Raw genomic sequence first — 57671 nt, forward strand, 5'->3', positions numbered from 1 at the left:
GAAATCGCATCCTTGGTATTGCGAATCGATTGATCCACAATGTTTTTAGTCCCTTTTAAAGACTCAGAGATCCCATAGCCAGCAGCATCATCTTTAGCACTGTTAATGCGAGTACCGGAAGACAATCGTTGTACAGAAGCAGACAAGCTTGCTTGAGCGGTGCTGAGGTTCTTTTGGGCATACAGTGATGCCATATTGGTACTAAGGACTGCGGCCATGTTTGATTCTCCTAAAACTGATTTGTTTAAATACTTCTACAGCTACTGTTACGGCAATAGCAGGAGATTTGTTTAGTTATTTGTTATAAATTATGGTACTAATTTATAAGTCATTGTTTTTATTATGTTTTTTATTATTTTGGTTTATTGAAAATTCCCCGTTTTAGTGGTTTTAGGAGGCCTACTTCTCTATTTTTCCCCTATAAAAAAGGGCTTTTAGAGTGCCCTCCCCCTCAAATCGATGCCTATAAAGCATTGTTATGGATGATTTAGGGCTTATTTCGAGTATGATTTGAAGGAAATTTCAGCTGTATTAGCACTTTTGTTGTTTTTATATTTACCAATCAAATCATAAAGTTAGGCTTTATTGCATGGCAGCACTTGGGATTACCCTTCAACGCTTAACTGGATCCTCTGCCAAGGCGGCAGTTCCCATTTTTGTGTTGCTGGTCCTGGTGATGATGTTGGTGCCATTACCTCCAATAGCACTTGACCTCCTTTTTACCCTCAGCATTGGTGTCTCTATTCTGGTGTTGATTGCGGCGATTAATATCCGCAACTTCAAAGATTTCATTGCTTTCCCCACCATACTGCTGCTTACCACACTGCTACGTCTATCGTTAAACGTAGCCTCAACTCGTGTGGTCTTGATTGATGGTCATAAGGGGCCTGATGCCGCCGGTAAAGTAATTGAGGCCTTTGGCCAATTCATGATTGGCAGCAATATTACTGTCGGTATCGTGATCTTTATTGTGATCACCATTATTAACTTTGTCGTGATCACCAAAGGCTCTGGCCGCGTAGCTGAAGTTTCTGCTCGCTTTGCTTTAGATTCCATGCCAGGTAAACAGATGGCCATTGATGCCGACCTGAACGCCGGGGTCATTAAGCAAGAAGAGGCTAAAGAGCGCCGCGCAGAGGTGTCACAAGAAGCTGACTTTTATGGCTCGATGGATGGTGCCTCGAAGTTCGTGAGGGGCGATGCCGTTGCGGGCATCATGATTTTGGTGATCAATCTGATTGGCGGAATCATGGTTGGGGTGATTCAAAACAACCTTAGCTTTACCACTGCGTTTAATACTTATGCGACTCTATCGATTGGTGATGGTCTCGTTGCACAAATTCCGGCACTAATCATTTCTACTGCAGCAGGTATTTTGGTTACCCGTGTTGCGACCGAAGATATGTTTGCCGACCAGGTTTCAAAACAGTTTGGTGGCAACAGTGTTGCCCTGGGCATTGCTGGCGCTGTTTTAGGAGTTCTAGGCCTTATCCCCGGAATGCCCCATATGGCCTTCTTAGGTTTTGCATCTTTATTTGGTGGACTATCGTGGCTTATTAAGAGGCGGGTTACCAAGGAAAAGGTGAAGGCGGCCGAAATTGCCGCATCTCCCGTCGCCCGCGCAGAGCTTGGCTGGAGTGATGTGCCGGTGATTGAACCGCTTTGTCTTGAGCTGCCTTATCGCTTAATTCCGCTGGTGGAAAAAGGTGATGAGAGCGACTTAATTAAGCGCATTCGCGCGATTCGCAGAAAATTCATTAGCGAGATTGGGTTTCTGACTCCATCTGTTCATATTCGCGACAACTTGCAGTTACAGGCAGAAACTTATCGCTTCTTGCTCTATGGTGCTGAGATTGGCCGTGGCCAATGTTTGCCAGATAGATTGCTTGCTATTCAACCTAGCGGTGCCGAACAAATTCCAGGAATTAAAGTGACTGACCCCACCTTTGGCATGCCAGCTATTTGGATCAACCCAAGCCAACGTGACGATGCAATTTCTAAGGGGTATACCGTTGTTGAACCAGCAGTGGTTCTTGCTACTCACTTAGATTACCTTGTGCACAAGCATGCCAATGAACTCCTTGGTAGACAAGAAACCCAAGATCTACTTGAGCACTTCAAAGCTAACTACCCTAAATTGGTGGAAGACGTCATTCCTAAAGTGGTGACGGTTGCCAACCTTCAACGCCTCTTGCAATTACTGCTTGAGGAAGGTGTACCCATTAAAGATTTGCGCACTATTCTGGAAGTAGCGAGCGAAGTCGCTCCTAAGACGCCTGATCCAATTGATATGTTGCAACCCGTTCGAATGGCCCTACGTCGCTCCATCGTTCAAAAAACCTTTAATGACTCCAATGAATTTACTGTTGTCGGAATTCAACCGGAGTTTGAGGGCTTGATTGAGCAGGCGATTGGAAATAACGCCATTGCTCCTGACGGCGTGATTGAGCCTTCATTAGCCCGTCTCTTCTGCGAAGAAGTCATGCGCGGTATTGATGCTTTGGAGGCTGACAACCTGCCCCCGGTGATTGTTACCACCAGTCGCTGCCGCCTCACCTTCTCTCGGCTTGCAAGACGGGTGCGCCCTGAGGCGATTGTCTTAGCAATGAGTGAACTGCCCCCTGGCGCCACCATCACCTATCGTGATACTTTATGTAAACAGACTGGTAAGTCATAATGAATCATTGGATGACTAGTTAAATATGGGCCCACAAAAATTTACCGCTGCCAATTCAGCCGAAGCTCTCAAGATGGTTCGAGACAAAATGGGCTCGGATGCCATGATTCTGTCGAGCAAGGATGTGGATGAAGGTGTAGAAATTGTTGCGATCTCACCAGATGCACTGGCTCATCTTGCATCTCAAAAAAATCCCTTCTTAGCTAATAAAACTTCAGGCAACCAGGATAGCAACGCATCAACACCTGAGCCTCAACTCAACACGCCAGTCTTTGAAGAAATTACTAAAGAAGTACTTCCTAAAATTACGACTCCGTCTATGGACGTTGGTGGCCTCATCGTAAAAGACATTATTACTAGCTCTCCAGCAGATGCCTCTAATGGTGCTAATGGTGTTAATGCCAACCCATTAGCTGCATCGTCTGTATCAGCGATGCCTACGATGCCAACTGAGAGCCCGCGCGTAGAACAACTCTTTTCAGAAATTGAGGTAGTTAAAAAACTGCTTCAATCGCATCTGGCCTCGAGCTACTGGAATAATCTGCAACAAGAGTCTGCTGGCCATGCCGAGGTCACCAAAACCTTATTGAGCGCTGGTTTTTCACCCAAGCTATGTGCCGAGCTTGTACAAAACCTAAGCGAAACCGGTGATGTCAAATCTTTATTAGCCGAAGTGCAAAAGCGTCTTGAGCACAGCATCAAGACTATTGATCCACTAGAAGCTTTTGATCGCGGTGGAATCTTCGCATTCATTGGGCCTACCGGTGTTGGTAAAACGACGACTGTTGCTAAAGTTGCGGCACGTTGCGTTCTGCGCTATGGCAGAAATCAAGTAGCTCTTTTAAGTACAGATACTTACCGAATCGGCGCTCAAGAACAATTAAAAGTATTTGCTCGCATTCTGGGCTTACCAGTCATCTCACTGCGTGATAGCGAAGATCTTGAATCAAAGCTCAATGAGTTATCGCAGCGTCACATCATTCTCTTAGATACCGCTGGCGTTAATCAGCGTGATGTCCTGATGATTGAACAGTCGCAACTCCTCAAAGAAGGTTCTCGCGATGCTCATCGCATTTTGGTGATGAGCTCCACCACCGATCTTCGAACCCAAGAAGACGTGATCATGCTCCATAATCAGGCCTCGATTGATGCCAACCAATCCCGCATCATGGGTGCCATTATTACCAAGACCGATGAGGCAGCTCAAATTGCCCCTGTTTTGGACTCATTGATGCGCCACGAGCTTCCTTTGATGTTCTTATCCAACGGTCAGCGCGTTCCAGAGGACTTAAGCCAAGCAAATGTGGCTTATCTGGCACATCGCGCTATGCATCCCCGCTCATTGAGTAATAATCTAAATGTGATGGACGATCAGATACCTGCCTTAATGGCAGATTACCTGAATGATTGGATGAAAAAGAATAGCCTATGACATCAAATGAGAATCGCACCAGTATTGGAAATACTGATCAAGCCGAAGGTCTAAGGACCATGTTCGGCCTTGCGCTTCCTAAGGTGTTTGTCATCAGCAGCGCACTGAGCAGCACCAATACTGCGGCACTTGGTCTTGGCACTGCTCATGCCCTAAAGGGCCTTGGTCATAAAGTACTCTTTATTGATGAGATTCCGGTCAGCGAGCGGCATAGCACCAACGGAATCCCATACCCAGTTCAATACGACTTAGGCCAGGGATTAGCCAATCTAGTACCTCTCTCAAAAAGCATTCGCCAGGTGGATGACAATTTATGGTTCGCCGTAGGATCCAAGATTGCAAACTATCAGAAGACTCGCAAAATTAACTCGATTCCGCTCGATGTACGGCTACGTCAGGCAGGGCTTGCGGTTGACTACATTGTGGTTGTCACCAATAAACCACTCCACTCTGTGATCCCCGTCTATAGTCAAAACGCCCATCACTTATTAGTCAGCGGCGTTGATGAAGCGTCCTCCATTAGAAGTATCTCCATGATGCGCGAGCTCATTGTGTATGGCGCTACCTCCACTATTCCGATCATGATGATTGGTGGTAATTCTGCTGGTCAAGGGCAAGTGGCGTTTGAAAAATTGCGCTCGATGGCAAAAAGCTATCTCGAGCAGTCCATCGAGTTATTAGCCTGGCTTGGGGCGAAAACTGTTGGTGAACTCTTTGGTGCTAATCAAGATAATGATTCTGACTTAATCATTCCGTCTAATACGTTTGACCAGATTGCTAAACGCATTAGTCAATAAGCTGATTTCTTAAAATTATCAATGCCCTTAGCTCGTAGTCAGACCTATAGTAATTCGAGCTTAGATGAGGACATCAAGAAGTACGCTCCTCTCGTTAAGAAAATTGCCTATCAAATTGTTTCTCGCTTATCTGCCAACGTAGAAGTTGACGACTTAATTCAAGAAGGAATGACTGGCCTTTTAGATGCCCTTCAGCGCTATAAGCCACAGCCCAACTTGAGCTTTGAGGTTTATGCAAAAACCCGTATTCGTGGCGCAATTTATGACTCATGCCGCCAAAATGATGTTCTTCCAAGACACCAGCGCGATCAGTTAACTGCATTAGAGAAGGCTACACGGTCTTTGGAACAAAAATTAGGCAGGGCTCCAGATGATAATGAGATTGCAGAGGCAGCTGGCCTGACTCTTGATGAATATTTTGCTACCTTAGGCAACATGGTTAACCTCATGCCCCTCGATGAGCTGCCAGATAACATGATGCCCATGGAACATAATGTGGACCCCGTGCAGCATCTATCTATGAAGCAGGTGGGTGCAAAACTGGAGGAAGCTCTAAAAATACTACCTAAAAATGAGCAGCTGGTGATGAGTTTGCACTACCAAGATGAACTGCCATTTAAAGATATTGCAAGTGTTCTGAACCTAACCCCAGGTCGTGTAAGCCAAATTCATTCTCAGGCGATGGTCCGCATTCGCGTCCATTTATCCAAAAGCTCGCACGAGCTTTCGTAAGACCTACTTACTTAAACTTTTTTGGAGAGGATGCCACTCTCCACCCCAGGAATAGATCCCTTATTGGAGTAGGTGGCTGAGTCTGATTGTTGGGCAATATAGGCCTGCAGCGCGGCATTTTTCTGGATCGCCAAACGGATCAATTCACCGTTAATTTGATGATCTAAAGTAGCGGCCTCTAACTTTGCATTCACTTCCTCTTTGAGAGGAGAAGGCAACTGATCAATATCTTTCTTTAACTGCTCGATTCCACCGGGATAAGCGTTCAGCTCATCTAAAGCAACTTGTGTTTTGGCTAGAGCATCAGTCATACCATCAATATCGTTTTGCTCAAGTCGCAAACGAAGATGCGCTAGGGAGCTAGCGACATTACTAATTTGAACCGCTGGATTGGAACTCAATTAAGAAGACTTTTTGCTATCGATTGCAGCGATTGCATCGCGCAACATGTTCTCAGCTATCTTAGGAAAATCAATCTTATATTCACCCTTGTCGATTAAGCGACGAATCTCTTGTAGAGCCTTCGCTTCTGACATGGTGGCTGCCGCTGATCCTGTTTGAGCTGCTTGAACTAAATCGGGATTAACAGCTAAATTTACTGCGGAATTTGTTGTTTTGGCATCGGCTGCGGAGTTATTTTGAGATACGCCTTGCCCACCAGCAGTCGTTTTAGACTCCGGATTTAGCGGAACAGATGTGCGCGTATCATTAATTTTCACAATAACCTCTTGATTATTCTAACTTAATTACAACTAAACCTTCACTTATTACTCGACCCTGCGCCTGCTTGCCACTGGCTAATTTAACCCGAATGGGGTCATTTATACCAGCTGCATTTAGTGCCGTTCCAGTACCTGAAGCTTCAAAACCCTCTCCTTGCACCTGAATTCGCACAGGATCTCCAGCCTTTATTACGGCTAAGTTCTTCAAATTGTTTAGGGTTATTAATCCCCCCGCCTGAATAGGCCTAATTGCCTGTCGCCCAATGGCCTGCTCAGGCTTCTGAATAAAACCCTCTGGCAGCTCTCCAATATCGCCCTGCGCTACCGAGAGGTCCTGGGCATAGACCCGCGAATTGCCCTGAATATAGCGGGCCGCAACGAGATATTCGGCATTAATCACGATTTTGACGGGTAAATTCATGGTCCAGTTAGCCCCATTGGTGCAGCGCAAGTCCAGATTCACCCTGCCCCATATTTTAGTGTTTTGGGGCAATAGGACCTCAACGCCGCCCGGGCATGAAGGGACCTTATTTTTAGTATTGAGGTACTCAATGCCAACCTTATAGGCGGGATCGCTTAATTGACTAAAAATAGCCTTTTTGACCGCCCTATCAATTTCCAAGGGGACCTGGGCAAATACCCAAGATGACCCTAAGCTCAAAAGCAGGCCAAGTAACCATCCACGATAAATATAGTGACTCATAAATACACCCAAGTATAGGGTTTACTAGCACCATCAAGTGCAACGCCCTTCATCCAGTGAGGCCCACTTAATAAGCCAGGCAACAGGAAGGTGTTCATATTAATAACAGGGTAAATTTCTGAGGCATGCAATGCATGAATTTCAACTCCGGCGCACAGACGCATCACTTTTTGAGCATCTGCAACGCCCCCCAGAACATCAACAGATCCTACTGGAGAATCTATCCCTGAGATGGAGAGCAGCTGAACCCAACTGACAGCATAAAACTTATCAGCGCGTTTAAAGGGAATCATCCGGATACGCTTCAGACTGCTTGGCAAAACAATTCGGACATACTCATTGGTCTGATCAATTCGACCCATGATTCTTCGCAAAATACCTCCAGCCAAATCCATCTGCATCGAATTAGTCTGGACACCACGAATATCGATAAACAGACTTAAGGCCTGTTTACTGGCGTGCATTGAAAACCCAGGCGGCAACAAACGCATTGCTTCAGCAAGAGTTTCCAAAATCTCTTGATCAGCGTATACGCCATCTGCCTCAATATGCTGAGACAAACCTTGGAGAGCATCCTTAAATGATGTCTGACCCAAACTCGTCAATGCATCTTGATGTTCTGCCAGCAAGAAATCCATTTCTGTAGAGCTAGCCATACCAGAGTGATTCACCATTTCTCGCACACGCTGCACAATATTGAGCCCATTGCGACGCTGAGGAAATAACATCTCAAAGTCCGGACTTAGGATCTGCCTTACCTCAGAAGAAATTGCAGGTGTCTGCGCTTGATGAGATGGTGCATCTAACTGATCCTGATTAGCAGAAAAAGAATTTCGTTGATCAGTAGTAGAAGTATCCATCCGTTGGGACATTAAATCTGACATCGCCGCGGAGATTTCACCAATTACTGCAATCTGCTGTGGCAGCGGTGCATTGGGATTTCCTGACTCTAGTGCAAGCAAGGCCTTCTTGAGCAGCTCAATAAATCCTTTTGCAACTGGCAAAATGGCTGGGTTCTCTAGTCCAAGCTGCCCTGAAATATCGGAAGTCAGGGCGCTAATTTGGGCTAAGCCCACACTGCCCAAGGCATCAGCAAGATCTCTTGCATGAAGTGCCGCCTGTTGCATGGATGGCGGGTCTTGCTCAAGAGAAATAACCAGCCCCTCAAAGGAGCGATTGATATCGACAATAAATAAGGCTAAATAATCACTTGTCACTAGTAAGTATCCGCTCTGCTACCGCCAGTCTCATCTTTGGAGGTCTTACTGTAGTCTTTTTGAATGGCGCCCTGCAGAGCAACGTCCATCTCCTCTAGTACGCCTTCCATTCGGGTAACTTGTCGATCTAACTGACTCAAGGCAACAATTAAAGCCTCAGACTCTCTAGAAATATTTTGCAAATCATGGCTTTCAATATTTCTCTTTTTCAAGAAACTATCCACAATGGATTGCTGTAAAGAGGCCAAAGAAGCATCCATATTTTCAACAATCTTATTTAAGCGCATTGCGCACTCAGGCATGCTAATCGGACTTTGGCTGCCGGCGCTAGAGAGAGTCAACTGAAGTGCTTGCTCCCGCAAAGCCGTAATCTCAGACTGTAAGCGCTTTAAATCAGTCTCAGCAACCTGTGTTGGCACCATGCTCTCAACCGCCTTGCGACGAGCTGCAAAATTTTCATCATTAATAATGGTATGAAAACGCTTAATCGCATTCAACACCTTGCCACTAAGCTGGCTGATTTGGCTGATGGCAACTTGGGTATACGGCAGGATATCTTGGGTTTCTTTGAGGGCTGAAATCTGCTCGGAAGAAGATCCAATATCGCCGAAGTTACCAAAGCCAAAACTACGACCGATCACAATATTAACAATTAATGCTCCAACAATACAAATAATGGTGAGCATCCTCAATGCATTCATTAAGAGGTCACTATCCGTATTATTGAGCTCCGTCTCCATACTACTCAATAAGCTGGTCAAGCTATCGCGATCTTTGGTGAGGTCAAGCAACTTCACTCTAGCGGCATTAAATTGATTGATTGCCTCAAGGTATTCACCGCTCTTGGCCCACAAAGGCATCTTTTTAAGCGCCTTATAAATCTCCGCCTGGCGTGGTGATAACTTATCTGCTGCAGCCAAATTATCCAAAGCGCCTCTTTGTTCAGCCAGCTGCGTGAAACTAGTTTGCAGAGTGCTAAATGCTTCACTATCTGGAGGTCCGTTTAGCCATGATGGACCAAGCCTGCCGATAGTGTTGAGCAACTCTGCCGTCTTGCGCATTGGTGAATCAGTACGGATTCGACCAAGATCAAGCATTCCACCTGCAGAGGAGAAATTTAAAAACGATTCAAATCCTGTAGATAAGGCCGTAATTTGCTTTTCTTTTGAAAGCAGCACCTTCAGGTTGTCACGAATCACAATCAAACGTGCACGCAAGTGCTGATCAGACTTCACCTTATCATTTGCCAGCTTTTCAAGATTAGGGTCAAGACTATCTGATCCTAAAAACTTATCGAGTTGCTTATAGTTTTTATTGAGCATCAAGAAATAACCAGGTACAGGCTCACGAGGCGCCTCCAATGAGGCTCTAAGGGAGCCCTGGGCTTCTATGCCAGCCTTTATAAACTTCACCTTCTGGGAGACCTCTGCAGCACGGGTAACTTGCTCCCGCCCTAAAAAGTAGGTTGCAGCCATTGCACCTAATGCGATGATCAGCAACAGGCTAGAAATCATTTTCTTCATGGCTGCACCAGTGAGACGCATGCCTCCGATTTGTAACTGGCCGATCATGTCATCTCCACTAAATCGATTACGGGTATAGATAAATTACTGCACTGAACTGTGCCATCGTGATTAATGTCAGATTCAAATGGCCCATAAGTTTTTGAAGCTCTAAACCCAATATGGGCATCATCATTATTCTTAAGAATGATTGCCCAAGTTAATGGCAAATTCATATCATTAAGGAGCGCAGTACTCTGATTAAAATTAAACAATTTGTGAGGCGCTACTAAAAAAACGGGTACGCCTTCATACACTTCTAAACGATCTTCAAGCCAACCAATCTGCTCTCGATCACCCAGATGAAAAATAGAAGAAATGCTCGACAAAGGAAGACTAAAACGTTGGCCTGGTATCTCAAACCCGAACCACTGATTTTCGTGTGAGCTCATTAATCTAGATTCAAAATTGGTTTTATTAAACTACCATCAAATATGAGGTAAACCGCTGTTATTTCACAATATATTCTTAATCTGAATATTACCTTAATTAGCTAAATTTTAGGGCAAAATAAGGCGGTAATGAAGGTTAACCTTGGTCAAAAACTATCTAGCCAGCTAACGCTAACGCCACAGCTAAGGCAGGCTATTCGCCTCTTACAAATGTCGGCCCTAGAAATTGAGCAAGAACTCATCCAAGCTGCCGACGAAAATCCTTTTCTAGATTTTGATAACAGCCCCAGCGAAGATTTTGTTGATCCGATTCTAGAATTCTCACACCGCTCTTCATCCTCCAAGCTACAAAGAGTCGATGCTGAAGATATGGAGGAGTTCTCTACCCTCTCCAAAGAAGATACCCTGCTTGAATTCCTCATGCATCAGATATCAACGGTTAGGGCAAACCCCGACGTCAAAAAGATTCTATATTTCTTAGCTGGTTGCGTAGATGAGAAAGGCTATCTGAGGGAGTCCCTTGAAGAACTCAGAGCAAGCCTCGATCAATTAGATCTGTCTGTAGACTTATCCGAACGAGACCCCCTTTTTGATGAAGCCCTGGGATTACTTAAAAAGCTAGATCCTCCTGGTGTGGGCGCAATGAATCTGCAAGAGTGCCTATTACTACAACTTGAAAATACTAGCGATGCAGATGAACACATTGTTCAGGTTGCTGGCGATATCGTGACCCATTGTCTTGAAGAACTGGGCAAGAATAATCACGACAAAATGAAGCAAAAAGTGAAATGCAAAGATTCAGCCCTGCATGGCGCCATCAAGCTGATTAAGTCACTCAACCCTTCTCCTGGATTGCAATACTCAACTGATCCAGGTCAGGTAGTCACGCCAGACGTCTTTATTAAAAAGGTAAATAAGCGCTGGGTTGTGGTGCTCAACCCCAATAACCAACCCAATGTTCGGCTCAGAAGTGAATATGTTGAAGCTGTAAAAGACATCAAGAACACCCCAGAAAACATGCCATTCTTGGAAAAGTTTAATGAAGCCAAGGTATTAATTAGGAGCGTTAAGCAACGCGGCGACACGATTCTTAAAGTAGCCCAGGCAATTGTAGAAAAACAACAAGGCTTCTTTGAGCATGGCGACCTCGCGATGCAACCTTTGTTGTTAAAAGAAATTGCTGAGACAGTCAGTTTACACGAATCAACCATCTCTCGAGTAACTAATCAAAAGTATCTGCAATCGAGCCGCGGCACATTCTCTTTCAAGTACTTCTTTGGAGGTCAAATTAGTCGTGAGGCCGGAGAAACCGTTTCAGCCAAGGCAATACAGACTTTGATTAAACAAATGATTCAGAGTGAATCGACTGAAAAGCCATTGTCTGATGGTGATATTTCTACCCTGCTGAATAATGAAGGCTATCAAATCGCCAGAAGAACGATTGTCAAATATCGAGAAATACTTCGAATACCGCCCGTCCACTCTAGGAAGAAGCTCAATCAAGAGCTTTAAGCCGAAATACCTAGCTTTTTATAAAACCGAATATCGGCCTGGTCGCGCATAAAGTCTTTGATAGATAAATTGGATGCGCCTTGGGTAGTTTTGTTTTTATCCCAGGTATTAAATTTGTGTTGAATTAGCATCACCGTGGATTTTGAATCTAACTGAATCATTGGCTCCGTAAAACCATTGGTAAAGCTAGGCTCCTCTTGAGCTTTCTTGTCATTATCATAGGAGCACTTATCAAGATACTCCCGCTTAAATGCAAAACTATTTGCAGTAGCGTGATTGGGGCCAAAAGGTCCAGATACAGAAACTTTATTGGTAAACGTGTTGTAAATAAATATCTTGGATGAGCCGGCAATTAGCTTTTCTGATTTGGATAGCATCTCTACTGCGTGACTAATACGACTTGGTGGGTAGTAATCATCATCATCAAAATTGATCAAGATTTGGCCCTTGGCTTGCTCTCCCAAGAAGTTTCTTTTAAAGCCTAGTGTTTTTCGCTCATCAAACTTAAAGTATCGAATTCTTTTATCTTTTGATAGTAGATCTTCAATGGGTTCTTCCCCATCATCTGCAATCAATATTTCAAAGTCACCTAGATAATTCTGCCGATAAATATTCTTTAAGTACTGCGGTATAAATAAACGACGATTGTAGGTGGGGGTGAGGATGCTGACTAGTAATTTAGCTTTGCCATTCATGATGCTAATTATTTTAGCAAGGAAAGGATCACATTCGGCATTTGGTTGGCTTGGGCCAGCATAGCGGCTGAGGCCTGTTGGAGGATCTTACTTCTAGTGAGGTTTGAAGTCTCGGAGGCGTAGTCAGTATCAACAATGCGACTATAAGCATCGCTTAAGTTACTAGAGAGGGTTTGCAGGTTATCAATTGCGTAGCTGATTGAATTAGAAAGTACACCCAACTCAGCGCGATTACTTGAATTAATGGTAATTGCGTTTGAAATCGAAGATACAGAAATGGCTGCTGATTGATGTGTAAATACGCCACCACCAATACTAGTCAAATTAATTGCTGAACCACCATTCGTTGCGGATAACTCAAATGAGTTGTCGTCATTTTTGATGACAAAGTAGTGTCCGCCTTCAGCTAGGCCGCCAATTACCGTGCCCCCATCAGCGCTATAAATAACTTCATCTCCAGTTGATAGGCCATGAGCTGTTGAATTAATTAAGTTTCCATTAACAGTAAAGCTCTGAGTGCCAATACCAGAACTAGTAAAGTTGATTGCTGGGCCGCCACTTGTTGCAGACAGTTCAAATTTAGTTGGGTCATTCGTAGTAATGGCGTAATACGTTTGATTATTGGTTAATCCACCAATTGCATTACCAGAATTATCGACGTGATACGTAATCGCTTGGCCATTTGTAAAGCCATGATTACCACTGCTATCGGTCAAAGTATTGGATATCGGACTAAAGTACTGCAGCCCACTACCAGGACCCGTTAAGGTAATTGCTGATCCACCAGGACTTTCTGATAGCTGAAAAGTATCAGGATCGGCGCTTGTAATTGCATAATAGGTGTGACCACTTGTCAGTCCACCTATTTCATTTCCAGATCCATCATTGGCAATATATAAGAGAGCTTCACCTGAGACAAAGCCATGTCCAGCTTTAGTTAAGTCATTTGAAGACATATAACTAAAGTTCTGAGGGCCTATACCAGCCGAGGTTAAGTTAACAGCAGTTCCTGCTTGCGCGTTACCAGAACTATCAGCTAACTCAAATTGAGTTGGATCATTCGTTGTTATAGCGTAATACGTTTGGTTATTTGTTAAGCCACCTATGGCATTGCTAGGGTTATCAACGTGATAAGTAATTGCTTGACCTGAAGTAAAGCCATGATTACCACTGGTATCGGTCAAGATTCCACCTGAGTGCGAAAAGTATTGATCACCACTCCCAGGGCTCGTTAAGATAATTGCTGATCCACCAGGACTTTCTGATAACTGGAAAGTATCAGGATCGGCGCTTGTAATTGCATAATAGGTGTGACCACTTATCAGCCCACCTATTTGATGCACAGGGCCATCATCAGCGCTATATAAAATAGCTTCACCTGAGACAAAGCCATGTCCAGCTTTAGTTAAGTCATTTGAAGACATATAACTAAAGTTCTGAGGGCCTATACCAGCCGTGGTTAAGTTGATTGCTGGGCCGCCACTTGTTGCAGACAGTTCAAATTTAGTTGGGTCATTCGTAGTAATGGCGTAATACGTTTGATTATTGGTTAATCCACCAATTGCATTACCAGAATTATCGACGTGATACGTAATCGCTTGGCCATTTGTAAAGCCATGATTACCACTGCTATCGGTCAAAGTATTGGATATCGGACTAAAGTACTGCAGCCCACTACCAGGACCCGTTAAGGTAATTGCTGATCCACCAGGACTTTCTGATAGCTGAAAAGTATCAGGATCGGCGCTTGTAATTGCATAATAGGTGTGACCACTTGTCAGTCCACCTATTTCATTCCCCGAGGGATCATTAACAACATAGTAAATGGCCTCACCCGAGGCAAAACCATGTGCAGTTGCAGTTATATCATTAGAGATTACATAACTAAAGCTCTGCGTACCAGTACCAGCTGAAGTTAAGTTAATTGCTGGGCCACCACTTGTTGCAGACAGTTCAAATTTAGTTGGGTCATTCGTTTCAATAGCGTAATACGTTTGGTTATTCGTTAAGCCACCAATTGCGTTACCAGGGTTACCCAAGCGATACCTAATGGCTTGGCCGGTTGTAAAGCCATGATTTCCACTGCTATCAATCAGAAAATCGGCGGTGGGAGTAAAACTTTGTACGCCACGTCCAGGGCTTGTTAAGGCAACGGCTTGCCCGCCTGGATTTGCTGCGAGTTGGAATGTATTCGGATCAGCGCTTGTAATTGCATAATAGGTTTGACCACTCGTCAGACCACCAATTTCATTGCCAGAGCCGTCATTGGCAACATATAAGAGAGCTTCGCCTGAGGCAAAACCATGTCCGGTTGCAGTTAAAGTATTAGAAGCTGAGAGACGGGTGAAGCTCTGTGTGTCAATGCCAAGACTCGTTAAATTGATTGCTGGACCGTCAATCCCTGCGGAGAGCTGAAATTTATTCGTACCAGCTGGAATCGCATAATAGATCGTATTGTTATCTAAACCACCGATTTCATTACCAGAAATATCGGTGTGATAATAAATAGGGGCATTCAATTCAAAACCATGGGCCTCAACTGTAGAAATCATATTGGTGTCTGTATTAACAAAATTAGAATCACCAGAGTTAAACGTTAACTTAGATTCTCTTACAAAATTTTGAGGACCAGAACCCTGACCTGAAAGGTTAATGGCTGATCCGCCAGGGCTTGCTGATAGTTGGAATGTATTTGGATCAGAAGTGGAAATAGCGTAATACGTACTACCATCTGCCAAACCACCGATTACACTACCCGAAGGATCTACGTGATAAACCACTGCATCGCCAGTAGTCAAGCCTCCAATATCAAGCAAAATAGTATTTGGTTGCAATACTGGATTACTTGTAAACGATGTAGTGTTGTTTAGCTGATTAGCATAATAGAATTGAGCCTTGCCAGTTCCATTCAAACTTGTTAAATCTATTGCATTACTGTTTTGAGCATTCTGGTAGGTTGTGGCGAGCTTAAAAGTATTGGTGCCGGTGCTAATAACAAAATAGGCAGTATTAGCTGAGACGCCGCCAATTTGAATTGGCGTTCCTCCTGGCAGAGTTGGCTGTGGGGTATAAAAAACTTCTTGGCCAGTTTGCAAGCCGTGGTTATTGGATTGAAACTGGTTTGTAGTCAAATTAATGTTGGAGAAAGAAATAAACTTTGAGTCTGGTGCATATTCAATTACCGCCCCATTTAAGTTTGTACTGGCATTGAATAAGACTGGGTTTCCCGATGAGTCCTGAAGTGTTATGCCGACGCCATCATTTCCCGATATTGTGTAAACACCAAAATCACTAAATCCGCCAATATTAGAAGCCGATCCTTGATGGAAGAAAATCTTGTCGTATAGGCCCCATTGAGGTTGATTTACTATCAAAACATTCGTTGATTCACCAGCGATACCAACTGAGTTCACATTAAACGTGTCAGAGCTATTAACATCGACAAAGTAAGCGTCAGTAGACGAACCTAGTCCAGTCAAGTCAATTGCCGTTCCAGCGCCTGCTTCAATTGAAGTACGTGCCAACTTAAATGAATTGCCATCAACACTACTAATGACAAAATAAGTGTGGCCATCCACCAATCCATCGATTACATTTCCAGATCCTTGGTGATAAACCAGCTGCTCGCCACCACTAAAGTTGTTTACTAAATTGAAAGTGTCGCTGGCATTTACAGTCCCTGCAACAGATGCTGGAGTGATCAGAACAGGGTCAGCTGTACCAAGATCAGCCTGGACCATTCCAATTTGTACTTCACCTGGGATCGAACTTGCAACACTAGTTGACGCCTGTATCTGACCGGCTGATGAAGTGGCTGCAATTGAAATTGCTAATTGACTTGCAGTCGCTTGTATCTGCTGTCCCGACGAGGTAGCTGAAATTGGACTCAGAAGTTCAACTGCTGCCTGAATCTGCCTCGCCAAGGAAACACTATCGACCGATGCTGAGCTTGTCTGCCCATTTAACCCAAGCGCTGGAATAGTTAACTCTGGAATGGTAAATGATGTCATTATCCCTACACCGCTACCAAAGCCGTAAGATGCACCAAAAATGGTCTCGTTGCTATTGAATTTTGTACGCTCTCGAATTCTGCCAATCTCATCTAGAAGACTATTGATTTCGCTATCAATAGCACCTTGCTGATCTGAGTTTAGAGTTGCGTCATTTTTTTGAGTTGTCAGAGTCAGCGCTCTTTGCAAAATCTGATTAACAACTTCCAGTGCGCCCTCAGCGGTCTGGACCAGCGAGCCGGCATTTTGGAGATTTCGGATCGATTGATCTGAGATATTGCGGACCCCCGCAATTCCTTCAGAAATACCTAGGCCGGCAGCATCATCTTTCGCACTATTGATCCTCTTGCCAGAGGACAGCCTTTGTACCGACGTGGCTACATCTGCCTGTGCAGTGGCCAGGCTCCTTTGCGCATAAAGGGATGCCATGTTGGTGGAGAGAATAGAGGGCATTAATCTATCTCAGGCGAATTCTGGTCGAAGAGTATCCATACGATACTAGCTACGGACATTTTTGGGAAAAGTTTAGGTATTTTGGGGATTTAATTCTAATTTCTATAATTCTTTAATAATCAGTAACTTACGTGATGATTAGCGTAGTAAAAACGGTCCTGACGGGGATATAGGGGCAAAAATATACGGAATTGGGGCATTAATCCTGTTTTGAGGGGTACCCGGCCCCTGGCCATCTACAAATCTGGGTGGATAGTAGGTTTGGCTAGATCGATCAAGATACGGCCGGTCAGAAGTGTCATACGGAGCCCAGGACTTTTGTTCTGGGGTGGCATCGGGAGACACAAATCGACCGGTATCCAGATTGGGGGCATAAGTATTAACTTGGGCGCCAACGGATGCGCTCCATGCCATGAAGGCAAAAGCGGTCAATCGATAAAGGTAGGTTTTCATATTCATACTCCTAAATGCCGCCCATGCAAAGATATTTCAACTCCAAATAATCTTCAATGCCATGTCGCGATCCTTCCCGACCAAGACCGCTCTCTTTAACACCACCAAATGGAGCAACTTCATTCGTGATGAGACCTTCATTAATACCAACCATGCCGTATTCAAGTGCTTCGGCCACTCGCCAAATGCGACCAATATTCTGACTGTAGAAATAGGCAGCTAAACCAAATTGAGTATCGTTCGCCATCTCTATGGCTTCAGCCTCAGTGGAAAACTTAAAAATTGGCGCCAGCGGCCCAAAAGTTTCCTCCCTAAAAGCGAGCATATCCCTGGTGGCGCCAGAAACCACAGTAGGCTCATAGAATGAGCCGCCCAAGGCATGACGTTTACCGCCAATCACTACTTTTCCACCTTTTTTGACTGCATCATTCACTTGCTCTTCTACTTTCGCAAGTGCTCTTTCATCAATCAACGGCCCAATCACAGTACCTGCCTCTGCGCCGCTGCCAACCTTAAAGGCGCCAACTGCTTTAGCAAACTTTTCAACAAACACATCATAGATGGAGTCTTGAACCATAATGCGGTTAGCGCATACACAGGTTTGTCCAGCGTTTCTATATTTAGAGGTAATGGCGCCCTTAACTGCTGCATCAATATCAGCATCATCAAAAACAATGAATGGTGCATTGCCGCCCAACTCCATAGAAACTTTTTTGACTGTCGTTGCACATTGCGCTAATAACAACTTGCCAATTTCGGTTGATCCAGTAAAGCTGAGTTTTTTGACAATCGGATTTGATGAAAACTCCCCACCAATTGCAGTAGCAGAACCCGTTACACACGAGAACACGCCCGGCGGAATACCAGCCTCTTCTGCTAATTGGCAGAGCGCCAATGCGCTAAATGGTGTTTGACTTGCGGGTTTCAAAACAATCGTACAGCCAGCTGCCAGGGCTGGGCCGACTTTACGAGTAATCATTGCTGATGGAAAGTTCCAAGGCGTAATCGCAGCACAAACACCAATGGCCTGCTTAATCACAATCAACCTTTTATCGCTAGCATGACCGGGAATGGTTTCACCATAAAGACGTTTTGCCTCTTCACCAAACCACTCAATAAAGGAAGCGCCGTAAGAAATCTCACCCTTACTCTCAGCAAGAGGCTTTCCTTGTTCTGCTGTCATCAGCTGTGCAAGTGCTTCTTGGTTCTTCATAATTAGATCAAACCAATTACGCAAGATGCGTGCACGCTCTTTGGCGGTTTTAGAACGCCATGCAGGCAAAGCCTGATTTGCGGCCTCAATCGCTCTGCGAGTTTCAGTGGCGCCCATATTCGGAACCGTGCCAATGAGCTCGCCTGTCGCAGGATTGGTAACCTCAATAGTGGCTTTGTTATCGGCCTCTACCCATTGGCCATTAATGTAGGCCTTTTCAAATTGGAAAGCGAATTTACTCATGTCTTGTGCGCTCAATGATCAGTTGTTTTTTAAGCTCCTTCATGCAGAAGGAATAAGCAATCTTAACCTCTTCTAGTTTCCTCTTCAGACACAATTGAAACCTTTTCCTTTTCTATCGAAATAGTTTAGGCTATAGCCTTAGTCTGGCAGTATTTACTCCCCCTTCACCACCCCTATCGATACGGCGCCATCATGGATCTCCCCTTACTAAGATATGCCCTTGAGTTTTCTGATGTTAGCCTTCGAATTGAGATATCTTTCATAGTGCTATCTCTTTGCCTCATCGCTTTCTGGTTCTTTCAAAAACTATTTCCAAACTTCCTTTTTGGAGAAGATTCTGAATTCGCGGGTTACATCTATAACGCCATGGGAATTGTATATAGCCTTGTATTTGCTTTTGTTACAGTGTTAGTTTGGCAAAATTACAATGGCGTGAGCGATGCTATTGCGAAAGAAGCGAGCACTCTAAATAATATGTACCGACTCTTTTCAGCCTTTCCGCCAGAGCTGGAAAAAAAGGGGCAGGAAGCCATTAAAGTCTATACAAAAACTGTTATCGAAGATGAGTGGCCGCTTCTTAGTAAAGATCAGTTCAGCGTTAAGGCCTATCAAGAATTATTGAAAATTGATTCTCTCGTTATTCATATTCAACCTCAGAACGCAGGCCAATCAAATGCCCATCTACAGATGCTACGCCTAGCATCCGAAGCTACTGAGCTGCGACGAAGTCGAGTCTACAATGCGCGCTTTGCATTGGCCTCCCCGGCATGGCTAGGGCTTCTGAGTAGCTCGCTCATTTTCTTATTATTCTCCTGCCTCTTCAAGATGAGATCAGCTAAAACTCATCTGACCCTCATACTATTCTTGGGTCTAACTATCGTGGGCGTTATATATTTCTTAGTGCTATTCATTCACCCATTTTTAGGCCCCATGGCTCTCGACCCTGGGCCCCTGATGAATTTACTCAAACTTTCTTGGACTTACTAAACCAAGCTTACTGAAAATGCTCAATACCAATCGCCCAAGGCGTTCTGTTCTGTACATGCCAGGGGCAAATACAAGAGCTCTAGAGAAAGCCAAAAGCCTGCCCGCTGATTCTTTGATCTTAGATTTAGAGGATGCAGTTGCCCCAGATGCAAAAGTGGCAGCAAGAGCTAATATCCTGGCAGCACTAGAATCTGGATTTGGCTATCGCGAGGCTGTTGTCAGAATCAATAGCCTCAATACTGCTTGGGGACTAGATGACTTAAAGACTTTTGTAAATAGCAAAGCAGATGCCATCGTATTGCCCAAGGTAGAGTCTGCTGCACAGGTGCAGGAAGTGGCCGCCCTACTGCAGCAATTGAATGCCTCAGCCAACTTGACTATCTGGGCCATGATTGAAACCCCCCTTGCTATCTTCAAGCTACAAGAAATTGCAAGCTCACACCCACTTCTCGAGGCATTGGTATTAGGAACTTCAGATCTCGTTAAAGATTTACATGCCCGCCATACCCCTAATCGGGTGGAGACTCAGACCGCACTATCTCTTGCAGTACTTGCCGCTAGAGCATATGGTCTTTGTGTTTTGGATGGAGTTCACCTCTCCTTGGATGATGATGCTGGCCTAAAGCAGTCCTGCATTCAAGGCAGAGACATGGGATTTGATGGCAAGACTCTCATTCACCCAAATCAAATTGCCTTAGCCAATGAAATCTTCGGGCCCTCAGCCATTGAAATTAGTGACGCCCAAGAAAAAATTGCTGCTTATGAAGCAGCAATTAAGGCTGGTACAGGAATTGCAGTACTCAATGGGAAGCTCATTGAAGAGCTACATATTCAGGATGCTAAAAGAATCTTGGCGCTGGCAATTGCCATGCAAAACAACTCTTGATCGTCATTTGTAAATTTGCTTTATTGAACACGTTTGAGATTAGCCGTATCTCACCGATAGCCATCCACAAGCAGAGATCATTTGTTCAAATAATGACAATTTAGTGACTTGCACTACTTGGGGGCGGGAAGCTGATTAAATCTTTGCCAATAATGGAAAAAAGCTCCACCAAAGGGCCTTATTACCACCCCTTTGAAAAACCCAAAAATGGTGCATTGGGTTGTCGAAATTGTGCAACCCTTGAAATGCTACTAATTTCTATAACCTAAGATAAGGCATGCGTATCAAAATTACAAAAAGCCTAGTACTAGAGACTCAAATTCAGGAGATAGAAATCCTTCCCGAGACCCTCTTTCCGGAGGGTGAGTATCTTGCAAATCTCACTCCCGATGGAAAGATTGAGATCATTAATACCAAGAAAATAAAGGCGCTATTTTCTTTTTCTCAATTTAGAGAAAAGGTAACTCTAGGTGAATTTGTTGTAGTGGAAAGCTAAATCGATTTAGTGATCTAAATCCAAACTCTGAACCAAGCTAGCAAGTTTGACAACTGACTCAAAGGCATTCAAGCGACTGGCCTCTACATCCAAGTTTTCCCAATTAAATTCTAATGAGAAGTGAGCTGATTCAATAATCAACTCATAACTTGAGCTAGCTTTATTGCTGGGATTAGCCTCTAACTCGTCCGTGATGGGTACCTTAACAGCCTCAATAGCATGAATCAGAATTTCTACTTCGGAGGGCGTAAGCTCCCGGCTATGCAGCACATCATCCGTTCTCTTAATGGAAATCTTCGATGCACCATCAATCACTACCTCATATTGATTTAAGCCTAGATCAAACCAAACGGTTAATTCAAGAGCAATCGGATAATTTTTCATTTAATCCACCTCTTCAGCATTGGGTTCATCGAGATGCGCTTTGTGGGCTTTTAGTATTGCTTGCAGTACTGTGAAACCATATTACACCCCAATAGCCCCAAGTGGCCACAAGGGAGTATTTTGAGGTACCCTATTGGTCTTCAATATTAAGAACCCCATACCTACTGGACATCCCATGGAATTACTACCCTGCATCGAATTAGAGACAGCTCCAAACCCGAAGGCAGCTGTTATTTGGCTACATGGTCTTGGTGCTGACGGAAATGACTTTGTTCCCATCATTCCAGAGCTCAATTTAAGCGGCTGTCCTGGCATTCGATTTGTGTTTCCGAGCGCACCCAGTATGCCAGTCACTGTTAATGGTGGTTATGTCATGCCAGCTTGGTATGACATTGTTGGGCGCAATCTGATGGATCAAGAAGATGCTACCGGCATCCAGAAATCGGCTGCATCGATTGTTCAATTAATTGAGCATGAAGCCAGTCGCGGTATTGCTTATGAAAATATTGTCTTGGCTGGTTTCTCGCAAGGTTGTGCAATGGTCCTACAAACTGGCTTGCGCTTTCCACAAAAGTTAGCCGGCATTATTGCCCTGTCAGGATATTTACCGCTCGCAGCAACTCTGCCGATTGAAAAACACTTAGCAAACCAAGACACGCCTATTTTTATGGCCCATGGTGAATATGATCCAGTTGTTGCGCTTGACCGCGCCCAAGCCTCTCATGCTCTGCTTAAAAAGATGGGGTATTCAGTAGACTGGAATGAATATCCAATGGAGCATTCGGTCAACCGTGAAGAGTTGACTGATATCTCCCGCTTCTTGCAACAGGTTCTTGGCGCTCAATAAACCTAGATCAAGCCGTCAGCAATCAGCTTGATACTGGCTATTAGCAAGAAGAATTGCACGATACGGTAATACCACTTCATAGAAATTCTCTTGGCTAGATAGAATCCGAGATATACGCCCACTGGCACGCAAGGCAGGAGAATCACTGAAGTGGCTAACTGCTTGAAATTAAGCAAATCTAAATAAGCGTAAGGACCTAACTTACCAAAATTAATAAAGGTGAAAAACACACCCAAGGTAGAGGTGTACACCATTGGTAATAACTTCTCTCGCAACATAAAGATAGTAATGGGTGGGCCGCCATTGTGGGCTACAAAAGAGGTAAATCCGGAAGTAAGGCCCATCAAACGACCTAACCAAGGATAGGGCTGCGCCTCCTTCAAATCAAAATGCGATGTGACTAACATCTGAATTAAAAACAGCATGATGAAAATGCCCACGAAAAGCGTTAATGCTTTAGGCGTAATGATGGTGAAAAAAATCATTCCGAGTAGCATTCCAATTAACGCAGGTGGAATAATGAGTTTCAGGATGCGCCAATTGGCATTCTTCAGAAAACGCTGAATACCCACCAAATCAATCGCAATGAGTAATGGCAGCAAAATAGCTAGCGCCTCATTAATACTGGATTGACTGGCCATAATAGGCAAAGAAAGTACTCCCAAGCCAGCACCAAAGCCACTCTTTGAGATTCCCACCACAACCACACTCACAATTGCGCAAATAAAAAATGTTAGCGAGTGTGCATTGAAAGATTCAACAACTGGAAAGATAAGGGTGTCGAGCATCACAAAATACTAGCAAGTCTAATATCGTCTGACAGAAAAAGAAAAGGGCTTTGCAGCCCTTTGATAGCCTTAGTCAATTGTTTAGAGCTTCTTATTAAAGCTATATTGCGCAAAAGCTTGCTCTGCTACACCAAACCACTGAGCCTCCATGTTCCTAAAGACGCGATAGTCTTCAAAGATCTTCTTAAACTGAGGATTCTTAGCGGATTCTTCTGCATAGGTCTCTTGAGTAGCTTTAAAGCAGGCATCCATAATAGAAGTATTGAACTTACGCAACACTGCACCATTCTGAAGTAGGCGTTGTAATGCTGGCGGGTTCAATGCATCGTACTTCGCACACATGTCTGTATGCGCCTCAAAGCAGGCAGCCTCCCAAGCTGCTTGGTAAGCGGGTGGCAAAGAATCCCACTGCTTCTTATTTACCAAAAAAGAAAGGCCTGCAGCACCTTCCCAGAAGGCTGGATAGTAATAGTTCTTAGCAACTTTTGCTAAACCTAGTTTTTCATCATCGTATGGCCCAACAAATTCAGCAGCATCAATCGTGCCCTTTTCCAGAGCGGAATAAATTTCACCAGCAGGCAATTGCTGTGGTACCACTCCCAATTTCGCTAGCACCTGACCTGCAAAACCAGCGATTCGAAATTTCAAACCTTTAAGATCTTCTGGTGATTTGATTTCTTTACGAAACCAACCGCCCATCTGCGTTCCTGTTTGTCCACCTAAGAAATTCACTATGTTGTAACTGGCGTAAAGCTCACGCATCAGCTTCATACCATTGCCATGCAACATCCATGCCGTTTGCTGACGTGCCGTCATTCCAAAGGGTGCAGCAGTATCAAATATGAATGCGCTGTTCTTACCTAAATAGTAGTAACTAGCCGTATGCCCACACTCAACCGTACCATTTTGGACGGCATCCAATACTTGCAATGCAGGAACCACTTCACCAGCAGCAAATACTTTGACATTGAACTTACCATCAGTAGCTTTTCTTAAAGAGTTAGCAAATACCTCTGGGGTACCGTACAAGGTATCTAAAGATTTTGGAAAGCTAGAAACTAAACGCCAATTGAGAGTTGGCAGGTTTTGCGCAACGGCTGGTGCCCCAAGGGCTGCCGCACCCGCGCCAATAGTTGCCTTCTTTAGAAATGAACGTCTTTGCATTCCCATCTCCCCGTCGTGATTATTTTCCACCAACTGTCATTGAACCAATCAAAATAGAACCCGTTTCTTTGGTGCCTCGAATCAAGGTATCGCTACCAATCATGGCAATATCCAAGAGCATATCGCGAAGATTACCTGCAATCGTTACCTCTTCTACCGGATATTGAATTTCACCATTCTCAACCCAGTAACCAAACGCTCCACGGGAATAGTCTCCAGTAACATAATTCACGCCCTGACCCATTAACTCTGTAACCAAAAGACCTGTGCCCATTTCTTTTAATAGTGCAGGCAATCCACCCTTGCTTGTTTTTTTACTCTGCAGTGTTAAGTGATGTGCGCCACCAGCGTTACCAGTAGTTTTCATTCCCAGTTTGCGTGCGGAGTAAGTTGACAGAAAGTAGCCTTCTAATATTCCTTTATCAACCACCGTTCTTGGGGCAGTCTTCACACCCTCTTCATCAAATGGTGCACTACCAGTCATCGACTTGAGGTGGGGATTTTCATAGAGACTGATATGTTTTGGGAGCACCTGCTTACCCAGGCTATCGAGTAGAAAACTGGAGCGTCTATAAAGTGCACCGCCTGATACTGCCTGTACTAGGCCGCCCAATAATCCAGCCGCTAAAGGCGCTTCAAAGATCACGGGACAACGACGGGTTGTTAGCGATCTTGCCTTTAAACGAGAGAGGGCCCTTTGCGCCGCATACTTACCAATGGCAGCAGGATCAGCCAACTCTTCTGGAATGCGTGAGCTCGAATACCAATCATCGCGCTGCATATTGGATTGCTTGCCGCCTTCACTTGCAATAGGTGCGCAAGAAATATAGTGACGCGAAAATGGGTAGCCACCCATAAAGCCATGCGAGGTTCCCATCATGAAATGCGCGTGATGGGCAGATACAGAAGCGCCATCACTATTTTGAATTTGCTTGCTGACTGAAAATGCTGCACCCTCTGCAGTGCGCGCGATTTCTATTGCATGCGCTGCATCAATATTCCATGGATGAAATAAATCTAAATCGCGAGGCTTCTTTTCCAAGAGCTCACGCTCTGCTGGTCCCGCACAGTTATCTTCAGCCGTATGTTGAGCAATGTGATACGCAGCATCTACCGTTGCTTTCAAAGAGGCTTTAGAAAAATCGCTTGTACTAGCATTACCGCGGTGATGTCCTAAAAATACGGTAATTCCAACCTGCTTATCCAGGCTCTGCTCAATAGTCTCGACTTCACCCTTACGAACAGTTACGGATAGGCCCTGCCCCTCGGATACTTCGGCAACCGCGTCCGAAGCCCCTCTTCTTTTGGCTTCTTTAAGCAAGAAATCGACGATTTCTTGAAACTGGCTAGATGTATATGTAAACATGCCCTAATAATAGCTAGAATAGAAACATGAAGCATACCGAAGACCAAAAGCGCAGCACCCCAAATGAAGTCAAAATTGGCCTGATTTCAATCTCTGATCGAGCCAGCAAGGGTGTTTACCAGGATGAGGGGATCCCTGCTCTGAAGACCTGGCTCATGAATGCCCTGACCAACCCTTGTGTTTTCCATGAGCGCTTAATCGCTGATGAATCAGAAATCATTACCGAGACCATCGTGGAATTGGTAGATGAACTGGGATGCGATTTAGTCCTCACTACAGGTGGTACAGGCCCTTCTCGTAGAGATGTCACCCCCGAAGCAACGCTCGATGCTGGAACCCGTGAAATGCCCGGCTTTGGCGAACAAATGCGCCAAATTAGCCTGAAGTTTGTACCGACGGCAATTTTGTCAAGACAGGTTGCTGTTCTGAGAGAAATTGAGGGTCATGCAGCGCTCGTTATCAATTTACCCGGCCAACCAAAAGCCATTGCCGAAACGCTTGAGGGGCTCAAGGATGAAAACGGCAAACCGATTGTTCCCGGCATCTTTGCTGCAGTACCTTACTGCATTGACCTGATTGGTGGGCCTTATATTGAGACCCATGAAGAGGTTATTAAAGTCTTTAGGCCTAAGAGTGCTCTGAAGAAATAATTTCCTGAGTGCCGCTTTCGTTACCGCCTATTGCGGCAATGGGACAATAAATTTCTCACGGTAGTACTTGAGTTCTTCAATCGACTCTTCAATGTCGGCCAAAGCAGTATGAGCCTGTTTTTTGGTAAAGCCCTTTACCAGCTCTGGGTGCCAGCGCTTACATAATTCTTTCAGGGTTGAGACATCAATATTTCGATAATGAAAGTAAGCCTCTAATTTCGGCATGTACTTAGCCATAAAGCGGCGATCTTGACCAATCGTATTGCCACACATTGGTGCAATACCAGCCTTGATGTACTTCTTCAGAAAAGCAATGCACTCTGCTTCAACCGTTGCCTCATCCAATGTAGATGCTTTGACTTTATCAATCAAACCAGAGCGGCCATGGGTACCCTTATTCCATGCATCCATGGCATCTAAAACAGCGTCATCCTGATGCACTACCCAAACAGGGGCGGTAGCAATCGTATTGAGATGCGCATCGGTCACGATGATCGCTATCTCTAAAATTCTCTCGGTTTCGGGGTTTAAACCCGACATTTCCATATCCACCCAAATCAGGTGTTCATTGGCAGGGGCCGCTATCGCTGTTGTGTTAGTTTGTTCGCTCATATCTATAATGATCTCATGACATTCACAATTATTTTTCTAATCGCTTTTATTGCCAGTTTTGGCCTACGCCACTGGCTTTCTCAACGTCAAATTCGCTATGTTGCCCAGCACCGCGATCGGGTTCCTGCAGAATTTTCCGAAAAAGTGACTCTGGCTGAACACCAAAAAGCGGCTGACTACACTATCGCCAAATTACGCCTTGGCATTTTAGAAAACGGTGTCAGCGCCATCATTTTAATTGGCTTCACTTTATTGGGTGGCTTGCAGATCCTCAATATGGCTCTCCTGCAATTTTTCGGTGAGGGCATTGCTCAGCAAATTGCCTTGCTGGTCTCCGTTGTGATCATCTCCGGAATTCTTGATCTACCCTTCTCTTGGTACAAACAGTTTTATCTAGAAGAGCGCTTTGGCTTTAATCGCATGAATGCAAAACTATTCTTCAGCGATATGGTTAAAGGAATCGGAGTTGGAAGCGCAATTGGCGTACCACTACTCTGGGTCATTCTGAGCTTAATGGACCAAGCTGGTGATCTATGGTGGCTTTGGGCATGGGGAGTATTGACAGCGTTTAGTTTATTAATGCAATGGATCTTCCCAACATTTATTGCACCCCTCTTTAACAAGTTTCAAGCCTTAGAAGAGGGCCCTTTAAAAACTCAAATTGAAGCACTTCTTAATCGCTGTGACTTTGCAAGCCAAGGATTATTCGTAATGGATGGCAGTAAGCGCAGTGCCCATGGCAATGCCTTCTTTGCCGGCATGGGCAAAGCTAAACGCATTGTGTTCTTTGACACCTTAATTGAAAAACTGAATCCTGGTGAAGTAGAAGCAGTACTCGCGCACGAGTTGGGCCATTTCAAGCGCAACCATATTCGCAAACGCCTCTTGGTTTCTTTTGCCCTAAGCTTCGGGATGTTTGCCTTGCTAGGTTGGATTAGCACTAAGGTGTGGTTCTATACCGATCTGGGTGTTATGCCCAATCTCAATGGCTATAACGGCGGTCTTGCGCTAGCCCTCTTTATGCTCATCTCTCCAGTATTCAGTTTCTTCTTTACACCCCTGGGTAGTCTTGCCTCACGCAAACATGAATACGAAGCAGATGGCTTTGCTGCTGAGAAGTCTTCTGCAAAGGACTTAATCTCTGCTTTAGTGAAGCTATACCAAGATAATGCCTCAACCCTTACGCCTGACCCCATTTACACCGCCTTTTATAGTTCGCATCCGCCCGCTCCCCTGCGAATCGCCAACTTACAGCGCTTTAATTCGTAAGCATGGATCAATTTCACGCGCTACTAACTGCTTCCTATGGAAGACACTATCTAGCGCAGCGTTTGGTAAAAGATGCACAGGGAAATAAATCTCCTCAGGGACCATTAATTCAAGTGAGCACTCCTGCTAAACAACACGTTGGTGCAGTTGGCGATCGCCTACTCCTAGAGATGACATCAGCAGATCAAGCGCGCATTATTCAAATTGAACCACGTGAAAATATTCTGTATCGCTCAGATGCATTTAAGAGCAAGATTATTGCCTCTAATGTGGATCAAATCCTAGTGGTGCTGGCAACCCAGCCCGCCTTCTCGCCTGATCTTTTAGGTAGAGCGGTAGTAGCCGCAGAAGCCAATCAAATTGGTTTACACATTCTCTTAAATAAATGTGATCTCAAAGATAACTTAGATCATGCTCGCAAAATCATTGCGCCCTACGCTCGCATGGGCTACCCGGTGAGTGAGGTATCTGCCAAATTTGATACTGCTTCGATTGATGCGCTTCAAGGTGCACTGCAGGGTAAGGTATCGGTCTTTGTTGGCCAATCTGGCATGGGAAAATCTAGCTTGCTCAACGCCTGGGTTCCGAATGCTGCGGCTCTCACACAAGAATATTCAGTCCGTCTGGATACTGGGAAGCACACCACTACTGCTTGCCGTTATTTTGAATTACCTGAAGCTTGGGGCAGAGATGAATCAGGTAAGCTTGGCGCGCTGATCGATTCGCCAGGATTTCAGGAGTTTGGCTTAGCGCATATGTCGGTAAGTGAACTACAACATGCCTTTAGAGAATTTAAAGACTTATTAGGTAAATGCCGCTTTCATAATTGCGCACATCAATCAGAACCTGATTGTGCAGTTCGTGATGCGGTAGACAGAAATGAAATAGCGCCAGAAAGATTGGCGCTATTTAGACAACTGCGTTCGGACTCAAAAACAGCCGATACCCAAATTCAGGGAATTAGCCAAGCCAAAGAGCGATGGTCAGCATTAGCAACAAAGCCATCCAAGCGATAACCAAGCGCCATACTAAACCGACTGCAGAACGCATTGTGCGCTCAGTTGGCTCAAGACCTACTTCATAGATTAGCGGCTCTCCAGCCTCCGCCATACGCAAGGCTTCATCACTCTCAGGCTCACTCAAAGGCTCGCCCAAGCGCACGCCCAGGGCACCGCCACCTGCAGCCAAAATTACAGCTGATAAAGAATCGGTCCATTTTTGGGTGAGGTAACGCCAGGCATACACAGCGCCTTCAAAGTTACCAACAATCGCAAAACCCATTGCAGTAATGCGAGATGGAATCCAATCTAGCACGTAGAAGAAATGGCGCGCTGCTTCACTCAAATTAAAGTCGCCGCGCTCAGACCATCGTTGCGCAGCAATATCAGCCAAACGGTAAAGCACAACTCCTGCGGGGCCCATTGGCATCATGAACCAAAACAATACGCCAAAGACATGGCGATGTGAGCCAATGATGGCGCGCTCAAGGGCAAGTGAAATCACTTCGGTCTCTGTCAAGTTAGTGGTATCTAGCTCTGGGCCATACCATTCACCTAAAGCGGCACGGGCAGCCGGCAAATCATGTGCCTCGATGGCTTCATGCACCAAGGTAAAAGAATGACTGAACTGGCGGAAGCCAAAAAACAAATAAGCAATGACTACGTTCCACAAGAAGCCCAAGATTGGGTAGGTCACCATACAAACGACATACACCAAGAACACCAAGAAGGTTGGCAGAATAAAGGCAACCAAGCAGGCCATACGAGCGCCAATAGGACTTGCGCCATCTTCAGTCTTACCGCCAAACTCTCCAGCAACCCAATTTAACCAACGGGTGCTCATGCGCACAATCCAATGGCTTGAAGTTACTGGGCGATATTGCTCAGCAATGAGGGCGAAGAGAATAGAAAAGAAAGTCATACTTTTAATAAATGATAAAGGTTGCGCAACATTCCCGCAGTAGCACCCCAAATAAAGCGGTTCTCATAAGGCATTGAATAAAACCGACGGCCACCCTGCTCACTTTGCCACAATCTGACCTGGTGGTTAGCTGGGTCCAACAAAAAACTTAAGGGCACTTCAAAAACATCTGCTACTTCAAATTCATCTAAGACATATTCTGCCTGAGCTTGCACCAATCCTACTACCGGGGTAACGCTATAGCCAGAAACCGTTAAATATTGGGGTAAATGGCCAACAATCTCGACCCGCTTAGGATCCAAACCAATCTCCTCTTCGCTTTCTCGCAAAGCAGTGTCATTTGGGCTGAGATCTTCGGGATCCATACGACCACCAGGAAAACTAATTTGCCCAGCATGATCCCGCAGATGATTGGTACGCTGGGTTAGGAGTACCGATAAACCCTCTTCCTTTAATACCAGCGGTATTAATACCGCTGCCTTAGTAACCTTGCCTGCGGCCTGACGCTTGGCAATAATATCCGCTGCAATCACATGGCGGTTTTCATCAGTGATCTCCGGCTGCCAATCTGGTTGATTTTGTAGGCGCAATTTCAAAGCCTCAGGCTCTAAAAATTGAGGGGACACCTTTTTATCATTACTACGAATCTCATGAATTGGAATAGCTTGCGCATCAAATCCTGGAGGCGTAGCCACATTGATTACATCTTCTTCAGGTTTAGGCGTCTTGGGCATATTCATATTCTAAGGCAACAAAAAAGGCGACCTAGGCCGCCTTTCTGTTTGCATCAAAGCAGCAATTATTCAGCAGCTGGAGCAGCTACTGCCTTAGCGCGTGCTTGAAGCTTTTCTTTAATACGTGCTGACTTACCAGAACGATCGCGCAAGTAGTACAACTTTGCACGACGCACATCACCGCGACGCTTCACTTCAACGCTAGCGATCAATGGTGAGTATGTTTGGAAAGTACGCTCAACGCCTTCACCAGAAGAAATTTTACGCACGATAAAGCTGGAATTGAGTCCGCGATTACGCTTAGCAATCACAACGCCTTCAAAGGCCTGGGTACGCTTACGTGTACCTTCAACAACGTTAACACTAACAATCACAGTGTCACCAGGCGCAAAGCTTGGCAATACTTTATTAGCACTTAAGCGAGCAATTTCTTCTTGCTCAATTTTTTCGATCAAATTCATTTTTAATCCTTAAACATCTTATTAGCGTTTAATCCCGAGATGTAAATCAACGGACCTAACAGAGGATGCAGTTAAAACAATTTCACTAAACCAAAAACTAAACCTTTAATCACAACTCGATTTATAGAGAGCGAAGAAACTGTTCATCTTCTCGGGTTAGCAACCCATTGGCTCTGGCCGATTCAATTAAATCTGGCCGGAGCCTGAACGTCAGCTCTAAAGACTTCTGCCGACGCCAATCCGCTATTTTAGCGTGATGTCCGCCTAAAAGCACGTCCGGTACTGATAAATTTTCATATATTTCAGGGCGGGTGTAGTGGGGATAGTCCAAAAGACCATTCATAAAGCTATCCTGGGTGGCTGATTCGCCATCCCCTAGGGCCCCCGGAACCAGCCTAATAACCGCATCCATGATCGCCATAGCGGGGATTTCACCCCCAGACACCACAAAATCCCCAATCGAAAGCTGTAAATCTACGTTTCGATCCACAAAACGTTGGTCTACCGCCTCATATCGGCCACAAATAAAGCTTAAATTGCCGTAATTCAGGATATCCGCTGCAATTTTTTGAGAAAACCGCTCCCCCTGAGGTGCCAGAAGACAAATGGGGCCTGACTTAATATTCGCTGCCTGGTGGGCTGATTTAATGCCAGCAACAGTATCTTCCAGGGGCTTGGCCATCATGACCATTCCTGGGCCACCACCATAGGCGCGGTCATCTACTGTTTTACGAGGATCGGAACAAAAATCTCTCGGATTCCACAAATGGACGCTAGCCAAGGATTGCTCACAGGCACGACCAGTCACCCCCCACTGCGTGAGAGCGGAGAACATTTCTGGGAATAAGGTCACAACATCAAAGCGCATATTTCAATTTGTCTGTTTTTACCAATCACTCTGCCAATCGAGTGTGATTGTTTTATTTTCTAAGTCTACGTTTTGCACTACTTCTTTTACAAATGGCACCAATTGTTGAATTGCATTTGTGGCGGCGTCTCCAATGACGATCACGCCATGTGCGCCATGCTCGGTAACATCAATCACTGCACCCAGGGCTTCGCCTTGTAAATTTTTTGCCTGACAGCCAATGAGGTCGACCCAATAATAGGAATCACTATCCGCTTTTGGAAAGGCGTCACGTGCAACTAATATTCTGGCGCCTTTTAATGCAAGCGCTTGATCGCGATCACCAACACCCTCTAGTGCCATGACAACATTACCGCTATGCATCTTGGCACTCTTCACTTTGTATTGAGTCAAAGAAGCTTGCTCTACAGACGCAGAAACGCCTGCACCCCTGCGCGGGATGAGAGATAACCAAACAGCTTTGGAAGATAGAAGCGCTACAGGCTCTGATGAGTGAGGTCTCACCTTCACTTGACCCTGTAATCCTTGTGCCTCAGAAACGGCGCCAAGTTCAATCAAATCATTTAGGGAAGGTGCACTCATTTGAAAGACACCTTATTTTCCCGAAATAGAACTACTAAAAATCCTGCCACTAAAAACTCCACCGCAAAGATGAAGTCCTAAGCAAATTATTTAAACAGCAGGATTGTTTTTGATCAAACGAACAACGGTTGGAGATACTTGCGCACCAACACCAGTCCAGTAAGTCAAACGATCTTGAGCGATGCGCATAGCTTGCTCAGATTCAGCTGCTTTAGGATTGAAATAACCAATGCGCTCGATAAAGTTCGAGTCACGACGGTTGCGCTTATCAGTAGCAACGATGCTGTAAAAAGGGCGCTTCTTAGAACCGCCGCGTGCCAGTCGAATGACGACCATACTTATTCCTTAAAAAATCTAAAATGAAAACAGGTTGATTACAACCCAATGAAATTTCTACAAAAAATCCTGGGCTCCAGCCCACCAACTAAACGTACGGTAGAGCGGAAAACCTCATATTCTAGACGAAAACCCCTACTTCTTCCACCTATTTCAGTGTCTAAGACGATAGAATACAATGCTGTAACACATAAAAAATATATATAAAACAATAACTTAGATGAATATCTCCTCAAAATTAGTAGCTAAGACCTTTTCCAAAGGCCTTTCTAGAGGCTTCTTAAATAGCCTTTTTGTGTTGTTTTCATCCATTGGCATCGCCCTTTTGAGCGGATGCGCCAATGTCATCCCGCCCTGCGGCGCAAAAACCAGTCCTCCTAGCAGCGAACTACGCAACACTAAATGGGAGCTCACTCGCTGGAATTTACCTCCCAATAACAATGGCGAGGTACGCACCCGCCAAATTCCTCAGGGCGAAGCAAGTAACCCGATTCAAATTACTTTTGATGTCAATGGTCAGCGTGTGAGCGGCTCAACTGGTTGTAATAAATTCACGGCACAACTAGACGAAGATTCTCGTGGGTTCACCTTCACTAAAATTGCCAGCACCAAGATGGCATGCACGCCGCAGCGCAATGAATTAGAAAATGATTTTCTGTATGAGCTCAATGACTATCGCAGTATTGTTCGTAATGGCGACCAATTGCTCATGATTGGTGCCGACAGGCAAGTGCTTAGCTTCACACAACGCCCAAACACCAGTAAATAAATAATTACCAAGACAAAAAATTCATGAAAAACTCTAAACTTATTTTTTGCGCTCTCGGATTCTTCTTTCCAGGCAGCGGACTTAACTGTTTTTACTTACAAGGGCTTAAATCGTTTTGGGCTTGGGTCCAATTGTTTGCATTGATTGGCGGCATTGCTGGCTGGACCATTCTGAAGAGTGAGCACTTTCACTCTGCGCCCGGGTGGGTGCTACTTACCTTTGGCTTTATTGCTATCGAAGCAAGCTGGTTAACCACCATTACCTTTGGCCTTCGCCCTGATGAAAAATGGGATGCGCAATTTAATCCCGGCGTTGAAGAACAAGGTCGCACCCGCTCTGGCTGGCCAGTCATTCTGACAGTGATCTTCTCACTCGTATTTGGTGCTGGTGTCATGATGACTTTTTTAGCCGTCTCTTTTGAGCAATTCTTTATTTCTCAAATCCATGAAGCAAAAAAGCTATCCCAATAATTGCAGATAGCTTTTGATGCATCAAGAACGATTTTTAGCCTAGAACTGCTCTACCTCTAGCGCATTAGTAGAATGGCCGCTTTCAATGATGGAAGTTGCTAAAGCCCCAGCCTGTGGCAATAAATTCTCAGCAAAGAATCGTGCTGTAGCAATCTTAGCGCTATAAAAAGCAGGATCGCCATCACGCAAACGCTCTGCTGCTAAGAGGCTACGCGCCATTTGCCACGCACCCAGCACCAAACCAGACAAGCGCAGATACGCAAAGCTGCCGGCATACACTGCCTTGGTATCGCTCTTGGCATTTGCCACGATATAGGCGACAGCTTCTTCAAATGCAGCACGTCCGATAGCTAGCTGCTTGAGTACTGACTTAGCATCCGCTGAACCGCTGGCTGCCAATACTTTTTCCGTTTCTGTAATTTTCTCTACAAATAGTTTTGCAGTAGCGCCGCCATCACGTACGGTTTTTCTACCGATTAAGTCGTTCGCTTGAATAGCAGTAGTGCCCTCATAAATGGTCAAGATGCGAGCATCGCGGTAATGTTGTGCAGCGCCGGTCTCTTCAATAAATCCCATGCCGCCATGTACTTGCACACCTAGGCTGGCAACCTCAATCGACATCTCAGTTGAGAAGCCTTTCACAATCGGCACCAAGAACTCATATATCGCTTGATTAGCTTTGCGCTGTGCTTCATCAGGAGCCGCATGCTGGGCATCATAAGCAGCCGCAGCGTAATAGGCCAATGCACGAGAAGCCTCTGTATAGGCACGCATGGTCATCAACATGCGCTTGACATCGGGCTGATGAATAATCGCCACTGGACCGGGGGATCCAGCCAGATCACGACTTTGAACGCGATCCTTTGCATACTGCACTGCCTTTTGATAGGCACGCTCAGCAACAGCAATGCCTTGCATGCCTACTGCGAAGCGAGCTGCATTCATCATTACAAACATATATTCTAGGCCGCGATTCTCTTCGCCTACCAGGTAGCCAATCGCTCCGCTATGATCACCAAACTGTAAGACCGCTGTTGGACTCGCCTTAATTCCTAATTTATGTTCGATCGACACGCAATGCACATCATTGCGCTCTCCCAAAGAGCCATCAGCATTGACTAGGAACTTCGGAACTACAAACAAAGAGATTCCCTTTACGCCTTCTGGTGCATCTGGAGTTCTAGCCAAGACTAAGTGGACAATATTCTTAGCCATATCATGCTCACCATAGGTGATATAGATTTTGGTACCAAAGATTTTGTAGCTGCTATCACTCTGAGGTACTGCTTTAGAGCGGACCATCGATAAATCAGAGCCAGCCTGTGGCTCGGTTAAGCACATGGAGCCAGTCCACTCACCCGAAATCATATTCGGTACGTATTGCTCTTGAATCTCTGGGCTAGCAGCAGTTAATAAAGCCTCAATCGCACCATCTGTCAGCATGGGGCACAAAGCAAAAGACAAGCTTGCTGAATGCACCATTTCAAAACAGGCAGTCGCAATTAATTTTGGCAGGCCTTGACCACCAAACTCGGCGGGATGTACTACACCCTGCCAACCAGCAGCAGCAAATTGCTCAAAGGCTTCTTTAAAACCAGGGGTTGTCGTAACGACACCGTCTTTCCAAGAACTTGGATTTTGATCGCCTGGCCAATTCAGTGGAGCAACAACGTCTTGATTGAATTTTGCAGACTCTTCCAGAATTGCTGGCGCTAAATCAACATCAGCGCCTGCTTCAGCGTAAGAAGGATAAGCAACAACATCCGATAGCCCAGCCAATTCATTCATCACAAACAACATGTCTTTTACTGGGGCTGCGTATGGCATTACTACTCCTCTTTATTCACGTGCACTATTTCAGTTGCCTTTAACTCAGCGCTTTAGTTAATTCAGGAACTGCTGTGTTGAGATCAGCCACTAAACCGTAATCTGCAACACTAAAGATTGGAGCCTCTGGATCTTTATTGATTGCAACAATCACTTTAGAGTCCTTCATGCCTGCTAAATGCTGAATCGCACCAGAGATGCCCACTGCAATATAGAGCTGTGGAGCCACAATCTTTCCAGTTTGACCGACCTGGTAATCATTCGGAACATAGCCTGCATCCACCGCAGCACGTGAAGCGCCTAAAGCAGCGCCCAGCTTATCAGCCAATGGAGCGATGAGCTCTTGATACTTCTCTCCAGAACCCAAACCGCGACCACCCGAAACAATGATCTTGGCAGCAGTTAATTCTGGACGATCAGACTTTGTTAATTCACGACCAACAAATGATGAAGAAGTTTGACTATCAGCAGCAGCTTGTTTTTCAATGCTAGCTGCGCCGCCATTAGCAGCTACCGGATCAAAACCAGTAGTACGCACTGTGATGACCTTTACAGCATCCGCAGACTGTACAGTAGCAATCGCATTGCCAGCGTAGATTGGGCGCTCAAAAGTATCAGGAGAAATTACTTTGGTGATATCCGATAACTGAGCAACATCTAACTTTGCAGCAACACGGGGTAACACGTTCTTACCATTGGCAGTAGCTGGAGCTAATATATGGCTATAGTTCTTAGCAATAGAAAGAATCTGCGCAGCCAAAGGCTCGGCCAATTGATCTGCCAGATTAGCTGCATCAATTTGAATCACCTTACGCACGCCTGCAATTTGCGCAGCTACTTGTGCAGCTACATCAGATTGGTTGCCGGCAACCAGGATATCTACCTCGGGAGAGCACTGCAAAGCCGCTGCTACAGCATTTAAAGTGGCAACCTTTAAAGATTGATTGTCGTGTTCGGCAATAACAAGAGCAGCCATTTAGATCACCTTCGCTTCATTTTTTAATTTATCAACAAGGGCTGCTACATCGGCAACCATCACGCCCGCACTTCGCTTGGGTGGATCTTCAACCTTCAGAGTTTTAAGGCGCGGAGCGATATCTACACCCAAATCCTCGGACTTCATAATATCGATTGTCTTTTTCTTAGCCTTCATGATATTTGGCAGGGTCACATAGCGTGGCTCATTCAGACGCAAGTCAGTAGTAATCACGGCCGGCAAAGTTAGAGCAATGGTTTCTAGGCCGCCATCTACTTCACGCGTCACGGTAGCCTTGCCATCCGCTATGACTACTTTAGAAGCAAAAGTAGCTTGCGGAATATCTAAAAGACTAGCCAACATCTGACCGGTTTGATTGCTATCGTCATCAATTGCTTGCTTACCAAGAATAATAATTTGTGCCTGTTCTTTTTCGGAGAGGGCTTTAAGAATCTTAGCTACTGCCAATGGTTGCAATTCAGCATCAGACTCAACCAAGATTGCACGATCAGCGCCGATAGCTAAGGCAGTACGCAGTGTTTCTTGACACTGAGTTACACCCGCACTAACCACTATCACTTCAGTAGCAATACCAGCCTCTTTGAGACGCACTGCTTCTTCAACTGCAATTTCATCAAAAGGATTCATACTCATTTTGACGTTCGCAAGATCGACACCTGAACCATCTGACTTAACCCGAATTTTGACGTTGTAATCAACAACTCGCTTTACTGCAACTAAGATCTTCATTTGGAATTCTCAATATTGATAAAAATTTGCCGCTATTTGTTTAACTTCTTATTTTATCCGCCCCAGCCTTCAGAAACTAGACATCAATAGCAGTGGCAGAGCCAGCTTGCTTTCGCAGTTCAAACTTCTGGATTTTTCCAGTTGAAGTCTTGGGTAGCTCTCCAAAGACAATCGCCTTGGGCACCTTAAATCCAGCTAAATGCTGCTTGCAATGAGCAATGATGTCCGCGGGAGTGACCTCAACCCCTTGCTTGATTTCCAAGAAGGCGCAGGGTGTTTCACCCCATTTTGGATCAGGCTTAGCAACTACCGCTGCCGCAAGCACTGCAGGGTGACGATATAAAACATCCTCAACTTCAATAGAAGAAATATTTTCTCCCCCGGAAATAATGATGTCCTTACTGCGATCTTTAATCTTCACATAGCCATCTGGGTTCATGACCGCCAGATCGCCCGAATGAAACCAGCCGCCTTCAAAGGCTTCTTTGGTAGCCTTCTCATTCTTGAGGTAGCCCTTCATAGCGATATTGCCTTTGAACATAATCTCGCCCATTGTTTCACCATCAGCAGGAACGGGCTTCATTGTTTCGGGATCGAGCACATCGATTGCTTGCTGCAGGTGATATCGGGCGCCTTGACGCGCATTCAAACGAGCACGTTCACCAATATCCAATTCATCCCATTCATCTTGTTTCACACAAATTGCAGCAGGACCATATGTCTCCGTCAGGCCATATACATGGGTTAAATCAAACCCGAGCTTTTCCATACCTTCGATAATAGAAGCTGGGGGTGCAGCGCCTGCAATCAGACCCTTTACACCAGCAGGTACGCCTACCTTCATCTCATCTGGGGCATTGACCAAGAGATTATGAACAATCGGCGCAGCGCAGTAATGGGTGACACCATACGCTTTAATTGCGTTAAAAATATGTTGTGCATCTACGCGGCGCAAGCAGACATTAATGCCAGCGCGAGCGGCAATAGTCCAGGGGAAACACCAGCCGTTGCAATGGAACATCGGCAAGGTCCACAAATACACTGGATGCTTATTCATATCCCAATCAAGTACATTGGAGATGGCATTGATTGCAGCGCCACGATGGTGATACACCACGCCCTTAGGATTTCCGGTAGTGCCAGAGGTGTAGTTAAGACAAATCGCCTGCCATTCATCTGCAGGCACCTGCCAGGCAAATTTTGGATCGCCTTCGGCCAGCAATTGTTCGTAGGTCAGTTTTCCTAGCTTCTCACCTGCTACATCGAATTCCGTTTCCTCTACGTCGATAACCAAGATGTCACGACCACTTTCTTTCTTGGCAATCTCTAATGCTTTTTTCATCACCGCTGAGAATTCTGGATCAACGATGACTACTTTAGCCTCACCGTGGTTCAACATAAACGCAATCGATTCAGAATCAAGGCGAGTATTTAAAGCATTTAATACAGCACCAGCCATCGGAATACCAAAATGGGCCTCGACCATAGGCGGCGTATTTGGCAACATCACCGCGACTGTATCTCCGAGTCCAATGCCATGCTTTTGTAAGGCACTCGCAAGGCGACGGCAACGCTCATCCGTTTGCCGCCAAGTTTGACGTAATTTCCCATGAATGATGGCTGTCTTAAGTGGATAAATCTGGGCTGAACGCTCCAAGAAGAGCAGCGGAGTTATAGGGGTAAAGTTCGCTGAAGTGCGATCTAAACCCTGTTCATAAATATTTGCCATCATGCACTTTCAATAACAGTTTTTTAATTCAATTGGTATGACTTAAAGATCAGCCAATGCCTTGACGTGAGCCACCACACTTCGACCTAATGCAGAGAGGTTGTATCCACCCTCAAGGCAACTCACAATGCGATTTTGTGAGTAGTCTTTTGCAATTTCTTTAAGACGCTTAGTAATCCAAACATAATCATCCTCAACTAAACCCATTTGGCCTAAGTCATCTTCACGATGGGCATCAAACCCAGCAGAAATAATGATGAGCTCGGGCTCAAAGTTACGCAGCGCCGGTAACCAACGCTCCTCCACAATAGAGCGCACCACATCACCACGGGTGGATGCTGGTAATGGCACATTCACCATATTGTCCGAAGAATCTAGGCCGCTATAGGGATAAAAGGGATGCTGGAAAAAACTGCACATCATCACATGAGGATCATTAAAGAATGCAGCCTCCGTACCATTACCGTGATGCACGTCAAAATCAATGATGGCAACGCGCTCAATACCATAGGCTTCTTGCGCGTAACGAGCTGCAATTGCAACGTTATCAAATAAACAAAAGCCCATGGAACGGGTTGGCTCAGCATGGTGACCAGGCGGTCTTACAGCACAGAAGACATTTTCGACCTCGCCCTTCATCACTGCATCAACCCCTGCAATTGCAGCGCCCGCTGCACGCAATGATGCTCTATAGGTATGAGGGTTCATAATGGTGTCACCATCAAGCATGAAGTAGCCGCTTTCTGGCGCACGGTCCCTCACAAATGCGACATGGTCTGGGCTATGAACTAATTCCAATTGATCTTCAGTGGCCAGGGGGGCATCCAAATGATGGAGGAAACGATCTACGCCACTGCGGATCAATTGATCATTGATCGCCTGAATACGTTCGGGGCACTCTGGATGGTGGCCTCCCATCTCATGTTTTAGAAAGTCTGGATGAGTTATGTATCCTGTTGTCATTACTCTTAACCCTTAATAGCAAAACTCTTATTTTTATAATCTAATTAAACGTGTTTATTTCTGGAAAATCCACCAAAGCGCACATGAGCCTTCGCGTCTCCTCCTTATTACTGGCCCTCACTCTTGCTGGCTGCTCTAGCACGCCCACACAACCAACAAAGCCAGAACAACCCATCGTAAACCAAGCTGACGATACGGTCGCTGAAGCACGATTTAGCCAAAACTTGAATGAATTACTAAGCCAAGTCTCTCAAACCCAAGAAATACCGCTACAAAGCTTAGAATCAGGCTTTCTAGATGCTAAAACGATTCCATCTATACGCAAATTGGTATTACCCCCATCGGGTACTTTTAAGAAAAATTGGTTGGCATACCGTAAGCGCTTCATTGAACCAGTCCGCCTAAAAGCAGGAAAAGCCTTTTGGGAAGAAAACCGGGCATTTTTAAGCCAAGTAGAGCAAGATTCCGGGGTTCCGGCTGAGATCATTGTTGCCATTATTGGTATTGAGACCATTTATGGGCGCCAGACAGGTAATTTTCGAGTAAAAGATGTCCTCGCCACCCTAGCCTTTAGCTACCCTGAGACGCCCAATAAGCCAGCCCGCGAGCAGCTCTTTAAAGACCAACTAAAAGAACTCATTCTTTTATGCTGGACCGAAGCTGGCGGTAAGCTGCCGGCAAAAAACAATACTCAAGGCGTCAACAACGCTCGCTTTAGTGCCTGTCTCAATCAAAATAGCTCCTATGCTGGTGCTATTGGCTTACCGCAATTTATGCCCAGCAGTATTCGTAGCTTTGCAGTTGATGGTGATGGCGATGGAAAAATTGATTTAAAGCAGAGTCCCAAAGATGCCATTGCTAGTGTTGGCAACTTCATGAAAAAGCATGGCTGGCAAAGTGGCATGCCCATTTCTTTTCCAGTTCAACCCAATGGCATTGAGGCTGCCAAAGAACTGGCTGATGGACAGCCACAACTAAAGCATACAGTTCAAGAGTTAATTGAAAAAGGAATTTTGGCTAAACAGCAAGGGGATTTGCAAAGTGGTGGCGTTGAACCCAGTAGTAAAGCATTTATTGTTGATCTACCCTATCCCGACAAGGATGACTCAGATCAAGTCCAATATTTTGTAGGCTTAAATAATTTCCTGACAATTGTTCAATACAACCGCAGTTATTTCTATGCACAAAGTGTTGCTGAGTTTGCGGAAGCTTTGGGATACAAGAATCAAAGTGTAGTGCCAGCAGAAAATACTGTTAAAACAATGGGCACTAAAAGCGCTAATGAAAAAACGAAGTCTAAAAAAACGAGCGCAAAGAAAAAGCCTAAAGTAAATTAAGCTGGGAACACACCGGTAGATAGATAGCGATCACCACGATCGCAAACAATAAAGACAATTGTGGCGTTCTCAACCTGCCGTGCAATGCGCAGAGCCACTTCTAAAGCGCCACCAGCCGATATGCCGCAGAAGATGCCCTCTTCAGCTGCCAAGCGGCGAGCCATCTCTTCTGCATCGGCTTGCGTGACATATTCAATACGATCTACTCTATCGCCCTGGTAAATCTTCGGCAGATACTCTGGAGCCCATTTACGGATTCCTGGAATTTGTGAACCCTCTTCAGGCTGTGCACCAATAATCTGAATGGCGGGATTCATTGACTTGAGATAAGTCGAGACGCCGGTAATCGTTCCAGTAGTGCCCATCGCAGAAACAAAATGGGTGACTTGACCATCAGTATCGCGCCAAATCTCTGGACCGGTGGTTTCAATATGAGCCCGTGGATTATCTGGATTGGCAAACTGATCTAATAATCTACCGCGCCCCTCTCGTTGTAGTTGGAGAGCATAATCTCGCGCAAACTCCATGCCACCAGTAGCGGCTGTCAGAATCAATTCAGCGCCATAAGCAGCCATACTTTGACGACGCTCAATACTTTGATTCTCTGGCATGACTAATACCATCTTATAACCTAACATCGCAGCCGTCATCGCCAAAGCAATGCCGGTGTTGCCACTAGTTGCTTCAATCAAGGTATCGCCAGGTTTAATTTCGCCACGCTCTTGCGCACGCATGATCATCGACAGCGCAGGTCGGTCTTTCACCGACCCGGCTGGATTGTTTCCTTCAAGCTTACCCAAAATCACATTATTGCGAGCTGAATTCTCAACTCCAGGAATGCGTTGTAACTGAACCAAAGGCGTATTGCCTACAGTTTGTGAAATAGTCAGGTAAGAAGGTTTGCTCATAAAGCCATTTTAGCCATAAGCCCACCTACACGCGAAAGGGTTTAATTTCGGCGGCCTGCTCCCGCACGCTCCGGCTGATGGCGATGACTATTTTGATTACGAGAATGACGTCTGCCAGAGGGGCCACCTTCCTTCTGAGTTCTACCATTGGGCTCCCGAAAAGAGCCTGGAGCCTCAATTGTTAAACCGTTATCAACCATCTTTTCGACGGATTTCATGCCAATGCCGCGAACTCGTTTCTGTAAGTCATTGGCATCTTGAAAATGGCCACCATCCAAACGCTCAGCAATAATGGTTTTTGCCTTGGATGGCCCAATTCCTTTAATACTCTCTAACTCTGATTGAGTGGCAGTATTCACATTGATTGGAGATGCAATGGCAACGCCCAGGGCGGAAACTGCCAGCACTGCAGCAAGCGCAGTAGATCTCACTAAACCAGTTAAGACACTAATATTTAAATATCGACTCATACGTTCTCCAGTAGTAAATAAAAATCCACGGACACAAAGTGCGCGTGGATTAGTTAAAACGAATAAAGAGAATGAATGATGACAATATTTTGGTGATTACAGGCGAATAAAATCAGGCCTACTTAACTGACGATTCCCTTAAGGCCTGTATAGATAGATGCCGCGGTCGTTCCTAGGGCCACAACTGTTCCCCCATGCTCTTGCAGGGTTTTCATAAGTCCAAAGACAGCCTGAATAGAAACACCATCTGCAGATTTAGTTGACGCCGCCTTAATTAGTGCATTGATGACGCCTTCTTGGCGACGCCTTTCCTTATTTGTATAAGCAACTCTACCAAGCAACATTCCAGTCAAAAAGCTGAAGGCAATACTTGCAGAATATTCGAGAACCTCTCTCAATTCAAATAGGTTCTGTGGCCATACGGGCGAATGATCGACCAAGCTAGTAATCCAGCTCATACCAATCACTGATGCAATCGCCAAAAACACCACGCCAATGAACCAAGGGAAAAGCTTATGCGCATGAACCTTAAATAAAAAATAGGCAAAAGGTAATGGAACAATCATAGAAATGATACGTAGATAGATCATCTTAGTGTCATAAACCACTGCAATTAACCAATGTGCTACCAGAAGTAAAAGTAATGGCACGATCAAATAAAGAGCAATATCTTTTGCCCAGGCGAACAAAGGCCTATTGGCGAGTTGCTGATTTCGCTCCTCCAATAAGTACTCAAGCTCAGCAATCCTAAGCTCATTAACTTCTTGATTAGGGATTGCAGCCAACTGCCCTTCTAGGCTAGCAATCTTAGCCATCATTGGTTTAAAGAGATGTAGATCACGAGTACAAGTCTTGCAGACGTGAGCCTCTTCTGAAACTTCAGATAGGCAATATGGACAATTCATTATTTATTAACCACTAAATTCAATACTGAATTTGTTTCGCGCCCCTCGGTATCCTTCACCGTTACACGAATAGTATGCGTACCTGGAGGAACATCTGCTTTTGCGAAATCAATTCCATTGGCAGAGATAGCACCCTTTAAACGAGGTGTTAAATCAACAAAAGGAGATTTCATATAAATCACTTTGACAGAGCTTGGATTAATCTTGGCGTCACCGCGGGTCTCAAAGTTCACCTTGAAATCAAAAGGTGCAACTACTGGTGTGCCCACCTCCGGAGATGCCAGTTTAATTGCTGGCCCTCGCGAAATGCCTCGAGTAGCAACCGCACCAGTAGCCGGCGGAAGAGCTGCCTCTTTTGCGCTAATAAGGGGGGTTGCAAAACCCAGCCGGGTAAATATAGCTAATAATGCAGCAAATAATAGGTGGCTTGATTTCATAAAACCTCATGTAATTAAAACAATCTTTCAGTTAAATCTTAACTCAATCTCTAACCCCCAAAAAATGGAGTCCAGAACAATGGATAGAGCGAGAAATTCTTCATATCAGCACCCTTTGATGGATGGACTTGGATACTCCTGAGAATCAAAGCCGACTAAAGATACTTTTTACAACCTAAAGAGGATTGGCTAAAAAGCCTGAGTTAGCCTCTAACCACTCAATATATCTTCCTACGCCCTGCTCAACGTCAAGAAAGGGTGCTGTGTAGCCCGCTGCACGAAGTTTAGTTAGGTCAGCTTGAGTAAAGCACTGATACTTTCCTCTAAGCGCATCTGGAAATGGAATGTACTCAATCGCTTTTTCTTTTACGAGCTCTTGTAGGCTGGCAGGTTTTGCCTTATCCAACTTACGCATTGCATTGGCTACCGCATGGGCAACATCATTAAACGGTTGAGCGCGACCACTACCCAAATTAAAGATACCGCTGATTTCTGGGTGATCCAAAAAGTAGAGGTTTGCTTTGACAACATCTTCAACCGAGACAAAGTCACGACTTTGCTCGCCCGGACCATAACCACCATACTCGCCAAAGAGTTTTACATGGCCATTGGCCTTGTACTGATGATATTGATGAAAGGCTACCGATGCCATGCGGCCTTTATGAGATTCGCGTGGGCCATATACATTGAAATATCGGAAACCAACTACCTGGGCAGTATTTGCTTTTTCTGCAAAACGCTTACGCATCACTTGGTCAAATAAGAACTTAGAGTAGCCGTAGATGTTGAGCGGCTTCTCATGCTCACGACTCTCTACAAACACATCAGAACCGCCATAGGTGGCTGCTGATGAAGCATATAGAAGCTGTACTTTTTGTGCAGTACAGATGTCCAGCAAGTCCATGGTGTAACGATAGTTATTCGCCATCATGAAAATGCCATCTGTCTCCATAGTGTCAGAGCAAGCGCCCTCATGAAAAACGGCCTTTACCTTGCCAAACTTGCCGCTTCTAAATGCTTCCAGAAACTCATCTTTATCTAAGTAATCAATGATGTCGAGATCAGCAAGATTGCGATACTTATCGGCGGGACGAAGATCATCAACTGCAATGATATTTTTTTCACCACGCGCATTGAGCGCTTGAACAATATTTGCACCAATAAAACCAGCGGCGCCAGTTACGATAATAGTCACTGTAATTCCTCTGAAGTAACAGTTGCAGTTCCAAGCTTACCAACCACAATACCACCAGCGCGATTTGCCAAAGCCATTGCTTTCTCTAAAGGCCACTGAGCAGCTAATGCAACGGCTAAAGTGGCAATCACGGTATCGCCAGCACCAGATACATCAAAAACTTCGCGGGCCTGTGCCTTGACGTGGCTAACACCAGCCTCGGTATATAAACTCATCCCCTCTTCTGAGCGGGTCAGCAGCAATGCCTGTAGGTCCAATGACTTTCTGAGGGCTTGAGCCTTGTTGGTGAGATCCTCTTCGCTAGTCCACTTCCCAACAACCTGACGCAGCTCACTCCGGTTAGGGGTTAAGACAGTAGCACCGCGATACTTTTCATAGTCTTCGCCCTTAGGATCAACCAAGATCACTTTATTTTGCGCTCTTGCCTGCTCAATCATATGGGCTACCTGGCCTAAGGCGCCCTTGCCGTAATCCGACAGAATCACGACATCAGCACTGCCAACCAATTTTTCAAAACGCTCTAACTTATGAGCCAAGGCCTTTTCACTTGGAGCCTCTTCAAAGTCAAGACGGATTAATTGTTGCTGACGTGCAATCACACGCAACTTCACAATCGTTGGTACATCTGCATCAATTTCTAACTGACTATCAACACCACCTGACTTTAGCAACTCGACGACGCGCTTACCGGGCTCATCATTACCAACAATACCTAGAATAGTTGTGTTAGCACCCAAGGCTGCCACGTTACGAGCAACGTTTGCTGCGCCACCCAAACGCTCATCAATCTTGCCAACCTGCACTACTGGTACAGGAGCTTCAGGTGAAATCCGATTGGTATCACCAAACCAGTAGCGATCAAGCATGACATCGCCAACCACTAGTAAACGGGTTTTAGAAAACTGGTCTCGGTTCGCTTTTTCCATAGGACTATATTTGTATTTACTTAATTATGTCGCCCAATACCGTAGTACTCAATACCCAATTCCCGCATAGCGCTTGGTTCATAGAGATTACGGCCATCAAAAATGATCGGGCGTGTCAGTTTTTGCATCACTTGCTCAAAATCCGGACTGCGGAAAGCTTTCCACTCAGTAACAATCACCAGGGCATCGCATCCATCTAATGCTGCCATTGGGTTGTCTACCATGGAGACTTTCTTGAGACCCTCTGAATTACCCTTGAAGTCTGCCTCAAAAGAATGTTGGGCTTCAATCATTGCCACGGGATCGTGGGCAACCACGGAGGCACCACGTTTTACTAATTCTTGAATGATTACACGACTTGGAGCTTCACGCATATCGTCGGTATTGGGCTTAAAGGCTAATCCCCAAAGCGCAAACTTCATACCGTTCAGATCTTTACCAAAGCGTTTTTCGATCTTTTCAACCAAGATATATTTCTGGAGCTCATTCACCGCTTCTACAGCATCTAAAATCTTGAGATCTCTGCCATGCTCCCTGGCTGTTTTGGAAAGGGCTGAAACGTCCTTTGGAAAACAAGAGCCACCGTAACCAGTTCCTGAATATAAAAATCCATAACCAATACGTGAGTCAGAGCCAATACCTTGGCGTACTGCTTCAATGTCTGCGCCAACTAAGTCTGCCAAGTTTGCCAACTCATTCATAAAAGAGATACGGGTAGCTAACATGGCATTCGCAGCATACTTCGTTAACTCTGCACTCTTCACATCCATGTAATAGGTACGTTCATGGTGACGATTAAATGGCGCATAGAGTTTGCGCATCTGCTCTTTAGCTCGCAAGCCTGCTGGCGTATTTTCTGTGCCAATGACGATTCGGTCGGGGCGCATGAAGTCTTCAACCGCTGCACCTTCTTTTAAAAACTCTGGATTAGAAACCACTGAACACAAGTCAGCTGGCTGACCTCTTTTGTCCAACTCTTCTCTAATAGCGGCAGATACTTTGTCTGCAGTGCCTACTGGCACGGTTGATTTATCAACAATGACTTTGGGGGTTGTCACATAACGACCAATATTGCGAGCAGCAGCCACAACATATTGGAGATCAGCGGAACCATCTTCATCAGGAGGTGTGCCCACTGCAATAAATTGAATATCTCCGTGGGCAACAGATGCTGCAATATCAGTAGAGAACTGCAATCTACCCGCAGCGCGATTGCGCTCAATCATTTCTTTCAATCCTGGCTCATAAATCGGTACGCCGCCAGAATTGAGAATATCGATTTTTTTAGGATCTAGATCCAAGCAGAAAACGTTATTACCCTGCTCAGCCAAGCAAGCGCCAGTAACTAAACCTACGTAACCGCTGCCGATGATGGTGACTTTCAAACGAGCTCCTAATCAATCTCTAATCTATTCAAGATGTCACATTGAGGGGCCGCTGGGTGCAGCTCCTTCAGTACGTCTTGGGGAGTATGCCTCCCAATTATTACAACCAGGACACTGCCAATAGAATCTACGAGCCCTAAAACCACAATTGCCGCAAGTATATCTAGCTAGACTCGTAGTACGCTGACGCAAGAGGTTCAGAATGGATTGCAATTCCAAAACTCTCTCCGGATTAGCGCTACCCTCTTCTAATGCAAGTCGGGTTTCGGCCAACTTCGATAGAGCACTCAAACTAGGGGAATGCTGCATGACATCAGCAAGCATGATGTTTGCCGCTTGAGGCCCCCGAATTTTCATGAGTTGCTTATGAACCAGATCCAATAGCTCACCAGAAGCTTGGGTCTTCAATAAATCGCACAGAAGATCCAAGCCTGCATCAACCTGGTTAACTGCGGTATGGGCAGTCATCCAGCGATCTGCTAATAAATGCATATAAGCTGGGTGAGATGCAGCCACCAAACTCCAAGCATCAATTGCTTGCGAGGGACGCTCCATAGCCATTAAGTAATCGCCTTGCAAAATCAATGCACGAGCATGATTTGGAACTGCTTGCAAAGCTCTCTGTATCGACTGCTCAGCTTCCTGTAGATCTTTGCGACGCAGTGCTTCTTGCCCCAACTCACAATGAAACTGGGCAATCTCAGTCTGATGTGTTTTACCTTGTAGCGTCTCTAGCTCATGGGCGGCAATGATGGCTTTTTTCCAGTCACGCTCAACTTGATACATCTCAAGCAAGCTTTCTTTTGCTGGAACTGCAAACTTACCTTCACCCACACGATTTAAGGAAGCCTCAGCACGATCCAATAAACCAGCCCGCAGAAAATCACGGCCTAACTCATAGGCGGCATGGTCTCGATCGCGCGGCTTTAAGTCATCACGATTAGCTAAGTGCTGGTGAACTCTAATGGCCCGCTCAGTTTCACCGCGGCGACGAAATAAATTACCTAAAGAAAAATGTAACTCAACTGTTTCAGGATCTAATTGCGCAATTTTGACGAGCGTTTCAATCGCCTGATCAGGCTGTTCATTTAATAGCAGGCTCAGACCCTTGAAGGTTGAACGCTGCTGACGCATACGTTCGCGCTCATCCATCCGATTCTCAAGACGCAAATCCCAGCGTGATGCTAGCCACCCAATACCAAACATGACTGGTAGCAGCAATAGCCAAGATGTCGCTATCTGAATCATGGCGTGCAGAAATTAAATAAAAAAATGGCCCGAATGGACCACTGAGGATGAGCCTGAATGTTAGGCACCAGAACCCTCTTTGGGGCCCGCCTGTTTTAGTGGCTTGTAATCCACTCGTTCACGCAGCTCTTTGCCAGGCTTGAAATGCGGAACGCGTTTTTCTGGAATCAACACCTTATCGCCAGACTTGGGATTGCGACCAGTACGCGCAGGACGATGATGAAGTACAAAACTTCCTACGCCGCGCAACTCAATACGCTTACCCTCAGCCAAAGCATGAGTCATTGTGTCCAGCAAAGTTTTTACTGCTAACTCCACATCCCTAGGCAAAAGCTGCGGAAATTGTTCCGCGAGGCTCTCCACGAGTTCGGAGCGAGTAATGGCTTGTTGCTCTTGATCTGTCATGATCTATCAAAAAAGATCGCCGCCTTCCTAGTGGAAAGCGGCGATATTGCTTTAACCCTGATTGTCCATTTTTGCTTTTAACAAAGCACCCAAATTGGTTGTGCCAGACTGCGCATCACCTTGGAGCTTGCTCATTGCATCTTGTTGATCAGAACTGTCTTTTGCTTTGATTGAAAGATTGATTACACGTGACTTACGATCAATATTAATGATCATTGCAGTTACGCTATCGCCTTCTTTCAATACATTACGTGCATCTTCAACGCGATCGGTTGAGATCTCAGAAGCACGCAAGTAAGCTTCAACTTCATCAGCGAGGTGAATTGTTGCACCCTTAGCATCAACGGCCTTCACAGTACCAGTAACAAGGCTACCCTTGTCGCTTACGGACGTGTAGTTATTGAATGGGTCGCCAGACAATTGCTTGATACCAAGAGAGATACGCTCTTTCTCAACATCAATTGCCAATACAGTGGCTTCAACTTCATCACCTTTTTTGTATTTCTTAACAGCTTCTTCGCCTGGTTCATTCCAAGAGATATCAGAGAGATGAACCAAACCATCGATGCCGCCAGGCAAGCCAATGAACACACCAAAGTCAGTAATAGACTTGATTGCGCCAGTAAGCTTGTCACCTTTTTGCTGAGCACGTGAGAATTCTTCCCATGGATTTGCTTTGCACTGCTTGATGCCCAAGCTGATACGACGCTTGTCTTCATCAATATCCAGAACCATCACTTCAACTTCGGTTCCTAATGCTGTAGCTTTGCTTGGAGCAACGTTCTTGTTAGTCCAATCCATTTCAGAAACGTGTACCAAACCTTCGATACCAGATTCGATTTCAACGAATGCGCCGTAATCAGTCAAGTTGGTTACTTTGCCGAATAAACGGGTGTTCGGTGGGTAACGACGAGCGATACCAACCCATGGATCATCACCAAGTTGCTTCACGCCGAGTGAAACACGGTTCTTCTCTTGATCGAACTTCAAAATCTTCGCGGTAACTTCTTGACCAACAGTTAACATCTCGCTTGGGTGACGTACGCGACGCCATGCCAAATCAGTAATGTGCAAGAGGCCATCGATACCACCGAGGTCAACGAACGCGCCGTAATCAGTGATGTTCTTAACGAGGCCAGTAACCACTGCGCCTTCTTTAAGGTTAGACATCAACTTAGCACGCTCTTCACCTTGGCTAGCTTCAACCACCGCACGACGTGACAACACTACGTTGTTACGCTTACGATCAAGCTTGATAACCTTGAACTCCATCGTCTTACCTTCGTAAGGGCTGGTGTCTTTAATTGGACGTGTGTCAACGAGTGATCCAGGCAAGAATGCGCGGATACCGTTTACCATCACAGTCAAGCCGCCTTTAACCTTACCAGTAACAGTACCGGTAACGATCTCAGCTTGCTCGAGAGCTTTTTCCAAATTCATCCATGATGCCAAGCGCTTCGCTTTATCACGGGAGAGGATGGTGTCGCCATAGCCGTTTTCAAGGGCATCGATAGCAACAGAAACGAAATCGCCAGGCGCTACTTCAATCTCGCCAGCGTCGTTATGGAATTCTTCAACAGGAATAAACGCTTCAGACTTTAAGCCAGCGTTAACAACGACGAAGTTATGGTCGATGCGAAGAACTTCAGCCGAAATAACTTGGCCGGTCTTCATATTCGATCGGGTTAATGATTCTTCAAATAATTCTGCAAATGATTCAGACATGTGTATTCACTTTGTGCCGCCAGAAGGCCCGACGGGTTAGGTTAAAAAAGTCTTTAAGAAACACGCTAATGAAATAATCGCGTTGTGGAGTTTCTTAAGACGCCAAAACTACTTCTACAACTCACTGCTTTTACTACCTACAAAACTAAACAATCGCAGATTGGTACCAATCCAAAACCGTCTTAACCGCTTGATCTATCGATAAATCTGATGTTTCAAGCACTTTTGCACCATCTGCAACTAACAAGGGTGCGGTACCTCGACTACTGTCTCTGGCATCGCGCTCCTGCAAATCTTGCAGTAAGTCAGTAAGTTTAGCAGAAATTCCCTTAGCTATCAATTGCTTATAGCGACGTTCAGCTCTGGCAGCGGCAGTTGCAGTCAAAAAAACCTTCAAAACTGCGTCTGGGAATATCACGCTGGCCATATCCCTGCCATCAGCCACCAAGCCCGGAGACTGCCGAAAACTACGCTGTAGACCCACTAAAGCCGACCGCACCTCAGGGTGAACCGCCAAGGTTGAGGCCCTGAGGCCGATGTTCTCAGTGCGTATGGCGTCTGTAACATCCTCGCCATCCAAGAAAATCTTCGAGTTTTTGAATGAAATCAATAACTTAGGGACTAAAAGGCCTAATTCTGGGCCATTTTTAACGTCGATTCCCTGTTTTTCGCTGGCCAGAGCCACCAAGCGATAAAGTGCCCCGCTATCCAGATAATGAAACCCCAACTTTTCTGCCACCAAAGAAGCAACCGTACCTTTACCTGATGCAGTCGGTCCATCGATTGCAATGACTGGGTAAGCACTCATGAGATCAACTCACTACCTTTGCAAATTCGGCAAAGTACGTTGGGAAAGTTTTAGCGACGCAATTGGGATCGTTAATTTTCAAAGTATTGGGGCCAAAAGCTGCAAGCGAGAAACACATTGCCATGCGATGGTCATCATAAGTATCAATACCTTCGTTTGGTGACTTCCATTCGCTATGTGATGGCGCATTCACAACGATATAGTCAGCACCCTCTTCAACCGTTGCACCAACTTTTCTTAATTCTGTTGCCATGGCAGCAATGCGATCAGTTTCTTTCACGCGCCAACTCGCAATATTATTTAAGCGTGTAGGACCTTCGGCAAACAAGGCTGCAATCGCAAGAGTCATTGCCGCATCCGGAATTTCTGTGCAATCCATTGTGATGCCATTGAGTTTGCCATTGGCATTTTTTACGCCAGATACTTCAATCCAATCCTCGCCAGCAGAAATCTTAGCGCCCATCAATGCAAGTGCATCAGCAAATGCCACATCACCCTGAATGCTGTTATCCCCGACACCCAGCACTCTTACAGGGCCGCCGCCTATAGCGCCTAGGGCTAAGAAGTAAGAGGCAGAAGAAGCATCGCCTTCAACTGATAGTTGACCAGGACTCTTATAAACTGCATCCGATGTTTTTTCTGGAATCACAAATGACTGCGCATCAGGACAAGCAACATGAACCCCGAAACGTGCCATCAACTTGAGAGTGATATCGATGTAGGGACGTGAAATGAGTTCGCCAATCACTTCAATACGAACAGGATCGTTTGCCACTAATGGCAAAGCCATGAGCAATGCTGTTAAGAATTGGCTTGATACATCACCACGCACTTTCACTACATCTTGAATCTGAATATTTGCTGCAGAAATCTGAATCGGTGGGTAGCCTTCTTGTAATTCATATTCAATTTTGGCGCCTACTTGACGCAAACCATCAACCAAATCGCGAATCGGTCTTTCATGCATGCGAGCAACACCAGATAGGCGATAGTTACCTCCTTGCATTGCCAGTGCTGCCGTCAAGGGACGAATAGCTGTACCAGCATTCCCCATAAATAGATCTGCTTCACGCACCGGAAAGCGGCCATTACAACCCTCCACTACACAAACCTTGTCAGCTTGGTCGGTGACCGATAGGCCTAGCTGGCGCAAAGCATTGCGCATGACCTGTGTGTCATCTGCATCTAGCAAGTTGGTGAGTGTTGTAGTGCCTGAAGAAAGCGCTGCTAGTAAGAGTGCACGATTAGAAATACTTTTGGAACCAGGCAAAACAATCGAGCCCTGAGCTCGCGTAAATGGGCCAATCTGAAGGCTAGGCAAATGACCCATCAAGCCTCATCCAAGTTTTGTCGTGCTTTGCTAGCTTTATTGAACAACTTTTCTAGACCTGCGCCATCATTTTCGGAAACCAATTTACGTAGATGATTAACGATCAATAAATACTGATCCAACTCTTTGAGAATGGCGGTCCGGTTACCCAAACAAATATCACGCCACATTTCTGGGCTAGAGGCAGCAATACGGGTGAAGTCTTTAAAGCCAGCGCCCACATGATCTAACTTTTGATCAGCATCTTCTGAGTTCACAACACTGGCCATTAGGGCATAGGAAAGCAGGTGTGGAAGATGGGATACAGCTGCATAAATAGCATCATGCTGCACACTGCCAATTTTTTTCACCACCGAACCAACTGACTCCCAGAAACCCACAATCAAGGCCGTGTCTTCAGGGGAGTTCTCTTGCAAAGGGCAAACAATCGTTTGCTTGCCCTGAAATAAATCTACCTTTGCAGCACTAGCTCCATGCTGCGCTCCACCAGCAATCGGGTGAGCTGGCACAAACTGACAAGCTCTTTTACCCAACACCTCTTTTGCAGCCAAGATGACATCACCCTTGGTGCTGCCTGCATCAGTAATCATGGTGCGCGGCTCAAGATGCGGCTCCATCACTTCAAAGGCAGCACGCATTTGGGCAACTGGCACGCAAAGCACAATCACATCCGATTGTTTTGCTGCTTCTACTAAATCCACTACACCATCAATCGCACCCATCTTTTGCGCTTGCTCTAAATTTGCTTTACTACGACCAACACCCAAGACCTTAGTTACCACCCCCGCTTTCTTGAGAGCTAAACCTAAAGATGCGCCAATCAGGCCAACACCAACAATGGTGACTGTGCCGTAATTGCTAGCTGGATTAATAATGGTCATAGATGAATATCTTTTTACGCCAAGATGGCCTTAAGTGCCTCAATGAAAGCTGCATTCTCTTGAGGTAAGCCAATTGAGATGCGCAACCATTGTGGTAAACCGTAATTACCCACTGGCCGAACGATGATGCCGCGTTTGAGCAATTCCAAATTAATCCGCGCGCCTGCTTGATCATCATCACCCACTTTAACTAAAACAAAGTTTCCCGCAGATGGTAGGTAGGTGAGATTGAATTGCTCAAATGCTTTAGTGAGCTGCAGGTAACCAGCACGATTTAATTCAAAACCTTCTTGCAAAAATGCTTTGTCCTGAAATGCTGCAATTGCTGCAGCTTGGGCAAGACTATTGACATTGAATGGCTGGCGAATACGATTAAGTAAATCCGTTAAATGAGGCTGAGCAACACCATATCCAATCCGAAGGCCAGCAAGACCATAGGCTTTAGAGAAGCTTCGCGACAAGATCATATTTGGGAAGCGCTTCACCCAAGCAAGCGCGTCATAACGCTGCTCTGGTGTGAGGTATTCGTTATAGGCCTCATCCAACACAACCACAACATGTGATGGCACTCCCATCAGAAAATCTTCAATCTCTTTTGCATTGAGATAACTACCAGTGGGATTATTGGGGTTAGCAATGAAAGCTAATTTTGCTTTATCTCCAGCAGCCTTAATCGCCGCTAGCATTGCCGGCAAATCATGGCCATAACTCTCGGTAGCATTAACTTCAACTGCCTTAGCCCCCACCGCTTGGGTTGCTAGGGGATAAACGGCAAATGCATGTTTAGAAAAGAACACTTCGTCGCCCGCTTGCGCAACAGCACGTGCCGCTAATTCCAGAATGTCATTACTACCATTACCGAGCGTAATCCAATCAGTTGGAACGCCCAAGGAGTCGGCAAGCACATTCTTAAGCTCAAAACCATTGGAGTCTGGATAACGGCCTAAATCCCCTGCTGCTTTGAGCATCGCATCTTGGGCAGACTTTGGCATACCCAATGGATTTTCATTGGAAGCCAATTTCACAATCTTGTTTTCGTCCAAACCATACTCACGAGCTACCTCGCTGATGGGGCGTCCACCAACATAAGGCGCAATGTCGTGAATGTGTTTTAGACCAATCTTAGATGTCATTTGGCTTTGCTAATGTGTTTACTAATTTTCAAAATTACTTAAGCAGAGTGCGGATAAGATCCCAAGTTCTTATAGAACGCTGCAGTTTCTTTTAACTCCTCTAGGGCCTTCACCACTTTGGCATCATCTGCATGGCCAGCTATGTCAATGTAAAAGTGATATTCCCAAGTACCTTTGCGTGCAGGACGAGACTCAAAACGGTTCATCGAGACACCATGCTTTGCCAAAGGAGCTAATAGACGGTGTACGGCACCTGGTTGGTTATCAACAGAGAGAACTAAAGATGTCTGATCTTTACCGGTTGGCTGACATTCATAAGCACCAACGACAACAAAGCGAGTACGGTTATGCGGATCATCCTGAATCTGAGCCGCTACTGCCTGCAAACCATAAGTCTCTTGTGCGGGATCACCAGCAATTGCAGCCAAAGTTGGATCACTGGCAGCTAAGCGGGCTGCCTCAGCATTGCTACTGACGGCCTGACGCTTTAAATGTGGTGCATGCACGCTCAACCATTGTTGGCACTGTGCCAAAGCTTGTGCATGAGCACACACTGTTGTCACGCCATCCAGATTTCCACTCTTCGTTAAGAGATGATGACGAATCGGCAGCACTACCTCGCCGCTAATACGCATTGAAGAATCTAATAACAAATCCAATGTACGTGAAATAGCGCCTTCACTAGAGTTCTCAACCGGCACAACACCAAATTGCGCCGCGCCCTTCTCTACTGATTTAAAGACCTCATCAAGACTTGCGCAAGGTAAGCCAGCAATCGAGTGACCGAAATAAGTTTGGGCAGCCTGCTCAGAGAATGTGCCTGCTGGTCCAAGATAAGCAATCGTTTGACGAGCCTCTAAAGCCCTGCAGGCGGACATGACCTCACGCCAAATGGCTGCAATGCCATCAGGCAATAAAGGTCCAGCATTGATTTCTTGAAGACGAGCAACAACCTGGCGCTCACGCTCAGGACGAAACACTGGCGATGAGAAACCACCTTTGACATGACCAACTTCTTGCGCTGCTTTAGCACGCTGCGTCAGCAAATCTAAAATCTCTGCATCTAATGCATCGATTTTTTCTCGCAGGGGAGCTAAGCGCTGTTCTTCAGTACTCATTAAGCCCGCCTTTCAAAATCACGCATAAATTCAATTAAAGCCTTGACACCTTCGATGGGCATCGCATTGTAAATACTTGCACGCATACCACCTGCTGCCTTATGCCCACGCAATGCAACCAAACCAGCAGCATTTGATTGCGCCAAGAATTCCGCATTCAAAGATTCATCTTTTAAGAAGAAGGTGACATTCATACGAGAGCGATATTGTTTTTCAACACGATTCTCATACAAACTGCTTTGATCTAAAAACTGATAGAGCAAGTCAGATTTTTCTTGGTTGCGCTTTTCAATAACCTTAACACCGCCCTGCTTAAGAAGCCACTTAAATCCTAAGCCAGCCATGTAAATTGAGAAAGTCGGCGGTGTATTGATCATCGATTGAGTGCCGGCCTGGACAGACCAGTCCCAAATCAAGGGGGTGATCCCCATAGAGTGGCCTATCAAGTCTTTACGGACGATCACAATCGTCACGCCGGATGGACCAATGTTTTTCTGAGCACCGCCGAACCAGACGCCACACTCCGTGATATCCATTTCCTTGGAAAGGATGTTGCTAGAAATATCTGCGACCAATGGAACATTGCCAACATCGGGCACATCTGGAAACTCAACGCCACCGATAGTCTCATTGGCACAGTAAAGAACATATGCCGCATCATTCGATAGCTCCCAAGTGTTTCTTGGGGGAATGGTATTGAACTTTTCTGCAGCAGACGTAGCCGCCAAATTAGCTGTGCCGTACTTTTGCGCTTCTTTATATGATTTCTCTGACCATATGCCAGTAACAATGTAATCCGCCTTCGGGCCGTTC

56 protein-coding genes and 2 pseudogenes (1 of these 58 running past the window's edge) are annotated in these 57671 nt (G+C 45.4%); 15 read left to right on the forward strand and 43 right to left on the reverse strand.

The window, feature by feature from the left end; all coding sequences use genetic code 11:
- Window positions 1-218: pseudogene (locus tag ICN13_RS04965) on the reverse strand (flagellin FliC); the annotation flags it as partial.
- A 371-nt stretch (window positions 219-589) separates the two neighbouring features.
- On the opposite strand from ICN13_RS04965, the gene flhA reads away from it, so the two are divergent.
- From flhA to ICN13_RS04985, 4 genes are read left to right on the forward strand one after another with little or no spacing between them, the layout of a single operon-like run.
- A complete protein-coding gene (flhA, locus tag ICN13_RS04970) occupies window positions 590-2677 on the forward strand; it encodes a flagellar biosynthesis protein FlhA (protein ID WP_216139308.1) in 2088 nt (695 codons plus the stop codon).
- A gap of 25 nt (window positions 2678-2702) precedes the next feature.
- On the forward strand, window positions 2703-4109 hold the full coding sequence (gene flhF, locus ICN13_RS04975; protein WP_216139309.1) for a flagellar biosynthesis protein FlhF: 1407 nt from the start codon (window positions 2703-2705) through the stop codon (window positions 4107-4109).
- Window positions 4106-4906 carry a hypothetical protein gene (locus ICN13_RS04980; RefSeq protein ID WP_216139310.1) on the forward strand — a complete coding sequence of 267 codons (801 nt, stop codon included), beginning with the start codon at window positions 4106-4108 and terminating at the stop codon, window positions 4904-4906. Before flhF ends, ICN13_RS04980 begins: the two co-directional genes overlap by 4 nt.
- Before the next feature lie 21 nt (window positions 4907-4927).
- Window positions 4928-5638, forward strand: coding sequence for a FliA/WhiG family RNA polymerase sigma factor (locus ICN13_RS04985; protein WP_216139311.1), 711 nt, complete (start codon window positions 4928-4930; stop codon window positions 5636-5638).
- A gap of 11 nt (window positions 5639-5649) precedes the next feature.
- On the opposite strand, the gene ICN13_RS04990 is transcribed toward ICN13_RS04985, so the two are convergent.
- From ICN13_RS04990 to ICN13_RS05015, 6 genes are read right to left on the reverse strand one after another with little or no spacing between them, the layout of a single operon-like run.
- Window positions 5650-6039 (reverse strand): hypothetical protein, encoded by a 390-nt coding sequence (locus tag ICN13_RS04990; protein ID WP_216139312.1) that lies wholly within the window; start codon window positions 6037-6039, stop codon window positions 5650-5652.
- Window positions 6040-6357, reverse strand: coding sequence for a flagellar biosynthesis anti-sigma factor FlgM (locus tag ICN13_RS10225; protein WP_216139313.1), 318 nt, complete (start codon window positions 6355-6357; stop codon window positions 6040-6042).
- Between the two features lie 13 nt (window positions 6358-6370).
- A complete protein-coding gene (flgA, locus tag ICN13_RS05000) occupies window positions 6371-7063 on the reverse strand; it encodes a flagellar basal body P-ring formation chaperone FlgA (RefSeq protein WP_216139314.1) in 693 nt (230 codons plus the stop codon).
- The gene (locus tag ICN13_RS05005; RefSeq protein ID WP_216139315.1) at window positions 7060-8280 is read right to left on the reverse strand and encodes a hypothetical protein; all 1221 of its coding nucleotides are present in this window, start codon (window positions 8278-8280) and stop codon (window positions 7060-7062) included. Before ICN13_RS05005 ends, flgA begins: the two co-directional genes overlap by 4 nt.
- Window positions 8280-9851, reverse strand: a complete 1572-nt coding sequence (locus ICN13_RS05010) for a hypothetical protein (protein WP_216139316.1) — start codon at window positions 9849-9851, stop codon at window positions 8280-8282. The genes ICN13_RS05005 and ICN13_RS05010 overlap by 1 nt, the downstream gene beginning before the upstream one ends.
- Window positions 9848-10234: a hypothetical protein gene (locus ICN13_RS05015; RefSeq protein WP_216139317.1), complete on the reverse strand. Its 387-nt coding sequence runs from the start codon at window positions 10232-10234 to the stop codon at window positions 9848-9850. Before ICN13_RS05015 ends, ICN13_RS05010 begins: the two co-directional genes overlap by 4 nt.
- A gap of 129 nt (window positions 10235-10363) precedes the next feature.
- On the opposite strand from ICN13_RS05015, the gene rpoN reads away from it, so the two are divergent.
- Window positions 10364-11746, forward strand: a complete 1383-nt coding sequence (rpoN, locus tag ICN13_RS05020) for an RNA polymerase factor sigma-54 (protein ID WP_216139318.1) — start codon at window positions 10364-10366, stop codon at window positions 11744-11746.
- Here rpoN and ICN13_RS05025 read toward each other — a convergent pair.
- From ICN13_RS05025 to ICN13_RS05040, 4 genes are all read right to left on the reverse strand, one after another.
- Entirely contained in the window at window positions 11743-12441 is a 699-nt protein-coding gene (locus tag ICN13_RS05025; protein ID WP_216139319.1) for a glycosyltransferase family 2 protein, read from the reverse strand. The two genes, rpoN and ICN13_RS05025, sit on opposite strands and share 4 nt — an antisense overlap.
- An 8-nt stretch (window positions 12442-12449) precedes the next feature.
- On the reverse strand, window positions 12450-16904 hold the full coding sequence (locus ICN13_RS05030) for a flagellin (protein ID WP_216139320.1): 4455 nt from the start codon (window positions 16902-16904) through the stop codon (window positions 12450-12452).
- Window positions 16905-17042: 138 nt separating this feature from the next.
- A complete protein-coding gene (locus ICN13_RS05035) occupies window positions 17043-17357 on the reverse strand; it encodes a hypothetical protein (RefSeq protein ID WP_216139321.1) in 315 nt (104 codons plus the stop codon).
- A 10-nt stretch (window positions 17358-17367) separates the two neighbouring features.
- Window positions 17368-18813 carry an NAD-dependent succinate-semialdehyde dehydrogenase gene (locus ICN13_RS05040; protein WP_216139322.1) on the reverse strand — a complete coding sequence of 482 codons (1446 nt, stop codon included), beginning with the start codon at window positions 18811-18813 and terminating at the stop codon, window positions 17368-17370.
- A 192-nt stretch (window positions 18814-19005) separates the two neighbouring features.
- Here ICN13_RS05040 and ICN13_RS05045 point away from each other — a divergent pair, with 192 nt between their 5' ends.
- The 3 genes from ICN13_RS05045 (at window position 19006) to ICN13_RS05055 (ending at window position 21182) form a co-directional block, all read left to right on the forward strand.
- Window positions 19006-19800: a DUF4239 domain-containing protein gene (locus ICN13_RS05045; RefSeq protein ID WP_216139323.1), complete on the forward strand. Its 795-nt coding sequence runs from the start codon at window positions 19006-19008 to the stop codon at window positions 19798-19800.
- 16 nt (window positions 19801-19816) lie between these two features.
- A complete protein-coding gene (locus ICN13_RS05050) occupies window positions 19817-20686 on the forward strand; it encodes a CoA ester lyase (protein WP_216139324.1) in 870 nt (289 codons plus the stop codon).
- Window positions 20687-20963: 277 nt separating this feature from the next.
- A complete protein-coding gene (locus ICN13_RS05055; protein ID WP_216139325.1) occupies window positions 20964-21182 on the forward strand; it encodes a hypothetical protein in 219 nt (72 codons plus the stop codon).
- A 6-nt stretch (window positions 21183-21188) separates the two neighbouring features.
- Here ICN13_RS05055 and ICN13_RS05060 read toward each other — a convergent pair whose 3' ends face one another.
- The gene (locus ICN13_RS05060) at window positions 21189-21566 is read right to left on the reverse strand and encodes a hypothetical protein (protein ID WP_216139326.1); all 378 of its coding nucleotides are present in this window, start codon (window positions 21564-21566) and stop codon (window positions 21189-21191) included.
- Between the two features lie 175 nt (window positions 21567-21741).
- Between ICN13_RS05060 and ICN13_RS05065 the strand changes: the two genes are divergently transcribed.
- A complete protein-coding gene (locus ICN13_RS05065) occupies window positions 21742-22413 on the forward strand; it encodes an alpha/beta hydrolase (protein ID WP_216139327.1) in 672 nt (223 codons plus the stop codon).
- A 2-nt stretch (window positions 22414-22415) separates the two neighbouring features.
- Here ICN13_RS05065 and ICN13_RS05070 read toward each other — a convergent pair whose 3' ends face one another.
- The 3 genes from ICN13_RS05070 to pmbA all read right to left on the reverse strand — a co-directional run bounded on the left by ICN13_RS05070 (window position 22416) and on the right by pmbA (window position 25731).
- The gene (locus ICN13_RS05070) at window positions 22416-23201 is read right to left on the reverse strand and encodes a sulfite exporter TauE/SafE family protein (protein ID WP_216139328.1); all 786 of its coding nucleotides are present in this window, start codon (window positions 23199-23201) and stop codon (window positions 22416-22418) included.
- An 81-nt stretch (window positions 23202-23282) separates the two neighbouring features.
- Entirely contained in the window at window positions 23283-24365 is a 1083-nt protein-coding gene (locus ICN13_RS05075) for a TRAP transporter substrate-binding protein (protein WP_216139329.1), read from the reverse strand.
- A 19-nt stretch (window positions 24366-24384) separates the two neighbouring features.
- Window positions 24385-25731, reverse strand: a complete 1347-nt coding sequence (gene pmbA, locus ICN13_RS05080; protein ID WP_216139330.1) for a metalloprotease PmbA — start codon at window positions 25729-25731, stop codon at window positions 24385-24387.
- A gap of 26 nt (window positions 25732-25757) precedes the next feature.
- Between pmbA and mog the strand changes: the two genes are divergently transcribed.
- Window positions 25758-26381, forward strand: a complete 624-nt coding sequence (mog, locus tag ICN13_RS05085; RefSeq protein ID WP_216139331.1) for a molybdopterin adenylyltransferase — start codon at window positions 25758-25760, stop codon at window positions 26379-26381.
- Between the two features lie 27 nt (window positions 26382-26408).
- Here the strand turns inward: mog and orn are convergent, their stop codons facing one another.
- Window positions 26409-26993: an oligoribonuclease gene (orn, locus tag ICN13_RS05090; RefSeq protein WP_216139332.1), complete on the reverse strand. Its 585-nt coding sequence runs from the start codon at window positions 26991-26993 to the stop codon at window positions 26409-26411.
- Between the two features lie 15 nt (window positions 26994-27008).
- Here orn and ICN13_RS05095 point away from each other — a divergent pair, with 15 nt between their 5' ends.
- Window positions 27009-28262: a M48 family metallopeptidase gene (locus ICN13_RS05095; protein WP_216139333.1), complete on the forward strand. Its 1254-nt coding sequence runs from the start codon at window positions 27009-27011 to the stop codon at window positions 28260-28262.
- Between the two features lie 2 nt (window positions 28263-28264).
- Window positions 28265-29278, forward strand: coding sequence for a ribosome small subunit-dependent GTPase A (rsgA, locus tag ICN13_RS05100; RefSeq protein ID WP_216139334.1), 1014 nt, complete (start codon window positions 28265-28267; stop codon window positions 29276-29278).
- Here rsgA and ICN13_RS05105 read toward each other — a convergent pair.
- The 6 genes from ICN13_RS05105 to rpsP form a co-directional block, all read right to left on the reverse strand.
- On the reverse strand, window positions 29223-30182 hold the full coding sequence (locus ICN13_RS05105) for a CobD/CbiB family protein (RefSeq protein ID WP_216139335.1): 960 nt from the start codon (window positions 30180-30182) through the stop codon (window positions 29223-29225). The genes rsgA and ICN13_RS05105 overlap by 56 nt on opposite strands.
- Window positions 30179-30916 (reverse strand): CoA pyrophosphatase, encoded by a 738-nt coding sequence (locus ICN13_RS05110; protein WP_216139336.1) that lies wholly within the window; start codon window positions 30914-30916, stop codon window positions 30179-30181. Before ICN13_RS05110 ends, ICN13_RS05105 begins: the two co-directional genes overlap by 4 nt.
- Window positions 30917-30981: 65 nt before the next feature.
- Window positions 30982-31377, reverse strand: coding sequence for a 50S ribosomal protein L19 (gene rplS, locus ICN13_RS05115; protein ID WP_216139337.1), 396 nt, complete (start codon window positions 31375-31377; stop codon window positions 30982-30984).
- A gap of 121 nt (window positions 31378-31498) precedes the next feature.
- Entirely contained in the window at window positions 31499-32245 is a 747-nt protein-coding gene (gene trmD / locus ICN13_RS05120) for a tRNA (guanosine(37)-N1)-methyltransferase TrmD (protein WP_216139338.1), read from the reverse strand.
- An 18-nt stretch (window positions 32246-32263) separates the two neighbouring features.
- Window positions 32264-32827, reverse strand: coding sequence for a ribosome maturation factor RimM (rimM, locus tag ICN13_RS05125; RefSeq protein WP_216139339.1), 564 nt, complete (start codon window positions 32825-32827; stop codon window positions 32264-32266).
- Window positions 32828-32917: 90 nt separating this feature from the next.
- Complete coding sequence (gene rpsP, locus ICN13_RS05130; RefSeq protein WP_087909239.1) at window positions 32918-33163, reverse strand: 30S ribosomal protein S16; 246 nt, start codon at window positions 33161-33163, stop codon at window positions 32918-32920.
- 220 nt (window positions 33164-33383) lie between these two features.
- Between rpsP and ICN13_RS05135 the strand changes: the two genes are divergently transcribed.
- Together ICN13_RS05135 and ICN13_RS05140 are read left to right on the forward strand one after the other, a co-directional pair.
- Window positions 33384-33932 carry an META domain-containing protein gene (locus tag ICN13_RS05135; RefSeq protein ID WP_255534057.1) on the forward strand — a complete coding sequence of 183 codons (549 nt, stop codon included), beginning with the start codon at window positions 33384-33386 and terminating at the stop codon, window positions 33930-33932.
- A gap of 23 nt (window positions 33933-33955) precedes the next feature.
- Window positions 33956-34402 carry a hypothetical protein gene (locus tag ICN13_RS05140; protein WP_216139340.1) on the forward strand — a complete coding sequence of 149 codons (447 nt, stop codon included), beginning with the start codon at window positions 33956-33958 and terminating at the stop codon, window positions 34400-34402.
- Between the two features lie 39 nt (window positions 34403-34441).
- Here ICN13_RS05140 and ICN13_RS05145 read toward each other — a convergent pair whose 3' ends face one another.
- The 5 genes from ICN13_RS05145 to ICN13_RS05165 all read right to left on the reverse strand — a co-directional run bounded on the left by ICN13_RS05145 (window position 34442) and on the right by ICN13_RS05165 (window position 40647).
- Window positions 34442-36229, reverse strand: a complete 1788-nt coding sequence (locus ICN13_RS05145; RefSeq protein ID WP_216139341.1) for an acyl-CoA dehydrogenase — start codon at window positions 36227-36229, stop codon at window positions 34442-34444.
- Between the two features lie 40 nt (window positions 36230-36269).
- The gene (locus ICN13_RS05150; RefSeq protein WP_216139342.1) at window positions 36270-37205 is read right to left on the reverse strand and encodes an electron transfer flavoprotein subunit alpha/FixB family protein; all 936 of its coding nucleotides are present in this window, start codon (window positions 37203-37205) and stop codon (window positions 36270-36272) included.
- On the reverse strand, window positions 37206-37955 hold the full coding sequence (locus ICN13_RS05155) for an electron transfer flavoprotein subunit beta/FixA family protein (protein WP_216139343.1): 750 nt from the start codon (window positions 37953-37955) through the stop codon (window positions 37206-37208). It lies immediately after the preceding gene.
- 76 nt (window positions 37956-38031) lie between these two features.
- A complete protein-coding gene (locus ICN13_RS05160) occupies window positions 38032-39684 on the reverse strand; it encodes an acyl-CoA synthetase (protein WP_216139553.1) in 1653 nt (550 codons plus the stop codon).
- Window positions 39685-39726: 42 nt separating this feature from the next.
- Entirely contained in the window at window positions 39727-40647 is a 921-nt protein-coding gene (locus ICN13_RS05165; RefSeq protein WP_216139344.1) for a histone deacetylase family protein, read from the reverse strand.
- Window positions 40648-40730: 83 nt separating this feature from the next.
- Between ICN13_RS05165 and ICN13_RS05170 the strand changes: the two genes are divergently transcribed.
- Window positions 40731-41984: a lytic transglycosylase domain-containing protein gene (locus ICN13_RS05170; protein ID WP_216139345.1), complete on the forward strand. Its 1254-nt coding sequence runs from the start codon at window positions 40731-40733 to the stop codon at window positions 41982-41984.
- On the opposite strand, the gene cysM is transcribed toward ICN13_RS05170, so the two are convergent.
- From cysM to serC, 16 genes and pseudogenes are all read right to left on the reverse strand, one after another.
- Window positions 41981-42892: a cysteine synthase CysM gene (gene cysM / locus ICN13_RS05175; RefSeq protein WP_216139346.1), complete on the reverse strand. Its 912-nt coding sequence runs from the start codon at window positions 42890-42892 to the stop codon at window positions 41981-41983. The genes ICN13_RS05170 and cysM overlap by 4 nt on opposite strands.
- Window positions 42893-42933: 41 nt before the next feature.
- Window positions 42934-43362, reverse strand: coding sequence for a helix-hairpin-helix domain-containing protein (locus ICN13_RS05180; RefSeq protein WP_216139347.1), 429 nt, complete (start codon window positions 43360-43362; stop codon window positions 42934-42936).
- 122 nt (window positions 43363-43484) lie between these two features.
- A complete protein-coding gene (locus tag ICN13_RS05185) occupies window positions 43485-44267 on the reverse strand; it encodes a hypothetical protein (protein WP_216139348.1) in 783 nt (260 codons plus the stop codon).
- Entirely contained in the window at window positions 44267-44704 is a 438-nt protein-coding gene (locus tag ICN13_RS05190; protein ID WP_216139349.1) for a hypothetical protein, read from the reverse strand. Before ICN13_RS05190 ends, ICN13_RS05185 begins: the two co-directional genes overlap by 1 nt.
- 175 nt (window positions 44705-44879) lie before the next feature.
- Window positions 44880-45899, reverse strand: coding sequence for an ADP-glyceromanno-heptose 6-epimerase (gene rfaD, locus ICN13_RS05195; RefSeq protein WP_216139350.1), 1020 nt, complete (start codon window positions 45897-45899; stop codon window positions 44880-44882).
- Window positions 45896-46825, reverse strand: a complete 930-nt coding sequence (rfaE1, locus tag ICN13_RS05200; RefSeq protein ID WP_216139351.1) for a D-glycero-beta-D-manno-heptose-7-phosphate kinase — start codon at window positions 46823-46825, stop codon at window positions 45896-45898. Before rfaE1 ends, rfaD begins: the two co-directional genes overlap by 4 nt.
- A 20-nt stretch (window positions 46826-46845) precedes the next feature.
- Complete coding sequence (locus ICN13_RS05205) at window positions 46846-48210, reverse strand: UDP-glucose/GDP-mannose dehydrogenase family protein (protein ID WP_216139352.1); 1365 nt, start codon at window positions 48208-48210, stop codon at window positions 46846-46848.
- A gap of 36 nt (window positions 48211-48246) precedes the next feature.
- Window positions 48247-49458: a lipopolysaccharide assembly protein LapB gene (lapB, locus tag ICN13_RS05210; RefSeq protein WP_216139353.1), complete on the reverse strand. Its 1212-nt coding sequence runs from the start codon at window positions 49456-49458 to the stop codon at window positions 48247-48249.
- Window positions 49459-49524: 66 nt separating this feature from the next.
- Window positions 49525-49863, reverse strand: a pseudogene (locus tag ICN13_RS05215) (integration host factor subunit beta); the annotation flags it as partial.
- A 51-nt stretch (window positions 49864-49914) separates the two neighbouring features.
- Window positions 49915-51588, reverse strand: a complete 1674-nt coding sequence (gene rpsA / locus ICN13_RS05220) for a 30S ribosomal protein S1 (RefSeq protein ID WP_087909260.1) — start codon at window positions 51586-51588, stop codon at window positions 49915-49917.
- Between the two features lie 145 nt (window positions 51589-51733).
- Complete coding sequence (gene cmk / locus ICN13_RS05225; RefSeq protein WP_216139354.1) at window positions 51734-52396, reverse strand: (d)CMP kinase; 663 nt, start codon at window positions 52394-52396, stop codon at window positions 51734-51736.
- A 4-nt stretch (window positions 52397-52400) separates the two neighbouring features.
- A complete protein-coding gene (gene aroA, locus ICN13_RS05230) occupies window positions 52401-53717 on the reverse strand; it encodes a 3-phosphoshikimate 1-carboxyvinyltransferase (protein WP_216139554.1) in 1317 nt (438 codons plus the stop codon).
- Window positions 53718-53725: 8 nt separating this feature from the next.
- The gene (locus tag ICN13_RS05235) at window positions 53726-54607 is read right to left on the reverse strand and encodes a prephenate dehydrogenase/arogenate dehydrogenase family protein (protein WP_216139355.1); all 882 of its coding nucleotides are present in this window, start codon (window positions 54605-54607) and stop codon (window positions 53726-53728) included.
- Window positions 54608-54621: 14 nt separating this feature from the next.
- Entirely contained in the window at window positions 54622-55740 is a 1119-nt protein-coding gene (gene hisC, locus ICN13_RS05240) for a histidinol-phosphate transaminase (protein WP_216139356.1), read from the reverse strand.
- Window positions 55741-55778: 38 nt separating this feature from the next.
- On the reverse strand, window positions 55779-56858 hold the full coding sequence (gene pheA, locus ICN13_RS05245) for a prephenate dehydratase (protein ID WP_216139357.1): 1080 nt from the start codon (window positions 56856-56858) through the stop codon (window positions 55779-55781).
- On the reverse strand, window positions 56858-57671 hold the 3' portion of the coding sequence (gene serC, locus ICN13_RS05250; RefSeq protein WP_216139358.1) for a 3-phosphoserine/phosphohydroxythreonine transaminase. Its footprint extends 284 nt past the window's final position; only the last 814 of its 1098 coding nucleotides appear in the window; its start codon lies off the right edge, out of view — the gene reads right to left on this strand; its stop codon occupies window positions 56858-56860. Before serC ends, pheA begins: the two co-directional genes overlap by 1 nt.

It is taken from the genome of Polynucleobacter sp. MWH-Berg-3C6 (assembly GCF_018881855.1).
Lineage (GTDB): Bacteria > Pseudomonadota > Gammaproteobacteria > Burkholderiales > Burkholderiaceae > Polynucleobacter.

What these genes read in the sequence shown, in the direction of transcription:
- flhA (WP_216139308.1), top strand. Translation starts at nt 590, where the DNA reads ATGGCAGCACTTGGGATTACCCTTCAACGCTTAACTGGATCCTCTGCC.
- flhF (WP_216139309.1), top strand. Translation starts at nt 2,703, where the DNA reads ATGGGCCCACAAAAATTTACCGCTGCCAATTCAGCCGAAGCTCTCAAG.
- ICN13_RS04980 (WP_216139310.1), top strand. Translation starts at nt 4,106, where the DNA reads ATGACATCAAATGAGAATCGCACCAGTATTGGAAATACTGATCAAGCC.
- ICN13_RS04985 (WP_216139311.1), top strand. Translation starts at nt 4,928, where the DNA reads ATGCCCTTAGCTCGTAGTCAGACCTATAGTAATTCGAGCTTAGATGAG.
- flgA (WP_216139314.1), bottom strand. Translation starts at nt 7,063, where the DNA reads ATGAGTCACTATATTTATCGTGGATGGTTACTTGGCCTGCTTTTGAGC.
- ICN13_RS05010 (WP_216139316.1), bottom strand. Translation starts at nt 9,851, where the DNA reads ATGATCGGCCAGTTACAAATCGGAGGCATGCGTCTCACTGGTGCAGCC.
- ICN13_RS05015 (WP_216139317.1), bottom strand. Translation starts at nt 10,234, where the DNA reads ATGAGCTCACACGAAAATCAGTGGTTCGGGTTTGAGATACCAGGCCAA.
- rpoN (WP_216139318.1), top strand. Translation starts at nt 10,364, where the DNA reads ATGAAGGTTAACCTTGGTCAAAAACTATCTAGCCAGCTAACGCTAACG.
- ICN13_RS05025 (WP_216139319.1), bottom strand. Translation starts at nt 12,441, where the DNA reads ATGAATGGCAAAGCTAAATTACTAGTCAGCATCCTCACCCCCACCTAC.
- ICN13_RS05030 (WP_216139320.1), bottom strand. Translation starts at nt 16,904, where the DNA reads ATGCCCTCTATTCTCTCCACCAACATGGCATCCCTTTATGCGCAAAGG.
- ICN13_RS05035 (WP_216139321.1), bottom strand. Translation starts at nt 17,357, where the DNA reads ATGAAAACCTACCTTTATCGATTGACCGCTTTTGCCTTCATGGCATGG.
- ICN13_RS05040 (WP_216139322.1), bottom strand. Translation starts at nt 18,813, where the DNA reads ATGAGTAAATTCGCTTTCCAATTTGAAAAGGCCTACATTAATGGCCAA.
- ICN13_RS05045 (WP_216139323.1), top strand. Translation starts at nt 19,006, where the DNA reads ATGGATCTCCCCTTACTAAGATATGCCCTTGAGTTTTCTGATGTTAGC.
- ICN13_RS05050 (WP_216139324.1), top strand. Translation starts at nt 19,817, where the DNA reads ATGCTCAATACCAATCGCCCAAGGCGTTCTGTTCTGTACATGCCAGGG.
- ICN13_RS05055 (WP_216139325.1), top strand. Translation starts at nt 20,964, where the DNA reads ATGCGTATCAAAATTACAAAAAGCCTAGTACTAGAGACTCAAATTCAG.
- ICN13_RS05060 (WP_216139326.1), bottom strand. Translation starts at nt 21,566, where the DNA reads ATGAAAAATTATCCGATTGCTCTTGAATTAACCGTTTGGTTTGATCTA.
- ICN13_RS05065 (WP_216139327.1), top strand. Translation starts at nt 21,742, where the DNA reads ATGGAATTACTACCCTGCATCGAATTAGAGACAGCTCCAAACCCGAAG.
- ICN13_RS05070 (WP_216139328.1), bottom strand. Translation starts at nt 23,201, where the DNA reads ATGCTCGACACCCTTATCTTTCCAGTTGTTGAATCTTTCAATGCACAC.
- ICN13_RS05075 (WP_216139329.1), bottom strand. Translation starts at nt 24,365, where the DNA reads ATGCAAAGACGTTCATTTCTAAAGAAGGCAACTATTGGCGCGGGTGCG.
- pmbA (WP_216139330.1), bottom strand. Translation starts at nt 25,731, where the DNA reads ATGTTTACATATACATCTAGCCAGTTTCAAGAAATCGTCGATTTCTTG.
- mog (WP_216139331.1), top strand. Translation starts at nt 25,758, where the DNA reads ATGAAGCATACCGAAGACCAAAAGCGCAGCACCCCAAATGAAGTCAAA.
- orn (WP_216139332.1), bottom strand. Translation starts at nt 26,993, where the DNA reads ATGAGCGAACAAACTAACACAACAGCGATAGCGGCCCCTGCCAATGAA.
- ICN13_RS05095 (WP_216139333.1), top strand. Translation starts at nt 27,009, where the DNA reads ATGACATTCACAATTATTTTTCTAATCGCTTTTATTGCCAGTTTTGGC.
- rsgA (WP_216139334.1), top strand. Translation starts at nt 28,265, where the DNA reads ATGGATCAATTTCACGCGCTACTAACTGCTTCCTATGGAAGACACTAT.
- ICN13_RS05105 (WP_216139335.1), bottom strand. Translation starts at nt 30,182, where the DNA reads ATGACTTTCTTTTCTATTCTCTTCGCCCTCATTGCTGAGCAATATCGC.
- ICN13_RS05110 (WP_216139336.1), bottom strand. Translation starts at nt 30,916, where the DNA reads ATGCCCAAGACGCCTAAACCTGAAGAAGATGTAATCAATGTGGCTACG.
- rplS (WP_216139337.1), bottom strand. Translation starts at nt 31,377, where the DNA reads ATGAATTTGATCGAAAAAATTGAGCAAGAAGAAATTGCTCGCTTAAGT.
- trmD (WP_216139338.1), bottom strand. Translation starts at nt 32,245, where the DNA reads ATGCGCTTTGATGTTGTGACCTTATTCCCAGAAATGTTCTCCGCTCTC.
- rimM (WP_216139339.1), bottom strand. Translation starts at nt 32,827, where the DNA reads ATGAGTGCACCTTCCCTAAATGATTTGATTGAACTTGGCGCCGTTTCT.
- rpsP (WP_087909239.1), bottom strand. Translation starts at nt 33,163, where the DNA reads ATGGTCGTCATTCGACTGGCACGCGGCGGTTCTAAGAAGCGCCCTTTT.
- ICN13_RS05135 (WP_255534057.1), top strand. Translation starts at nt 33,384, where the DNA reads ATGAATATCTCCTCAAAATTAGTAGCTAAGACCTTTTCCAAAGGCCTT.
- ICN13_RS05140 (WP_216139340.1), top strand. Translation starts at nt 33,956, where the DNA reads ATGAAAAACTCTAAACTTATTTTTTGCGCTCTCGGATTCTTCTTTCCA.
- ICN13_RS05145 (WP_216139341.1), bottom strand. Translation starts at nt 36,229, where the DNA reads ATGCCATACGCAGCCCCAGTAAAAGACATGTTGTTTGTGATGAATGAA.
- ICN13_RS05150 (WP_216139342.1), bottom strand. Translation starts at nt 37,205, where the DNA reads ATGGCTGCTCTTGTTATTGCCGAACACGACAATCAATCTTTAAAGGTT.
- ICN13_RS05155 (WP_216139343.1), bottom strand. Translation starts at nt 37,955, where the DNA reads ATGAAGATCTTAGTTGCAGTAAAGCGAGTTGTTGATTACAACGTCAAA.
- ICN13_RS05160 (WP_216139553.1), bottom strand. Translation starts at nt 39,684, where the DNA reads ATGGCAAATATTTATGAACAGGGTTTAGATCGCACTTCAGCGAACTTT.
- ICN13_RS05165 (WP_216139344.1), bottom strand. Translation starts at nt 40,647, where the DNA reads ATGACAACAGGATACATAACTCATCCAGACTTTCTAAAACATGAGATG.
- ICN13_RS05170 (WP_216139345.1), top strand. Translation starts at nt 40,731, where the DNA reads ATGAGCCTTCGCGTCTCCTCCTTATTACTGGCCCTCACTCTTGCTGGC.
- cysM (WP_216139346.1), bottom strand. Translation starts at nt 42,892, where the DNA reads ATGAGCAAACCTTCTTACCTGACTATTTCACAAACTGTAGGCAATACG.
- ICN13_RS05180 (WP_216139347.1), bottom strand. Translation starts at nt 43,362, where the DNA reads ATGAGTCGATATTTAAATATTAGTGTCTTAACTGGTTTAGTGAGATCT.
- ICN13_RS05185 (WP_216139348.1), bottom strand. Translation starts at nt 44,267, where the DNA reads ATGAATTGTCCATATTGCCTATCTGAAGTTTCAGAAGAGGCTCACGTC.
- ICN13_RS05190 (WP_216139349.1), bottom strand. Translation starts at nt 44,704, where the DNA reads ATGAAATCAAGCCACCTATTATTTGCTGCATTATTAGCTATATTTACC.
- rfaE1 (WP_216139351.1), bottom strand. Translation starts at nt 46,825, where the DNA reads ATGGAAAAAGCGAACCGAGACCAGTTTTCTAAAACCCGTTTACTAGTG.
- lapB (WP_216139353.1), bottom strand. Translation starts at nt 49,458, where the DNA reads ATGATTCAGATAGCGACATCTTGGCTATTGCTGCTACCAGTCATGTTT.
- rpsA (WP_087909260.1), bottom strand. Translation starts at nt 51,588, where the DNA reads ATGTCTGAATCATTTGCAGAATTATTTGAAGAATCATTAACCCGATCG.
- cmk (WP_216139354.1), bottom strand. Translation starts at nt 52,396, where the DNA reads ATGAGTGCTTACCCAGTCATTGCAATCGATGGACCGACTGCATCAGGT.
- ICN13_RS05235 (WP_216139355.1), bottom strand. Translation starts at nt 54,607, where the DNA reads ATGACCATTATTAATCCAGCTAGCAATTACGGCACAGTCACCATTGTT.
- hisC (WP_216139356.1), bottom strand. Translation starts at nt 55,740, where the DNA reads ATGACATCTAAGATTGGTCTAAAACACATTCACGACATTGCGCCTTAT.
- pheA (WP_216139357.1), bottom strand. Translation starts at nt 56,858, where the DNA reads ATGAGTACTGAAGAACAGCGCTTAGCTCCCCTGCGAGAAAAAATCGAT.